We start from the raw sequence: 57,671 nt of genomic DNA, 5'->3' as shown, positions 1-57,671 counted from the left end.
TTATTCTGGATGAACCTACTAACGACTTGGATTTGCCTACACTTCAGATTTTGGAAGAGTTTCTGGCAGGCTTCAAAGGCTGTTTAATTATCGTATCTCACGATAGATATTTTATGGATCGCTTAGTCGATCACTTATTTATATTTGAAGGCGAAGGAGTGATCCGTGATTTCCCTGGCAACTATACTGAATACCGCGAGAGCTTAAATGAAAAAAGCAGCAAACCCGCTGCTGCGGAAGTAAAAAAGGTCAATACACCTTCTCCAGAGGTGAAAGAGTCAAAAGCTCAAGTAGAAAAACTTTCCTACAAAGAGAAGGTAGAGATGGAAGGACTTGAAAAGGAAATTGCAAAGCTTGAAGCAGAAAAGGTAGATCTTGAAAATAAGCTGTCGGTAGGTAAAGGAAGCGTGGAGGAATTAGTAGAATGGGGAAAGAAATTGAATGAAGTAAATGAAAGTCTTGAAACTAAGGAATTAAGATGGCTTGAATTATCCGAAAAGGAATAATTGAAGCTTTTCCTATTTTTTTACGTACTAAGCATAAGGCTCGATCGTTTGTAATTGAATTGAGAATGAGCGATTGGATTTTTTGCAACTCTAACTAACACACAAAATTTTTTACCCATGAAAATGAAAAAACTATTTGTATTTGTTGGCTTGATGATAATATCAAGCATTACGTTTGCCCAAGTAAACATCGGTCCGAAAATCGGTGTGAATTCTAGCAAAATCACATTCAAGGATAATGTGGACAATGTAGAAGAAGGTGATGCTTCATTTGGATTTCATGCAGGTGTATTTGGTCGAATTGAAATTGGCAGTTTTTATCTACAGCCAGAATTGCTGTACACTTCAGCAAATGGTGAAATCAGATTTAAAGATGACCAATTAGGAGATCAGGTGAGAGCCTATGAATTCAACCGCGTAGATGTACCAATCCAAGTTGGTTATAAGTTTGGTGAGGTGTTCCGAATAGGTGTAGCACCTGTTTACAGCGTATTGCTTAGCGACTCTGAGCAAGGTGATACTGGTTCACAGATGACCTTGAAAAACTCAAACATTGGCTATCAAGCTGGGATTGGTTTTGATATAGCAAACATCATATTGGATTTACGCTATGAAGGCAATCTAAGTGGAGTAGGAGATAAGTTCTTAGGAGCAGATACCGATCAAAGATTAAATCAATGGACACTCGGTATTGGTCTTAAGGTATTCTAAACCAAAAATTTAGACAAAAAATTAGCCTCATCTGGAATTCAGGTGAGGCTTTTTTAATGCCTAATATTCCCCAGCTCCATTGGAGCGAAATTTCCATAGCTTATGCTTTCAACCATGGGATAATGAAATAGCACAAATCAACCTCCCGCTTTTTTCTTTAATCATCTACGACCAATGCAATAGTCTAGAACTAGGATTTGATTCCTACACTGAAGTAGGGGATTAAATGATTTATATTACATCCTCCAAGCCCTAATTCATCTCCCATCACCTATAAATCCATATCTTTACCCAACCAAAAACAAGCCTGAACCAATGATCTATCTGACTTATGGGAACCAATCTCATGGAGTATACAGCAGTTATGTAATCGAAAACTGCAAATACATTTCTGATAATCTGAATTACCCGGTAAAAATCATCGCATTGGTCTCTATTCGTGGCTTTTTTGAAATGCGAAGAATCCGAAAGCAATTATATCCCAATTCCATTATTTTACCCATGGTGCCTGGTTTTCACAGATGGAAATTGAATTTGCTTACATTGACTTTATTATGGCCATTTATAGGAAAGAAAAAGGTGATGGCTTTGAGCCCACTTGCGGCGAATTTGGCTATTTCGTTGAAGGATTTGGGTTTGGTAGATAAGGTAATCTATGACGGAGAAGGTGCAACAGCTGCCGAATGGAATGAGTTTGATGTAGTTGGAAATGAAGATTTAAAAAAGGATATATGGAAAATTGAAAGCCGTGCAGTAAACGACTCGGATATGCAAAGAGCTGTAAGCCATAAGATGTTTACTTACTGGAATGAAAAATTTGCATATACAGGACAGCATAGAGTTGTAATCCCCTGCCTACTGAATGGCGTTTTTGCGGATAAGCCATCCATTGGGAAAATTGATTTTGAAGAAATCTTCAATGAACCTAAAACCGATCAAATTACATTCGTTTATGCCGGTTCATCCGCGCAGTGGCAGTCTATGGATTTGTTAGAGCAGGCGGTTATTCCTTTAATGGAAAAGGATGGTAGAATTAGGCTGCTTTTGCTTTCCGATCAAAAAGAGAGTGAATGTGGAATTAAGTTGAAATTTCCCTCCCGCGTTGTGCTAAAATGGGTGCCTTTTGAACAGGTGCCGGCAATTATGGCACTAGGAGATTATGGGATATTATTACGCCACCCTTCTGTTACTAATTTTGTTGCAGCACCTACCAAATTCGCTGAATATTTGGCTTGTGGTCTCAAAGTATTTATTTCCCCAGGTATCGGCGATTACCCTGATATGATTGCTCAGAATCCTTTAGGCTATGTAATAGAACAAGCAAACGATCTGCAAAACATAGACTTAGAACAAACATCCCTAGCAGAGAAACAAAAATTGAGAGAATTTGCCCTAAATAATTTTGTAAGAACTAGCTTTAAGGATAGTTTCGCTAAACTTATTTCACTTTGAAAAATGCCTTATGATGGCAGTAATTTCTCTTTTAAATGTCTATTAAAAAGGTACTGATCGTATTTGGCACCCGCCCGGAAGCCATCAAAATGGCTCCTGTTGTTAAGGCCTTCAGCCAAAATGCAGAATTTGACTGCAAAGTATGTGTTACTGCCCAGCATCGAGAAATGCTCGATCAAGTTTTGTCAGTATTTGAAATCACGCCTGATTATGATTTGAATATCATGAAAAAAGGGCAAGATTTATTTGATATTACCTGTTCAGTACTAGCGCAAATCAAGGAGGTTTATTTAGATTTTAAACCTGACTTAGTTTTGGTACACGGGGATACTTCTACCTCCTTTGTGGCAGCGCTTGCTGCATTTTATCTTCAAATAAAAGTAGCACACGTAGAAGCAGGCTTGCGGACATGGGATATGGAAAACCCATTCCCAGAAGAAGCAAACAGGGTACTTACGGGTAGGTTAAGTACATGGCATTTTGCACCCACACAATGGGCTGCGGATAATTTAAAGCGGGAAGGCGTAGCGGAAAACAAAATAATCGTTACCGGTAATACAGTCATTGATGCGCTTTATTTGATTAGAGATAAACTTCAAAATGATGAATCTCTCCGTAATAACGTTCAGCAAAGCATCCAAGAAAAGGGCTATAATTTTGATTCATCGAAAAGACTAGTCTTAATAACCTGTCATAGGAGAGAAAATTCAGGAGATGGTTTTGAAAACATCGCCGAAGGAATTCGAGAATGTTCCATTGCATTTCCAGATGTAGATTTTGTCTTTCCTGTTCACCCAAGTCCAAAGGTGCGGGAGGTATTTCATGCAGCATTGGCCAATTTGTCAAATGTGTATTTAATTGAACCATTGGAATATTTGCCTTTTGTGTTTTTGCTAAGTAATTGTACTCTAATTTTAACAGATAGTGGTGGAATACAGGAAGAAGCGCCAAGCCTGGGTAAGCATGTATTGGTGATGCGCAAAGTAAGTGAAAGGCCTGAAGCTATAGAAGCAGGAGTGGTAAAGCTTGTAGGTACCGATAAGCTTCTTATTTTTAGGGAAGTAAAAGAGCTGTTGACTACAGATAAAATAAATAAACCTTTCTCACTCTATGGAGATGGGAAGGCCGCTGAAAGAATTGTCACTACCTTAATGGCTTATTAATATATGGCTAAACCAAAAATATCCATTTTGATTCCGGTGTATAGGTATCCTAAACAATTGGAGTGATGAATCTAAATAGGAGCAAATTCCTGTCAAGTTCAAACTGGTTTTTTTGGGTATTATTTGTCTTTATACTCAGAGGACTAGTGTTAGTATTTTTCCTAATTCAATCTTATCAACTCAATCCAGACAGAATAATCAGCGGAATTGGAATTCAGCAAAATGACTATTATATGTTTCTCGGGGTGGTTGATAATTACTTTAAGACTGGGGTTTACGAACTTTACGAAGGCAGCAATGAAGCATTTGCTGGTCGACTGCCAGGGTATTCAATGCCTTACTTATTTTTAAGGCATATTTTCCCACAATCAATCAGCCTATTTATTATTATTTCACTACAGATATTATTATCAGTTATTAGTGTATATCTGCTAGCTTTATTGTCTATTAAATGGTTTAGAACTGAAAATTACTTCATTTCTATTATTATCATTTTTTCGATTAGCACCTATACTAGTATTTACGATTTATTTACGCTCGCTGAAAGTTTTTCGGTTTCTGCTGTAATTTTTGGGTTTTATTTGCTGACAATTGGTCTTAAGAGGCAAAGTAAAATTTTTCTATTATACTCAGGCGTCTTTGTAGCATGGGCAATTTTTTTGCGACCATTTTTAGGTTTGCTAATCCTTTTTATCCCTATAATAATTTTTGTCTATCTACTAAAAAGTCACCCTCATATAAGGCTTATCAATAATGTCAAACGAGTCTTAATATTTGCAATACCATTTATAGTTTTTGAATCTGTTTGGATAGGCAGAAATTATATTGAATTCAATAGATTTATTCCATTGGAAACTTCGCTTTCAGAATCATATGGCGATTTTGGCTTATACGGCAAAGCTGCTTTGGGTATTCGAAAGCTCATTAATAGTTATGGTGGAGATTCAGCGGAATTTCGGACGGGTAGTGATGCATGGTGGTTCCATCATGCCGAGGATTCTGAATTAGATTCCTTCAATTTCCCAGAATGGATTTTTGAAATAGAAGAAGTTAATAGAAATACTCTAATTGAAATTCGAAATCTCTATCATTTGTCAATTAAAAATCAAGACTCTGAGCTCGGACGTCGGGCTAATTTAAAGGCAGAATCATTAGCACTTCATTTGTCTGATAATATTAAATCTAACGCACCTTTCAGGTATTATTTAGTGAATAATCTATTGAGAACAGGACGGTTTATCTTTACTAATGGTACTTACTTATTGCCTTTACCAAGTTTTTCGGAAATGACAATTCTGCAAAAGCTAATTAAGCTCTTTTATTATGCAATGTATTTTACGGTGCTGATTACAGGCCTTACTGGGATACTGTTAAGAACTTTCAATGTGGATAAATGGAGTGATTTACCATTTATGCTTTCTGTAGCATTATTTCTATCTCTAGTTATTGCAATAATATTCGTGGGAGATATTATAGAAAATAGGTACTTTATAAGCATGTATCCATTTTTATTAGTCTTTGGAATTTATGCTATTGATAGATTTAGAAAACTTTTATTGGGGTAAATCAGAGGAAAGTAGTCTAGTATGGGTGAAATTTATTTAAAACCTCAAAGGATTAACCCAAAAGCCTTATTATCTTAATTTTCTTATTTATTTTTACTCAATATTTATTAATTCAATTTCTTGAAAGAACCTCTAACAAAAGTCTCTTCTATTTCCATTATTAGCCCCGTTTATGGTGCTCAAGGGATGATTGATGAATTAGTAAATAGAATTTCTAAGGCTGTTATAGATATTAGCGAGGATTTTGAAATCATCTTGGTAGAGGATAATAGTCCAGATAATTCCTGGCTAGAAATGGAGAGGATTTCTAACCAAAATTCTAAAGTTAAATCTATTAAACTAAGCAAAAATTTTGGACAGCATTATGCAATCACTGCTGGATTGGATGTTGCCCAAGGGGACTGGATAGTGGTAATGGATTGTGACTTGCAAGATAAGCCTGAAGAAATCCCAAATCTCTTAGAAAAGGCTTTGAATGGCTTTGATATAGTTTTGGCTAGAAGAATTGATCGTCAAGATAATTTTTTAGTAAGAATTACTTCATTGATTTTTTATAGAATATTGTCTTACCTAACTGGCGCTACTCAAGATCACACTATTGCCAATTTTGGGATTTACAACAAAAGAATAGTTGAGGTGATTAGGCAAATGCGTGAGCCAATCCGCTATTTTCCAACAATGGTAAAATGGGTGGGTTTTGAAAAAGCATACCAAGATGTAAGCCATGGAGAGAGGGAACAAGGTAGCTCAGGCTATAATTTCAATAAAAGACTTAAGCTTGCTGTTGATATTATGCTTGCCTTTTCTAATAAACCTTTGCTGCTAACAGTCAAGCTTGGTCTATTTATCTCTATATCATCTTTTCTTGTTTCAATTATCGTTTTAATATTTGCGCTTTTAGGTAAATATACTGTATCAGGTTATGCAAGTATGATGATGTCAATTTGGTTCCTATCAGGACTGATTATCTTTATCTTGGGTATCAATGGGCTCTACTTATCAAAGGTCTTTGATGGAGTAAAAAACAGACCGATTTATATAATTTCCAAATCTATAAATCTCTGATCTATGTTCACTCTCTTCTTAATGAACCAAAAAGGGTTAGCATTTTTACAAAGTTTCATCAAATTAAGTGACAAAGAGTTAATAGATACTGTGGTTGCAGCCCAAGATGAATCAGTTTTAAATGACTATTTTGATGAAATAAAAAACTCTGCGGAATCAAATAATATCCCATTCTTAGAAAGAAAAAATTTTCGTTTTACTGATTTTGCAAACAGTATTGCCATTACAATCGGTTGGAGATGGATTATACCTAGCAAAAGCTTTCCTCGAATTATGGTTTTTCATGATTCATTACTTCCTAAATACAGAGGATTTGCACCCACAGTAAATGCCCTAATTAATGGAGAGAATGAAATTGGAGTTACAGCCTTATGGGCATCCGAACAATATGATCAAGGACCCATCCTTGGCCAAAAGTCATTAAAAGTAAATTACCCGATCACAATTGAAAATGCAATTTCTGCTCTGTCTTCTTTATATGCGGACTTAGGAATGGAATTAGTAAATGCTATTATTCGAAAGGGGGATTTACATGGAAGCCCACAAGATGAATCTCAAGCAAGCTTTAGTATTTGGAGAGATGAAGAGGATTACCAAATCGATTGGTCTGCAAATGCAAATGACATTCGAAGATTTATTGACGCTGTAGGATATCCATATCAAGGTGCATCATCATTTATAGATGGTATAGGCAAAGTTAGAATTCTAGAAGCAGAAGAATGTTTCGACTACATTCATGAAATAGTACACCCAGGTAAATTATTCCTCAAAATTGATGAACACCCCTTAGTTATTTGTGGAAAAGGGAGTTTGTTAATCAAAAGAATGATATTAGATAATGATGGTTCTAAAATTGATTTGAAAAACTTCAGAGTTCGCTTTAGATAAATGAATAAATACTCTATACCCTTTAATAAACCTTTCCTTACAGGTAAGGAACTAACTTATATTGAGGAAGCCGTGCATTCTGGTAAAATTTCAGGTGATGGAATCTTTACCAAAAAATGTCATGCTTTTTTTGAAAATAACTATTCCATCAAGAAAGCATTAATGACTACCTCTTGCACTGATGCGTTGGAATTAGCTGCATTGCTTTGCAATATTCAACCTGGTGATGAGGTAATTATGCCTTCTTATACTTTCGTATCAACTGCCAATGCTTTCGTTTTACGTGGAGCCACCATACGATTTGTTGATAGCCTTCCACTGCATCCAAATATGGATGTAAACAAAATAGAAGAGCTAATCAACATCAAAACTAAAGCAATTGTACCTATGCATTATGCAGGTGTAGCTTGCGATATGGATAAAATTGTGGACTTGGCTAATAAGTACAATTTATATATTGTGGAGGATGCTGCCCAAGCCATAGATAGTTATTATAAAGAAAAGCCCTTAGGTACAATTGGCCATTTTGGAACCTTCTCTTTTCATGAAACTAAAAATATTATTTCAGGCGAAGGGGGCTTATTAGCAATAAACGATAATGAGTTTGCTTTGAGAGCCGAAATTCTAAGAGAAAAGGGAACCAATAGAAGTTCTTTTTTTAGAGGTGAAGTAGATAAATATGGTTGGGTAGATATAGGGAGTTCATTCCTTCCATCTGAAGTTATTTCCGCATTTCTCTATGCACAACTTGAAAATCTTCAACAAATCCAAAAACGCAGAATAGAACTTTGGAATCTTTACTATCAGGGATTAGAGAATCTAGAAAACAAGGGAGTATTAAAGCGGCCTATCCTTTTTGATTATGCTTTTAATAATGCTCACATGTTTTTCATTTTGCTTGAAAATGTAGAAACAAGAAATAAATTAATTGAGTACTTAAAAAGAAAAGGTATTTTGGCTGTATTCCATTATCAATCCCTGCATTTGTCTCCATATTTCAAAGATAAACACGACGGTAGGAATCTTCCTAATGCAGATTATTATAGTGATTGCTTATTAAGATTACCTTTATACTTTGAATTAACTGATGAACAGTTATCAGAAGTTAATAATGCGATTCAAGAGTTTTTTTACCAGGATTAATTTTTCAAAACTTGCTAAGAGAATATATATATAATCCCTCTTTCTTTGGACATTTGATCATTTGGGTCTTGGTAGGTTTAGTTTCTCCTTTTGCTCTTATCCCTGTTGTTTTTATTAGCAACTCTATTTGGTTTAGAGATGATGCATTCCTAGAAGTAGTTTTAGGGTTGTTTTTTATGACGCTATTATCTGATTCAAGAAATTCTTCTTTGGCTTTTGCCCAGACGGTTAAACCTATTCTAGCACTAATTATTTTCTTTTTATTTTATCTAAAGATTCCTCAATTTGGAATCAAGTCAAAAATTCATGTTTATTTAGGGTTCTATTTATTGATTGGAATAATTTGTCTTTCCAAATCTCCAATACTTTTTGAGAGTTTTCAAAAAACTGTTTCTTATTTTTTGATAATTTTAATGGTTCCAAACCTATTAGTCTGGGACTGGGAAATAAATAAGGAAAGGACAATTAAGCATTTAATCCTTTTTCTATCCATTATTTTGGCTATAGGCTTAGTAGCAAGGTTTATTCCTATTCCTTTAATCGACCCGTTTCTTGCAGGGAGATTTACAGGTCTTTTTGGCAACCCAAATGGTGTAGGTGTTTTTGCTTTCATGCTAATAATGATTTTGAATCTTTCAAAACATTATTACCAATTCCTATTTTCAAAGAAGGAAGTAATTTTTATTTATATTCTAGCTCTTGCTTCTATTCTTACATCAGGCTCTCGAGGAGCTCTTTTAGCGTCATTGATATTTATGTTTTTTAGGTATTTCGGATACAAATTTGGATTAATTGCTTTTCTAACTCTTGCAGGTTTTATTATAAGTTTTGAGTATGCACTAGAGCTTTTTGCTGATGCTGCCGTAAGTGTAGGGTTAGCCGATTTTTTACGAATAGACACTATTGAGTCAGGGTCTGGAAGGCTAATTGCTATTGATTTTGCTTGGCAATATATCCAAGATAATTATTGGTTGGGGCCAGGTATTGGGTATGGCGATTATTTATTTAAGCTCAATTACTATTATTTGGCGAGTTTAGGTCACCAAGGACAAGTTCATAATGCATATATCAATACTTGGCTTGATGTTGGTTTAGTAGGGCTAATCGCTTTCGTTTTGGGTTGGGGTAAAGTATTTTTTATGGCTATTAAAAATCTGAAATACTCTTGGGGTATTCTTGCTGCAGTATTTGTTTCTACAAATGCCGAAGTTTGGATTGTAGGCAGTTTGAGTCCTTGGATGATCACTTTCTTATGTCTAATAACTCTAGTGGTTTACTTAAAACCAGAAGTTAAGCCAGAAAAGACAATTTTAAGTGATGAAGAAATGCCTGAAATTGATCCACTATATCCAAAGAAAAAAGAAATTTTAGTTTTTCCTCAATAACCCATATTCCTTAATCGCATTTTCCAACGCAGTAATTCAAATTTACTCATAGAGAAAATTATATGCTCAATTGAAAAGTAGGTTTCAATATTAATTCTTTTCACTAATTTATCTAATGGAAATTTATTGGCACCAGCAAACGTAGTGAAGTGAAGTGCATAGTTTTTCGTAAGAGTTTTTGCTGATTCACTATTAAGAATGAACCTACTATCTATCGGGGAAGCAAAATAATCAATTCGAAAATTTATTTCTTTTTCTAATTCATTTTTACTTGAAATTATTTCGTGTTCAATTTTATCTTCATCCCATTTGCTAATTTCTCTTAAATCATGGCTAGCCGTATGATGCCCAATGGTATGTCCGCGATCTACTAAATGAGATAAGTCTTTAATTGAAATCGGTGACATATCCCTAGAAGTTATTTCAAGTCTATCGTGTGGTTCAAATCTAATATTTTGTCGATAAAATTTCTGAGGCTCTATAGCCTTTATAAAATTAGGAACTACAAAAAATAGAGCCTTTACATTAAACTTGTCTAACAAATCTAAGCAATCCATATTGCTCAATATACCATCATCAAATGTCAGTAATAACCTAGGTTTTTCTCCAGCAGCTAAGTTCTTTTCAGCTACCACTCTTGGTGAAATAAACTCGAAATAGGTACTCAAAAACTCTAATTGCTTTTTAAAGTTATCAATCTGCTCTTTAGGAGTGGAGTGGTAGTTTAGGACATACAATGATCCATTTTTCCAGTTTTTGATTATTTGCTTTTTAAATAATCTGCCGTAGTTTTTTTTGAATTTTTCCGCAAACATTTACCAAGTATCTAAATCACCACGAAATATTTGCCAATTACCCGCATCCATTATCTCATCAATTGAATTTGATATTGGCTTTACTATAAAATGAATTTGCTTATTAATCTTTTTGAAACCCATAGACTTTAGATCCAAATTGTTATTTAAACTGCTTCTTTCATTGTGAGCAAAGCTCAAAAAATTACAGTTCATTTCCTTTCTTACTATATTCACTAAGGATTTCATGTCCTCATTAATTTTGGATAAATCTTTAAGACGTATGTCTCCAATAATTACTTCATTAAAGTAGTAAAGTCTCCTATTTATTTTTAGTTGAAACAAGGTTCCATTGGGAGCTTCATAATAAAATTTTGTGCTAGGACTAAGTGAAGCCTTCCAGCTCAACCAATCAATTCTATTTGATAATGAAAATGATTCAGGTGATAGATTATTTTCAATCCCATGCGGTATTACTTTTGAGATATTCTTATTTCGAAAATCTTGCTTTTTGAGTAATGGTAATGGATGAATTAATTTCATGTGCCATTGTAAATCAAATAGATGTGTCCAACCATTTTTTTTAAAACTAGGCAGAGACAAGCTCACAGGGAAGCCAATTAGAAAATCTACATTCTGATTTGATGCTATTTCATAAATATGACTTAACAATTTCTGAAATATCCCTTTCCCTCTATGATCAGGACTTACAATTGAATTACCAGATTGAAATGAATTAAATTCTTTTCCTTTGTAAAAATAGGGCCATTTGAAAAAACTCTGAAAGCCTATAACTGTCTTATCAATCAATGCTACCACCCTAATAGAGTCATTCTTATAAATTTGACTTTCGTACAAATTTTCAAAGAATCTAGGAAATGTATTTATTTGCTCAGGGTATTGTTTTAGGAATAAGTCAAAGACTTGCTCCTTCATCCATGGTTCGTATTGAGTAATAAGCATAAACAATATTAGTAAATGTATTCCAATTTAATTGTTCTTTACCAAGAGCCAGCACCTTATTTTTTAGAGAATATAGAATTGTTTGGCTCAAACAAATTTTTTAAAATTCATCTATTTCATTTTCCGCTTAATACAGATGCTCCTTTCAATTACAGAAATTACAATAATGTTATTCTATACGATTTATCAAAATTTTCTATAACTGAATTAAGAAGGAAAATTATTCAATTAGAGCCTAGAGCTATATTCCTAACATCATGGAGAAATACTAAATATCTATACTCGTCTTATCTATTTAATGGGCCTGTAGTTTTAGGTGTTGATAACGCTTGGTTTGGAGGATTAAAGCAGAAAATATTCGCAATGCTTTTTAAAGTGATTTTCAAACCAATTATTGATGGTCTTTGGGTTCCAGGATTGAGGCAAAAGTTATTTGGCCTGAAAGTAGGATTTCAAGAAACCAATATTAAATTAGGAGCATATTGCTGTGAACTCACTAGATATAATTCTATTTTTGAGAAAAACAAAACCCACTCAAAACGCTTAATATTTGCTGGTCGCTATGCGCCTGAAAAGGGAATATTGGAGTTATTGCAAGCATTTAAAAATTTGGAGACAGCTGATTGGGAATTACATTGTATAGGTACAGGGCCGTTAAGAGATCAAATTCCTGAAATTAAGGGCGTAAAGCACTATGGTTTTGTTCAACCTTCGGATTTACCGAGTATTATGAAGGAGGGTGGTGTATTTATATTACCCTCTAAATTTGAACCTTGGGGTGTTGTGGTGCATGAATTTGCCGCTGCGGGTTTTCCCATGGTTTTATCCGATCAAGTAGGTTCCGCAGAAGTATTTTTGGAAGAAGGTTTAAATGGCTTTACCTTTTCTTGGGGAAAGGAGAATGATTTAAAAAACACACTCCAAAGAATAATGAACTTACCTGAAGATCAATTAATTGAGATGGGTAAAAAAAGCCATGAATTTGCACAGAGAATTACGCCTGAGCTATGGGCAAATACACTAATGGAAATTATAGAAGAAAGCTCTAATGTGCGGAATTAACGGTCTCATAAACAACAAGTCTAGAGCTGACCTTGGGCAAATTGTTGCCAAAATGAATACAGCTTTGGCTCATCGTGGGCCAAATGCGGATGGAGTTTGGGCAGAAGATGGTTATGCCTTAGGTCATCGTCGGCTTTCCATAATTGATTTGTCGGAGTCCGGAAATCAGCCAATGCTATCTGCAGATGGACGTTATGTGCTAGTATTCAATGGAGAGATTTATAATTTCCAAACGCTAAAGCAAAACTTAACTGCATACCCATTCACTTCTAATACCGATTCGGAAGTTTTACTTGCAGGCCTAATCGCTGAAGGAGAAGAATTTATCAAACGCCTTGAAGGGATGTTTGCTTTTGCTTTTTTCGATAGCCAAGAACAGCAAATGTTTATTGCTAGAGACCGTTTGGGCATCAAACCTATTTATTATTATCATAGTCTTTCACCCAACACGCTGGCATTTTCCTCGGAAATTCGCAGCCTTGTAGCAAGCGGTTTATTTGAGGCAAAGATTTCCAAGCAGGCTATTAAGGATTATCTAATCTATCAATCAGTTCATTTTCCTGCTACTATTCTGGAGGGTGTTTCCATGCTTAACCCTGGGCATATTCTTTCCTATAAAAAGGGCAAAGTAAATATCTATCCATACTGGGAATTGCCAAGAGCAAAATCTAAGCTCCCGCTTACTTCTTCGGATGTAAAAGCAAATGTCAGAAAACTTACAGAAGCAGCCGTTGAAAAAAGATTGGTTTCTGATGTTCCTTTTGGAGCCTTTTTGTCCGGTGGAATAGACTCTAGCCTTGTGGTGGGTCTAATGTCTAAAATTTCTCCTGGCAAAGTCAATACCTTCAATGTTAATTTTGATGAGTCAGAATTTTCTGAAGCAAAATATGCTCAGTTAGTTGCCAAAAAATTTAAGACTGAGCATACTGAGATCACTCTCAAGCCTGAAGATTTTTTAGACTCCTTGCCCAATGCCTTGGATGATATGGATCACCCCAGTGGTGATGGCCCAAACACTTGGGTAGTTTCGCGGGAGGTAAAAAAAGCAGGTGTCACCATGGCCTTAAGTGGATTGGGAGGGGATGAATTATTTGCAGGCTATCCAATTTTTAATCGATTGCTTAAATTGAAAAAGCCTCTCTATAAGACAGCATTTCGATTAGGGTCGAATTCCATTGGAAATAAAATCCTGCCTGACCATCTCGCAAGGAAAATGGCGAATCTTCCAAAAATGAGTTTATTAGAGTCTTCTCTTTATGCCGTTTCCCGTCAAGTATTTACCGAAACTGAGGTGACCAAAATCCTAAGTTCTGACGGCTTAAGAGAGCCTAGTAATTACACTTTACTCAAAAGTCTCAATTGGGAAAATGATCAGTATATATCAACCTGCTCAAGGCTCGAACTGACTACCTATTTGCATGACACCCTTCTGCGCGACACTGATCAAATGAGTATGGCGCATGCCTTAGAAGTGCGCGTTCCATTTTTAGATCACCATCTGCTGGAATATGTACTTTCACTTCCCGACTCGTATAAAAGATCTAAAACTCCCAAAGGCTTATTGGTAAATTCATTTGCAGATTTGCTGCCCAGTGAAATAATCAATCGCAAGAAAATGGGTTTTGCCTTCCCTTGGCTTATTTGGCTCAAAGGTTCACTAGCCCCATTCGTAAAACAACAATTTCAGCATCTGGAAAAGCATAAGGTCTTCAATGCCCTGGAATTAGAACGTATCTATCAGCAATTTATGGATGGCAAAATGGATCGAGAATGGGCCAAAATCTGGCTACTAACCGTTCTAGGTTATTGGCTCAACAAGAATATCAATGCTACAAGTCAATGGCCAACTCCATTCTAGTCAAGCGTAGTGGATACAATTTAGGTCAAATTGAATTTGTTTGGATTAGTTGGAAATAACTTTTGATTGACGTATGTTTATAAGTAAACCATGAAAAAATAATAAAAATACCACTTCAGATAAATGGAAAATTAACGAAACTGGTTCGCATATACCTCCGAATTAGAGATATATACGAAGTGTAGTTTCGTATGTAAACACGTTAGCGGGCATTGTATGAAACAAGCAAGTGAACCAAATTGACAGATAAAACAAGTACAGTATGGAAAAAAGAAAAATACCAACAGTAGAATGTCAAATGATGATAAGAAAGCCTGTATCAGAAGTTTTTCAGGCTTTCATCGACCCAGCCATTACAACCAAGTTTTGGTTTACAAAATCAAGTGGACAAATCAAGGTGGGCAAGACAATCACTTGGGAATGGGAAATGTATAATGTTTCAAGTGACGTGAAGGTTAAGGAAATCATACCGAACAAAAAAATATCGATTGAATGGGATGACCCGGCAACAACAGTTGACTTTGAATTTGCACCTTTAACAGACGAGACAACTTATGTGGTTATTAAGAATTATGGCTTTAGCCAAACAGGTGACGACTTAATCGAAGAAATTAACAACAATACAGGTGGTTTTACGACCGTGCTGGACGGACTAAAAGCATATTTAGAATTTGGGATTGAGCTCAACTTAATCAAAGACAAGTTTCCTCAGGTAAAACAAAAATGACAAGATAAAACAGCGATGACAAAAAGTAAACTACTTGAAATGAACAACGTTGGTATCGTTGTAGAAAACCTAGACAATGCCATTTCCTTTTTCACAGAAATCGGACTTCAACTTGAAGGAAGAGGGATGGTTGAAGGTGAATGGGCCGGACAAGTAACAGGGCTTGGAAATCAATCTGTAGAAGTTGCAATGATGGTTACACCTGATGGGCATAGCCGACTGGAAATTTCAAGATTTCTAACACCGGCAACCATTTCAGACCATAGAATAGCACCTGTTAATTCGCTCGGTTATCTACGCATAATGTTCAGAGTTGACAATATTGACGAATTGGTATCCAGACTTACCAAGCAAGGTGCTGAACTTGTTGGTGAGGTGGTTCAGTATGAAGACATATATCGTCTTTGTTACATTCGTGGAACAGAAGGGCTACTAATCGGACTTGCAGAACAACTAAACGAAAAATGAATAAACAACGACCCGCTAACAAAGGCTAAGAAAACATGCGGACTGACACGGAAAAAATGAACATATTAACACATAACAAAACTTGGTTCTCGGCTGACAAATACGTGTTCCAAAACCCGCACGTTTCTTAGCCAGAGCCGTTGGCAACAAGACGAAAAAAATCGAACCGAATATACTTTTTGCCAAATGACAAATCCAATCTAAACAATCACCAGTAAATTTCTCGAATGAAAGAATTTATAGATTATATTTTAAGTTTTGGCAATTTAAACCAACAGCAAATAGAGTTGGTCATAAAAAAAGGGAAAGAAATTGAGCTTAAAAAAGATGATTTCTTTTGGGAGGCGGGCAAAGCGATAAACCAAGTGGGATTTGTGACAGAAGGTGTTTTAAGAGTATATTATTACAACAGTAATGGTGATGAAATAACTCGATACTTCATTACTGAAAATCTTCTCATTCTATATGGTTTCGAATCCAATTCAAGCTACATCCCATCAGAATATTTGCAAGCCATTGAGGATACCAAACTTATTGTTTTCTCCAAAAGAGACTGGAAAGAATTATCGGATACTATTTTAGACTGGGAGCGTATCATTCAAAAGATAACCGCCAAACAACATAGGGTAAAATTGGAAAGAAGAAGTCCATTGATAGACCAAGATGCTTCTAGCAGATACCTTGAATTTATGGAGAACTTCCCGTCTTTGGTCAATCGAATTCCATTATCATTTATTGCTTCCTATTTAGGAATTACACAATCTTCATTGAGCAGAATAAGAAAAAACATCAAATAGTTTGCTATTTGCCATATGGCAAATCAATAGCTTTTTTTAATCCGCAACTTTGAGTCATTAATTATTAAAAACAATAAAAGATGAAAACTAGAAAGTTAGGAAACAACGGATTGGAAGTATCTATAATGGGATTTGGCTGTATGGGATTAAGTTTTGACAACGCGCCTTCAAAAACAGAATCTATAAAATTAATACGTTCTGCTTTTGATGAGGGAATCACCTTTTTCGATACCGCACTTCGATATGGCGATAATGAATTATTGGTCGGCGAGGCACTTGCTCCAATTCGAAACCAAGTGAAAATTGCAACTAAATTTGGTTTTAAACAGGGTGGGAATTTTGAGTTGGATAGTAGTCCAGAAAGTATTAGAGCCTCAGTAGAAACTTCTTTAAAACAATTAAAAACTGATTATATCGATTTACTTTATCAGCATAGAGTTGATCCAAGTGTTCCTATTGAAGAAGTTGCAGGAACGGTAAAAAGATTAATACAAGAAGGTAAAGTCAAATATTTTGGTCTATGTGAAGCAAGTTCAGAAACCATCAGAAAAGCACATAAAACGTATCCTGTTGCAGCTGTACAAAGTGAATATTCTATGTTCTATCGTGAGCCTGAAAATGAAATCATTCCAACATTGGAAGAATTAGGCATTGGCTTGGTTTCTTTCAGTCCATTGGGCAAAGGATTTCTTACGGGAAAGATAAATGCCGATACGGAATTTGACAAAACAGATGGAAGAAATATGTCGCCTCGTTTCAATAAAGAGAATAGGGAAGCCAATCAAAGTTTAGTTGATTTGGTGGTTTCAATTGCGACCGAAAAAAATGCTACACCTGCACAAATTGCTTTAGCTTGGTTGCTTGCTCAAAAGCCGTTCATTGTTCCTATTCCGGGTACTTCAAAAATTCATCGCTTAAAAGAAAATATCAGTGGTTCAAAAATTGAATTGTCGGAAGGAGAATTAATTACGATTAATAAGTCTTTGGGAAATATAAAAATTATTGGAGATAGATACCCCAAACAACTGCAATCCAAGATTGGCAAATAGCGGAACAAAATAAAAGTCCAGCTGCCAATAACGTATATAAAAAATAGCAGATAAGAGCTAAACTCAATGTTTGTTACTTTTCTGCTATCTTTGTTTAAACTTAAATTAGTGCAAAATTAATCTGCTACTTTTTATATAAAAGACTGTTTTGTGGCATTTTAGAAGAACGACTAGTATGAACAGAAAATTTATACTATTGATAGTACGGACAAATTTCACCTTGACAAGTTGTGCTCAAAGAAAGCGAAGATCGTATAAGAAAAGGATGCGGAACAGAAATACGGTTGAGTTTATAGGACTTTGGGAAACCCTACATAACCCTGATTTTAAACCTGTCGAATTCGACACCTTTAGAAAGCACCCAACCATAGCCTACGGTTTCAACCGTGGGATAAAATACACCACGGGTAACAAACCGTTTCAACGGTTTAAATAATGTGCTGATTAGGAAACCTTCATTTTCACCTCTTTCCAATCCTTAATTTGCCAATAGGTGGTTCCTGAGGCGTTTGGTTTCCTAATTCATCGAATAGTCGAATTCGACACCTTTAAAAAGCACCCAACCATAGCCTACGGTTTCAACCGTGGGATAAAATACACCATGGGTAACAAACCGTTTCAACGGTTCAAAAAATGCTCTGATTAGGAAATCTTCATTCTCACCTTTTCCCAATCCTTAAATTTGTCAATAGGTAATTCCTGTGATGTTTGGTTTCCCAATTCATCGAAGATCCTAATTTTAGAAAATGCCTAAAGCACATTGGCTAAAAGAAAATTATCCATTAAGACCCAAAGATGAATGCTGAGATAAACCCAAACCAGCTATACAATTTAGATCAAATTGAATTTGTTTGAATAAGTTGGAAATAACTTTTGATTGGTGTATGTTTATAAGTATGCTTTGAAAAATAATAAAAATACCACCTCAGACAAATGGGAAATAGATGCAACAGTTGCGTTAACCCCTCTAATTTGGTGGGATTAACGCAAGAATGCGTTATATAATGTTACCTGCAAGTGTGAAAAACTAAAAAGTTGAGCCCGACACAAATGAGGGATTGAATTATGAAAAAGATATTATTTATATCAAGTATAATTTTGATGATGTGTTCATCAATGTCCTTATCTGCACAAACAGATTTTTTACAATTTATCAATTCTGTAGACTGGAATTCTAGTGAAAATGATTTTGTGACAAAATATTCGTCGCAAGTAAAATCCCGCAGTCATTTTTACAGCGATTACTACAAAACAAAGACTGACTATGAAATTATTGGCATATTTTTGGGTGATAAGGAGGGTACCTCTACTGTGTATGTGGATTCTGCCTCGTTGAAATTAGAATCATTATCATTTAATTTTGGAAAATTTGAGAAAAGCAAGAACACTTTAGAGGATGCTAAAAAATTTTCTAATGAAATGGATAATCTTTTAATTCCACTATTCGGAGAACCTGATCTGCATAATGATGATTTAGACAATGAATATATAAAAAAAATGGATAGAACTTGGTATAAAGATGATTATATTGTGGAAGTAAATCATACATTCTTTTCAGACTCGCGTTTATATTCTTTAACTGTAAAAGGAGTTAAAAACAAAGGCAACGATTTTAGAGTAGCGAAATGGGGTGATTCAAAGACAGTTGTAATGCAGAAAGAAGGCAAAACTGACTTATCTACTATTGATGATGTTTATTTTTTTTCTGATTTTGTAGCCGGTATAAGTTGTGATGTTGCCTATATCTTTACAAAAGATAAATTAACTATGGCAAAATATCTGTTTACCCCTGCTCACTCTAACAAAAACGATTTTATCAAAGATTTTCGAGAATTAGTAAATCTAATGACAGAGAAATATGGAAAACCTGACTATAATGCCCCTCAATGGCATAATTTTTTATACAAAGAGGATCCAGATGATTATGGATTTGCTGTAAGTTTGGGTCATTTATCGTACAATGCAGGTTGGCTTGGCCAAACAACTGAGATTATCGTTGCATTACATGGAGAAAATTACCAGATTTCTCTGGAAATTCAATATGCTAGTAAAAAATACGAGGGATTAAGGAAAAACACGAATATTCAAAATAAAATTAAAGATTTGTAATATAGGCAATTGGAAAAACAAACACCAGCAGGTAGCATTTTGTATATGTCATAGCGGGTTTGTGACTACTTGAGGGTTTGTCATTCGCCAGTAATTCGGGCGCTATTTTGAAAGAGAAATCTCACGTACTCCGCTACGCCACATACAATTTACCATCAAACTGCCTAAAAACCCATTGTCCTTTCCTTCAATAATTAGGTTGAAGTAGAATACTTCAACCGAGCTATTGAACAGGATAATGAAGTGCGGCTAATTGATTTGTTTGTGGGCAGCTTATCATTGGCTGATTTGGGGTTCAAAACCGAGTTTATCGAGAATGGTAGGCCAGCTTACCATACTGCTGATTTACTCCGATTATTTATCTATGGTTATCTAAACCGTGTTCGCTCCTCCCGCCAACTTCAAAAAGATAATGAAGAGCCCAGCAGATGTAGACATGATCTTTACTTCCTACAACCTGCGCAGGATATTCAATATTGTAGATCTGAATGAATGTGCTCAAAGTTACCTCAACGCGTTTTGCTGTTCTTTACGCCTTATTACAGGCTGTTTTAGGCGTCATAATAATGCAATTTTGCCAGTACTAGTATTAGGAGTTCCTAATTGTTTTTACAACTAAGCTCCACAAAACCCTTTAAAATCAATTATCTTTAATGATAATGAACTCTAAAAAGAGTTTTTAGACGAACAGCCGTTAGGCAACATTTGAGAAATTTCGTTAAAATTAAACATTTCACTTATCTTTGACGTTAGTAACGTAAAGCGTAAGTATGATTATTTCCTTTGGCTCGAAAGAGACAGAACAGATTTGGAGCGGAATCCGAGTCAAGAAAATGCCGATTGAAATTCAGAACGTTGGACGTCGGAAATTGAGAATGTTGAACAACTCGCAAGATATTGCCGATTTGAGAATTCCACCTTCAAACCGACTTGAAAAACTGACTGGAAGGTTAAGCGAATTTTATAGTATTCGAATTAACAAACAATGGCGGATAATCTTCATTTGGGATAATGGGAACGCAAGTGAAGTAGAAATAATTGATTATCATTAAAGACAATAAATGAAAATGGAAAAGTTAGCAAATGTACATCCTGGAGAAATCCTTAATTACGAATTTCTTGAGCCATTGGAAATCACCGCATACCGACTTTCCAAAGACTTGAAAATTCCACAAACCCGAATTTCAGAAATCTTGAAAGGAAATCGCAGAATTACAGCGGACACAGCTTTACGATTGAGTAAATATTTTGGAAATTCTGCAAAATTCTGGCTCGGACTTCAAGACGATTTTGACATTGAGGAGGAAAAGGAAAATAAGGAAAAGGAACTGAACGATATAAAACACTACGAAAATAAAAACGTTGCCTAGCAATGACAATAAGTAATTGCTAGCCTGCCTTCCGGCAGACAAGTTCTTGTCTAATCTGAAAATCCGCGAGGACTTTCAGTTTGGTGTGTACTTTCAAAGTTATTGCTAACCCACGCAATTATTCATAGCCTAGACCGTTACCTAAACCTCCTTTAATTCACCCTCGTTTTCACCTCTTTCCAAACCTTAATTTGCCAATAGGTGGTTACTGCGGTCTTTGGTTTCCTAATTCATCGAATAGTCGAATTCGAAACTTTTAAAAAGCACCCAACCATAGCCTAGGGTTTCAACCGTGGGATAAAATACACCACGGGTAACAAACCGTTTCAACGGTTTAAAAATGTGCTGATTAGGAAACCTTCCTTTTCACCTTCTTCCAATCCTTAATTTGCCATTAGTTAGTTCCTGCGGTGTTTGGTTTTCCAATTCATCGAAGATGCTAACTATAGAAAGTGCCTAAAGCTCATTAACAAAAAGAATATTATCCAATAAGACCCAAAGATAAATGCTGAGATAAACCCAAGCCAGCTATACAATTTAGATCAAATTGAAAGGCGTTTGGATTAGTTGGAAATAACTTTTGATTGGTGTATGTTTATAAGCAAACCATGAAGAAAAATAAAAATACCACCTCAGGCGAATGGGAAATAGATGAAACGACAATGAAAATTAACTTCGATATAAAAGACAATCACGCCATAGAAATTGCAGGGCGACTTATCGACCTACATAACAATTTTGACTTTGTTGGTTTTGACTACAATGTTGCTGATAGAGAAATTAAACTGCATTGGAAAAAATCAAGTGGTGATTGGGTTGACAAAAACGAATTTTCAAGTTTGGTTTTGACACATAAAGGCGTAACCTTTTTGAGAGTAATTGAACAAGACGAAAAAAGCACTTATGAAGACGATAGTTGCATGGGAGAAATTACATTTTTCCCATCAACAACAAGAGAAGTAAACGACAGCATTGTTCCTCAACCAAAACCAAATGAAGGAGACGACATTCTTTATTTTTTTGAAAATGGACAGCTAATAAGAATTCATTGTGAACAAATAGAACTCGGAATAAAAATGCCAAACGAAATTTCCGACAATAACTTTGCTTATAGCAACTTGACAGAAGAAGAAGCATTTTGGGTTATGTGGTATTTCTTAGACGGACATTACAAGTTGGCAGGAGGAGAGTTTGACCTATCTGACATTTTAAGTGCTTCACAACCATTTGAATTTGACGACAACGGACACTTCGATGGACAAGTTAAAGGAAATAGACGAGTCGCACCAGCCGACAGCGGAATGGTTTGGCATTGGAATGAAGCAGTAAAAAAATATAGAGAACAAGGACGACCAAAACCAACACAATTAAAGAAATGAGAAAAGTGGCAAATAACAGGCGTTTGGCTTAAGGGCGTGTGAAGTGGTTAATTGAACCTTCTCCCTCGCATCAACCTTTGTTGGGCATTAACAGTTTTGTGCTCCGAAATCCGCCACTGCGCCAAGTGCCAAAACGTTATCGACAACCCTTTGGCGACACTACAAACTTTAAACTGACTGCAAGAAATGACTCATACAATTATAGAAATACTCATTGACAACTCTGGAAGTATGGGTTACATGGCTGGTAGTCCCGAACATGAGAACAAGTATTTAATTGACGGACTAACACGCATGAAGTTGATTAAAAAAGTCATGTCAGAGCAAATTATTCCGACCATTGATTATGCTAATCAAATCATCATTCGAACTTTTAGATACAACAGGAAAAAAGTAGCAGACAAAATTGTGGAAGAACTTTCAACACCTGTTATTTATGAAGGAGTATTTGACAGGCAAAAAATTTTGACAGTCATTGCATCATTGCAAGACCCACCGATTGGAGGAACACCGATAACTGCTGCTATCAATGCGGCAGTTTCTGATTTAGAAAAGCATCCGAATAGTGACAGGAAGATTATATTAATTACTGATGGAGAAGAGAACGGCGGAGGCGATTTCAGAGAGGCAGCTAAAAAAGCAGAACAGCTAAAAGGGATACCTTGCAAGACATTTATTATTGGAATTGCACAGGACGAACAATCAGAAAAAAAATCCCGTGAAATAGCATCTGGTGGTTATTACAATATCAAATCAAAATCTTTTACCGCAGGTGAAGTTCAAAAAGTATTAGCGCCACTTAAAACAGCAGTTCTGCAAAATACAATTCAAAACATTCAAACGGTAGTAAGCAATTCTCAACCGCAACCGCAAATTCAAGAACAAATACAACCACAGATACAACCGCAAAAAGTTGTTCAAAAAGTTGTTCAAACAGTTGAGAAAAAAATTGATGTAATAAAGCAAGAGAGTAAGCAAGCAACAGCTACTCAACTTGACGAGTTAGAAACTAAAATCAAAGAGCAGATTTCAAATACTCAAAAACTTCTTTCCGAACTTTCATCATTAAAAGAACTTTTAAGAGTTGAAGCTTTATTTGAAACTGGAATTGACTCTACTACACTAACAATAGACAATGAATATAGTGAAAGTGTAAGGCAACGTAGCGAAATATTTCTTTACAAATTACTTTGCGACAAATACGGAATAGCTAAAGTGAAATGGTTAAACCAAACGGGAGAGAGTTTCAGTCATCACGACTTTGAACTTTTGGACGAGAATGGTAAAGTAGTTCAATTGATAGAATGTAAAGGGACATCTAAAGACAAACCGACATTCTATTTGACCGCTAACGAATGGACACACTTCTTGACAAATAAAGATGTTTATCAAGTTTACAGAGTGTTTAATGTGGACGGAGAAATGAACGCTCGTTGTATTGACAACTTGCTTGCTTCAATAATGAATGGACACGTTGTTCCATATTTATTGAAAGTTGAAATTCTGAAAGAAGGCAGAGTATTTTTAACCTTGACAACATGACAATGAATTTACATCCCTCTTATAACTTTTCGTGCGAACCTCAAACAATTGTGCTTCGGACGGACAGAAGGGCAGCCGATGATAGCCGCTACCCAAAAGTGGCGATTCAGTGGTTAAATCAAGCTTTGTGCTTCTATCAAAGTTTGTGCTGGGCTGACAGTGAAGTGCTTCGAAATCGCCACCTTCAGGTAGCTGCAAAAAGTTACCAGCAATTTTTATGAGACACAATCCAACAGATAATATTCAGTTCGACCTAATCGAAAATGGCCTTGACTTTGTCTCTTCAGGAGTTGAACATATTTTGAAGGACAAATCACCGCATTTATTAAAGTATGCAATTCTTCATCTTTCAGCGGGAACAGAACTTTTGCTTAAAGAAATCCTTAAAAATGAACATTGGTCATTAATTTTTGAAAATCCTAATATTGCTAAATATGAATTACTAAGTACTGGTGAATTTAAAAGCGTAGATTTCGAAACTTTAATTACTCGATTGATGAACATAAGCGAAATCGAAATGTCAGAAAAAGATATTTCAATTTTGAGACAGCTAAGAAAGCTAAGAAATAAAATTGAACACTTTGAGTTTAATCAGAACACAGAAGCAATTAAGTCTTTGTCTTCAAAGGTGCTTTGTTTACTCCTCAACTTCATCAACGAAAATTTTAAAATTAATAAGCTATCAGACACATCAAAAGAATATGTTGAAAAACTTCGAAGAGATGCTATTAAATTTAAAGAGTTCGCAACGCTAAGAACAGCACAAATCAAGACTGAATTAACCACAGCTCAGAAAAAATATAAAATGGAGAGCTGCCCATTATGCAGACAAGCTGCATTAGTACTCAATGACGATTTGCAATGCTTGTTTTGCGGCTACACTGACGAAGCGGAAAAAGTGTCTGAACTTTATGCGGAAAATATTTTGGGAGAAAGTCGCTATATCTGCATGACTGATGGAGGAGAATTTCCTGTTATTGAATGTATCCATTGTGGTGAAGAAACTTTTGTTGACAAGGGTACAGACGGATATGTATGTTTCAGTTGCTTTGAAACAAATCAAGACTCAGACTTAAATAGCTGTTCCTATTGTGGTCAACTTTTTGAAAGTAGAGACGATGAAAGTGAAATGTGTGAGTATTGCGTTGACTACTTCATAAATAAAGACAATTAAAACTGCTGGTAACATGAGTTTTGCTTCAGGCGCAGTGAGGTGCAAACTTGGAGCATTGTGCCTCTATTAAAATTCAGTGAAGGTTGAAAGTTTTGTGCCCCGAAACCCGCCCGAACGCAATTCGCTAAACCGTCACCTAACCCTCCCCTAATCCACCTTCGTCCTCACCTTCTTCCAATCCTTAATTTGCCAATAGGTGGTGCCGGTGGTGAGTTGGTTGCCTAGTTCATCGAAGATTTTTACGGTGCAGGGTACCAATACCGATTCTTCTGTTTCGAGGCGTTTCACTACTTCATTTTGCAGCCATTCTTCCTCAAATTCGAAGGAGCCATACGCATTGGTTTTGCCCTGATACATATATTCCACTTCCAGCTTTTTCAGGATAATTCGGTACTTCTTTGGGCTAAGTCTGGAGATAAGCAATATGCCCGCAGATATTTCGGTCAATGTGGCTAATGCGCAGGCATGCAATCCTTTCAAGTGATTAAGATTTCGCTTTTTGTAGGGCATCATGGTACGTACCTGATTGCTGCCAATTTCCTTGATTCGGAAGCCGTGAGGGAGATTAAATGGAATCATCCGATCCAATGCCTGATTCATCAACCAAAGATAGAATTTAGAAGTCTTGGCCTTCTCGAAAACGCTTTCTGGACTAAACATGCTCAGTATTTCTTAATTATTTGCTTAAGTTCAATAAATCCCACTATTTTTAAAATCTTTCACACATAATATTTCAAAATGAACAGTATTTGGGAAAAGGAAAGTTGGTTGAAATACGATATTGCCATTATTGGAGCGGGCATCGTGGGCTTGAGTACTGCGATTTCTATCAAGGAAATTGATCCCAATGCCTCCGTAGTGGTATTGGAAAGAGGTATTTTACCCACTGGAGCAAGTACTCGAAATGCGGGTTTTGCTTGCTTTGGGAGTTTGAGCGAGTTGCTGATTGATATTGAAAAGTTGGGAGAAGATGGAGCTTTTGCTTTGGTGGAAAAAAGATGGAAGGGTCTGCAAAAGCTACGCGCAAGACTTGGAGATGAAGCCATAGGCTATCAGGCCGCTGGGGGCTACGAACTATTGCGGGAGGATGAAGGTACTGCCATCAATCATATTGCAAGCGTAAATAATTTACTCAAGCCACTTTTCAATGAAGATGTATTTCATGAAAAAAGTGAAGCAATCCATCAGTTTGGTTTCGATGAGCAACAAGTAAAGGGTTTGATTTGGAATCCATTCGAAGGGCATATCCATACTGGGAAAATGATGAAATCCCTACTAATGCTCACTCAACAAAAGGGAGTGATTGTGCATTTTGGTGCTGAGGTAAACAGCTGGGAACGAAGTAGTGAAAATGAATTTGCCCTTGAAATAAGAGATGAAAATACTCATGCTAAGCCAGTGATATTAGCGGAGAAATTGATTTGCTGTACCAATGCTTTTACCTCCCGCTTTTTTCCAAACTTGGCCATTGAGCCAGGAAGAGGTGTGGTGATGCTAAGTAAGCCTTTGGAGAGTTTACCATTCAAAGGTGCATTTCATTTTGACGAAGGTTATTTCTATTTCCGCGATTTGGGCAACCGTATTCTATTTGGAGGAGGTCGCAACATTTTTTACGAACAAGAAAAAACCACCCAAATGGAAGTAAGCCAAAATGTACTTGATTTATTATTACAGCATTTAAACCAACTGATTTCACCTAAACAGAAAGTAGAGCTTGACTTTGCATGGTCTGGAATCATGGCTTTTGGACCTGATAAATCGCCTTTGGTTGGGCAGTTGGAGGAGAGATTATATGCAGGAGTGAGGCTTGGAGGGATGGGCGTAGCGATCGGCAGCAGCATAGGAGAGGAGCTCGCACAAATGGCATTGGGCAAAATCAATGCGTCCAAAATCCCTACAAAATCAAAAGAATTTATAAATTGAAACCTTATTTGTAATTCGCAATCTATTTTATGACTAAACCGATAAAAGCTGCAAGTTTAGGACTGGCTATTATTCCTGTTGTTTTTCTAATCATTCTCCTTACTATAAATGTGCTCATTTTTGGTGATGGCGCATTGGATGGCTCTAATCAGATCGTTTTACTTCTTTCTGCAGCCGTAGCAACTATCATTGCTATGCGGCTTGGTTATGATTGGGAAACCCTGCAAGATGGAATTGTCAAAAGTATCTCATCTACCCTTTCAGCCATTCTAATTTTATTATTAATAGGCTCATTAGCAGGAACTTGGTTTTTGAGTGGTGTAGTGCCGGCCATGATTTACTATGGCTTGCAAGTGCTCAACCCTACCATATTTTTGATCGCTGCCTGTATTGTTTGTGCGATTGTCTCAATAGCAACGGGCAGTTCATGGACAACCGTGGCTACTGTTGGTGTGGCATTGCTTGGTATTGGTACAGCGCTAGGCTTATCTGAAGGAATGATCGGTGGTGCCATAATCTCTGGCGCATATTTCGGCGATAAGCTTTCGCCCTTGTCTGATACGACCAATTTGGCTCCTGCCATGGCGGGGACAGATTTGTTTACCCACATCAAATACATGGTGTATACCACAGCGCCAAGTTTTATCATTTCACTGATTCTATTTGGCATCTTAGGATTTACCTCCTCTGATGGCGGTGCTTTGGCTGATATCGATGGGGTGTTGCTGGGTATTCAAGAAAAATTTTACATCACTCCGTGGCTATTTATTGTGCCTGTGGTGGTGCTAGTATTAATTGTGAAAAAGACTCCAGCGGTTCCTGCTTTGTTGATTGGTAGTTTGCTAGGAGCATTGTTTGCACTTATTTTTCAACCGACTGCGGTGCGGGAGGTTGCAGATGTAGCTGGCGAATCCAACTTTGTGCAGTTGTTTGTTGGTGTAATGAAATCCATGTACGGAAGTATTTCTGTCACTACCTCTAATGAAATAGTGAATGAGCTTTTTAGTACGGGCGGTATGGCCGGCATGCTCAATACCATTTGGCTGATTGTATGTGCGATGGTGTTTGGTGGCGTGATGGAAACAGCTGGATTCTTAAAGCGGATTGCAGCGGCAATCATCAGTTTAGCGCATACTACGGGATCTCTGATTGCCTCTACCGTGGGAACGTGTATCTTTTTTAATGTAACGGCTTCGGATCAATACTTAGCGATTGTAGTGCCAGGCCGCATGTTTGCCGATGTGTATCGCGAAAGAGGTTTGCACCCGAAAGTGCTTAGCCGAACTTTGGAGGATTCCGGTACTGTTACTTCTGTGCTTGTGCCTTGGAATACTTGTGGTATGACGCAAGCAACAGTATTGGGTGTGGCAACTTTCACCTATTTGCCGTTTGCATTTTTTAATCTGATTAGTCCGGTAATGACGATTATATTTGGATATGCGAACATAAAAATTGCAAGAATTAAGAAGGAAACAGAATGATATTGCCGAATAAGATTACTAAGGACGAGATAAATGAATTGCCACTTGGAGAGTTTGATGGAGAAGTGGTTATCATCAATAAAATGGCTGATTTGCGGGAGGCAATTGAAGAACTCAAAGATCATCCAATTGTAGGCTTCGATACTGAAACCAAACCGACTTTTAAGAAAGGCCAATTCCATCATGTAGCCTTAGTGCAATTAGCGATCGACCATAAGGCATTTCTCTTTCGCTTGAATCACGTTGGCTTTGATGATGCACTTAGAAGGTATTTCGAAATTCCTGATATTTATAAAATTGGCGTTGGTTTACGTGATGATTTGCGCGCATTGAAAATGCTTTCTGAATTTGAACCGGCGAATTTTATTGATCTGAATACTGAAGCTAAGAATTTGGGAATCCTTAATGAAGGCGCAAGAAACCTTACGGCAATGTTCCTAGGATTTAGAATCTCCAAAGCTGCCCAAACCTCGAATTGGGAGAATCCGGAGCTTACCGAAAAGCAAATCCGCTATGCAGCAACCGACGCTTGGGTTTGCTATCGAATTTATCATGAATGGTTGCAGCGTGGAGTCATTGGCCATTAATTATACTCAAGCTGATATTTTGCCGCTTCCTTTTTCGCCCAAGCGATTCCTTCAAACCACACCATTATCGATAAGCTGATAAGAAAATAGGCTGCTGAAATCATTAGGTAGCCATATATCAGATTTTCTTCAGCAGCATATTTTGCAGCTAAAGCAAGGCTTTGAGCAATAATGTGTATTACTATCAAAAACGCATTCACATTATTGATTGTCATGGATTTAGAAGGTTGAAAGGGTTTCTCTCCTGTTATTTTATGATATTTGGTATAAATCACAGCCAAGGCTAGAACTGCCGGTAGATAAATTAATAGCTGAACGCTTTCTAAGAAATTGAATTGACTCAACAATAAGCAAATAGCAATAGAAGCCAATAATGCAGCACCCATTTTGAGGAAATTATGACCAAATAGAAAGCTCTGCAAGATTGCCAAAAATTGAAGTCTGACTTTTCGGGAGCTTTGCTTCTCGAGTTTTTCAGCCCAATCGGAGAAACCAAATATGCCAAAGGAAGCATGGAAATCTGCCACAGCTTTTTCGATAGATAAATTAGGATTTTCCTCCCGCTTTTCTTCCACGATGCAAGCGATATGATCGATCATTTCTGATTGAACTTCAATTTGTGAATAGCCTTTTCGAACAACAAATTCTCGTACATAATTTATTTCTTCACCACTTAGCATGCTTCTATTTTATCTAAGATTTTCGAAAACTCTACAGCTTCTTTTCTGATCTTAATTGCGAGCTTAAGGCCAGCCAACATGAAAATTCCAACAGAGCTAAACACTAGTAAGAAAGTAAGAGGATTCGTAATCAAGGGTTCTGCTATTTTTAAGAATATATTCCAGAACAAGATCTGCGATAAATAGGCCAATGAAATTACATTCATATAGGAAGCATTTTTCATGAGTCGCTTTTTGGGTTTGGCCCAGCCTTCCAATACAAAAATCAATAAAATGAGAATGGCAAATGGAATTATATCGTATTGAAAAAGAGCTGTATAATGAATAATGGATCCAGAACTTATGGTAGCGAAAATACCAAAGATTAATAGAAAAGCTAATGTCCAAAATGGATCGGTAAAAATGGATTTAACCTCGTCTTTCAGTCTGTAGACGTTTTTTCTGATGAGACCCAATGTATATCGTGGCTGAATCCATTTGCCTTTAAATTCCTTTGTGCTCAATGAGAAAGCCTCCGTAAATGAAAGCTCATTTTGCAGCATCAAATGCTCGCATTGGCTAGCAATATGATCCGTGATTTCCTCTCGAATGTCCAAATAATATACTCCTCTATCAGCAAGCCATTGCCTTATTTGCTGAATTTGAGGGTTTTTTAGTTTTATTTCTAGGTCTAAGTTTTCCATTCTTTATTGTGTTTTTAAATACAATTTCAGCGTATAGTATGCGTCCAATCTTTTAGAAATTAGCAACTTGACCCAAGCGATTGACAAAGTATAAATTACTGACAAATAGATTAATAGCTCAAATGGTTTTGATAAGCTGTCGCCTAATATATTCCACAATACAAACAGAAAGATGTAATGAAATAGATAGGAGCTACCAAGCAAAGTAATATAACCGGCGTTCTTGGTTTTGGCTTTTGTGAAAAAGGATTCTGCCAGCAAAATTATAAAAAGTGAATAAAAGATTATAGAGCTAGGAAAATTTGATTCCACACCAGCAAATGAAATGATATTGAATGAAAATAAAGCAATGAATACAAAGCCAATAAGTAAGATGCTAAGCCATTTTGGAGCAGTAAATATTTTCTTAATCTCCCAAAACCAAAGTCCAAAGTTTTTGAAGAAACTACCAGCCAAATAATTGATTTTGAATCGGTTTGGATAGAATCCTTGACGTGCTTCCAAAAAGGCTCTAGTAAAGGAATGACCTTCTTGAGCCTGAATTTGTTCGATTTTACTGGCAAAATGATCCGTTAATTCCTCTTGTATATCGAGGTAATTGATCCTTCGACTTTTTAGCCAATTTCGAATTTCATTTATTTCGTTATAGCTTAATTTGTGTTCCATATTAGGCCATTTTAAGATTCAGCATTGCTTGGATTGAGCTGATGAATTTCTCTAATTCATTAACTTTTTCTTTGGCTACACCTTTTCCCTTTTGGCTTAGTTTGTAATACTTCCTTAGTCTATTGTCCACCACTTCGGTGTAAGTATCCAATAATCCTTCAGCTTCCAATTTGTGCAATGCTGGATAAAGTGCGCCCTCAGTCACTTTGATTTCTCCCATGCTAAGTTCTTTCACCTTTTGGGTGATTTCGTAGCCATACATTTGACTATGCTGAGAAAGGAGCTGCAGAATGATGGTGGTCAAGCTCCCCTTGATTAATTGATTCGTTGCCATATCCCAAATATAAAAGAAAAATTAATACCTATGAAAATTGGGTATTAATTTTTCTTAGAGGATGTTTCGATAGTTAAGCTACCAAAGCTTTTGGATTTGTTTATTGGTCAGTAAAAGAGGGAAATAGATTATCTTATTTCTTAGAAGTCAATCTGTATTTGTAACTTCTAACTCCCAGCTATTGAGACCTGGCACATAGCTTAAGCGGCTTTCTAATTGTGGAATTAATGCATTCCTGATAAGGCAATATATTTTACAGCTTTGTCTGAAATCTTGTTCTAAAACCTCCAAATCAAGATCTTTTACGATTCGCATTACCTCATTCATTGCTTCATACTCGAAATGAAAGCTGAGCTTGGTTTTGAGGATAACCTCCTGCTTTTCAGCAATTTGTAATGCTTCTCTTGTAGCCTCTTTGTAGGCTTGGATAAGTCCGCTTACACCAAGCTTCGTTCCTCCGAAATAGCGCACTACTACCACTAGCACATCACTCAATTCGAATGATCGTATCTGATTGAGAATAGGATCACCAGCCGAATGATTCGGTTCTCCATCATCATTTGCTCGAAAGTTTTCAGCATCCATTCCCAATATCCAGGCATAGCAATGATGACGCGCATCGTAATGCTTTTTTCTAAGTTCCTCTAATCGTTCCTTTATATCATCCTCATTTGCAACAGGAAAGGCATAAGCAAGGAATTTACTGCCTTTGTCTTTGTATAAACCTTCGGTAGGGTCTGAAATGGTGAAATATGTGTCCTTTGGAATTTCTTCTTGCATGGAAGATTTTAGATCGGTGGAATATAAATTCAAAATTAATTTAATCGATTGAAGCAAAAAGAAATTGAAGGAAAATCTATATTTGAATTCAGACAAATGGAATTAAATATGAAGGATTTTTTGGAAGATTTATTGAATTACAGTCATCATTTCAACCAAAAGATGGCCGATAAACTGATTGAAAATCAAAGTGAAATTTCAGAGAAATCTATTTTACTTTTCAATCATATACTTAATGCCCATGAGATTTGGTGCGGGAGGATTGTCGGTAATCCGTCTAGCACGGGTGTTTGGGATTTGAGGCCTTCAGAGGGTTGGAAGGCTGTCGATTTGGAGAACCATCAAAAGGCATTGAGAATCATCAGAGATATTGACTTGAATAAGGAAGTAACCTACAGAAACTCCAGTGGCAAGGAATTTACAAATGCAACGAAGGACATTCTATTTCATATGATTAACCATAGCACCCATCATCGAGGACAAATTGTAAGTGAAATCAATAGAATTGCAAAGGAGCCTTTGTTGATGGATTATATTTTTTACAAGAGAATGGTTAGTTGAGGAATTGGATTTGGCTTCCAGAAAATGTTCGTTAGGGATTATTTTCTTCTCCGCGCTTTCCGCGTCTTCCCTTGGGGTTCTTTGCGTTTAAATTCTTTCTTTTTTAAAACCGCAAAGAACGCGGAGATTTACGCAAAAGGCGCAAAGGACATGGTTTTCTTCTCCGCGCCCTCCGCGTCTTCCCTCAGTGCTCTCTGCGTTTACCTTCTTTTTTTTAAACCGCAAATGCGCAAAGATTCACGCAAAGTGTAGTGAGGTTTTGTATTATCTGCGTTTATCAGCGTAATCTGCGGGAGAAAAATTGCCCGCAAATAGCGCAGATTGGCGCAAATGGTCTTTGAAATAATATTTGGATTTGAAGAAATACAATCATCACAGAAATTCATAGTTCAAACATTCTCCGCGCCCTCCGCGTCTTCCCTCAGTGCTCTCTGCGTTTACCTTCTTTTTTTTAAACCGCAAATGCGCAAAGATTCACGCAAAGTGTAGTGAGGTTTTGTATTATCTGCGTTTATCAGCGTAATCTGCGGGAGAAAAATTGCCCGCTGATAACGCAGATTGGCGCAGATAGTCTTTGAAATAATACCTGGATTTGAAGAATTGCATTCTCAGAAAATCATAGTTCAAACATTCTCTGCTCTCTCGCGTCTTCCCTTAACACATCTCTGAATTTAATTTTTTCTCACAGTGTTCACAAAGCAATTTGTAGCTTATTAGGTCTGCAAAAATTCAATAAAGAAATTTCAAACTCAATACTCTACAGCCCTCAATGCCAATAAAATCAAAGCTAAAACGGCTATAGCTAATCCTACTAAATTAATTTTCAGTAGTTTATCTCTGAAAATCAGATAAGCAAAAAGCGTAGCTCCGAGGATCACGCCAATATTGAAAATTGGATAGAAGAGTGCGCCATTATTATTCATAGCTGTAAGTCCTTTGAGCACAAAATGAAGTGAAAAGTAATTACATGCGCCAAGAAATACGCCACCTAGAATCGCCTTTTTGTCAAATTTCGGCTTCTTTATCAGCACAATAATGGCCGAGGTAAGAAATGAAAGTGTAAAAAGTGATATAGAGAATAAGTTGGAATCCTGCTCTGTAAGGAAGTAAAAGTTTGTGTAATTGACCAATGAATCAATTGTACCGCCCATAAGGAAAACCAAAATTGGAAAAATAATTTCCCATGACTTTTTGATTTTAATGCCCGAATCCTTTTTGCGGATTGAAGTAAGGACAATCGCCGTAATCGCCAAAACTAAACCAATCCATTGCAATGCGCCAAAACTGTTTTGCTCAGTTTGAAGAATCAGAATGCTGGAAATTACTGGAATGATTAGGGCAATTTTATTCGCTACAGAAGTAACCGTGACATTAAATCGCTGTGTGGTTTCGTCGATTACAATCAAGGCCATTACAAATAGAAAAGCCAAAATTCCAGCCAATGGAAACCAAGGTTTTGTCATCAATTCCATATTTGGGATCACCAAAATTCCTTGAAATGACATCCCCAAAATGGCTCCTACCAAATAATTCCAAGTGATGGCTTGAAGGGTATTGATTTTGAATTTTCCGTAAGCTCTAAATGAGAGGAAAATACCAATATTGAAAAGGATGGCTATTAATAGGTAAATCATGATTATAATTGAATGCAATTTTACTGAATTACCAGCGAATGTTCTTAATTCCTTTTCTTTTTTAATTTGGACGCTAGTATGCATGAGTTACAACAGCCAAAGCTGATCAAGACTGGCCATTTTTCCGGGCCAAAGGGAAATCTATCATTTTTGGAATCTCAACAAGAGTTACCCTTTGAGCCGAAAAGGGTCTATTGGGTAGACAGGAGTGAGGCAAGTAGTCTGCGCGGAAGTCATGCACACCTAAATTCCTCCCGCGTTTTTTCTGCAATTAGTGGAGAAGTGCTTATCCGAATTTTTTTGAAAGATGGTCGTGAAAAGGAATTTATCCTTAAGCCCTGGTCCGATTCGCTTTGGATTCCCCCAGGTTTCTGGTATGAATGTCATCTAAATAAGGACTCAATCTTATTGGTAGTTTCCTCGCACTTACACGAAGATGATGTATACCTCCGTGATAAGGAAGCCTATTTTGCTGGTTATTTCAAGAATGAAGATTGGGTTTATTCGCATAATTATTTGCCTAATGTCTACAAGAGATCATATCCTATAAGTCATTATGCGATAAGGCGCTATCAATATATTGTAAACGAATCGCTTACCGAGATCTTTTACTTAGCTAAGGGGCGTGAAATCTTGGGAAGATGGCCGTTTCAGATTAAAAATGGGATGGCTACCAGCTTGACCGGCGCACCCTATGGTGGCATGCAAGTGAATGAAGATGTACCATTGGTTGAGGTGAAAAAGTGGGTGAAATGGGTAATTCAATTATTACCTTCAATGGGCGTATCTCAAATAAAATATAGAAGTAAACCTACATTTTTGCAAAATGGATATGAGAAGAAACTGCAAAAGCAATTAAGTGCTTTAGGTTTTAAGTCATGCTTTTCGGATGCCTCGCAGTATATTAAAACGCGGGAGGATTTGGCCCCGAAGCTACATTCGATGGAGCAGCGTAAGCTCAAACAAAGCGAAAAGCAAGGATTACGAATGCTAGAAGAAAGTACCGAAATTTTACCTGAAGTATTCTTTTTCATTGCCCAAGCCCGCTACAGTCGAGATATCCCATTGAACACGACACTGGAAAAGCTACAGCAATTGTTCAAAGCCTATCCGCAGAAATACTTCATATTTTCAGTATTTGATAAGAAAAATATTCGCTTAGCGACATGCATAGCAGTGTTACAATCAGATGATTCTCTCTATTATTTTCTACCAGCCACAGGGATTGATTTTATGTCTGAAAGTCCGATGGTTTTTTTGATTGTATCTATGGCCAATTGGTGTAAGGAACGGAATATTCGCTTTCTAGATTTGGGAATATCTTCAATCGAAGGTCATTTGCAACAAGGCCTGTATGATTTTAAAAGGAGAATGGGAGCGGAGGATTCTGAAAAATGGACCTTTGAGTTGGCACTTACCTAGTAATGAGATAGATATCAGTTGCTTAGCACAGAGTGATATAAAACCATGATTTTTTCTCCTACAACTTCAATATCATATTTTTCCATAGACTGAATTCGGATCTTCTTTGAATCGTATTCCTTGTGCATGTTTCTTATTTGGATAATCGCATTAGCGAGTTTGTCAGGCATTTCAACACCTATCAAAAGACCATTTTCCTTTGTGATGATTTCCTGTGGCCCACCGCAGTTGGTGCTGATTACAGGTTTTCCGCAAGCCATTGCTTCTATCAATGCGATTCCAAAGGTTTCATATTGGCTAGGAAGTATTAGAACATCACTTTTTGCGAGCATTTCAACCTTCTTTTCAGTTAGCGTAATGTTTCCTCTGAGTTTGACTTTATTGCTGAGCTGCCTTTTGTTGATGAAGTTTTCAAGCCAAGGCCTTAACGATCCTTCACCAATTATTTCACAATGCCAATTATCAAAGTCAAGCTTTTCTAAAGCCTCCATCAAATCTTTGAGACCTTTTGCTTCTACCAATCTACCCAAATAGGTGATTGTAAATTTATCATCCCTTTTTTCTACACCTTGGTATAATTCGAAATCAATAAAGTTGGGAATTACTTGAATTTCTTGAGTAGTATAATCAGCAATTTGCTTTGCTAGAAAATTACTTGGCACCATAATCCCATTTGCATTTCGCAGAGCTATTTGTATTGCTTCAATTGGTTTTCCATTCTGATTTTTAAGGGAGTCAAATGGAAATGGACCCATGTGTTCAGAGATGATATATGGAATTCCCATTTCATGAGATATACGGTAAGCAATATATCCTGCCGGATAAGAAATATGCGCATGAATTATATCGACAGAACCGAAATCAGATTGAAATGACTGTAAATTCTGAATATTTGATTTTATGATTTGCTCAATATTTCCCTTGGCTATTTTGCGTGTCCAAGTAAATGTTGGTTGGAAATATTCAATGCAATTCAGGTTGAGAAACTTCTTCGTAGCTTCATGATTTTTAGGTTTTATAAGCTTTCGAACACTGTTAATTGGTTGATTAATGGGCAAGAGATAGTCTTGATCATTTTGCCCCCAAGTGCTGATTCCATGATTGTAGTTTGGGAATTTATTAGCCAATAAGCCTATTTGCTCTTTGATGAAATAACCCGGAATAGGATCATTATCAGAAGGGTACCAAGATGGAATATGAAATATGTTTAGACCTTTTTCCATCTCAATAAGAAATCTCCTTGATAAGGTTTTTGTAAATTATTTGAATTGATTGGACGGATTGATATTTGGTATTGATCAAGCCATTTATCAAATGAATTTTGCTTTTCAGGTTGAGTAGAAATATTGAGTTCTACAATTATACTTATCGTTTTGCAATGATTAAATAAACCTTCCATACCTTTTAAAACCTCCCATTCAGCATTTTCCACATCAATTTTTAGAAGGATACTTTCTAATTGAGATTTAATGAAATGCTTTTCCAGCAAGTTATCTAAGCGTACTACTTGTATGTTACTTTTACTATTTGCTGATTGTGAGTTAGAAAAGCTTACAGCTCCAGGGTTCAATTTACCATATTCATCCTTTGGATAAATTGGTTCAGCTAGTTCAATTACCTTTTCTGTCGATCCCAATGCTAATTCAAATAGCCTCACATCAAGTTTATTCAATTTCGCATTCTGTTTGATTCTTTCTGCCAAAACAGCCTGAGGTTCTACTAAGCACACCTCCATTTTCGGATAGTGCTTTTTCGCGTACAATCCCATTTGCCCATTGTAGGCACCAATATCCATAAACAACTGAGCTTGGATTTCAGTGATCTCTAAGTCAATCGCATGGATAATTTCCGGCTGAAAAATGCCCTTCCTATCAATGATAAAATCAACCAACCAATCACGATTTAAGTGTAAGGATAATTGCAATTTTGGCAGGAATTTCACTTTCTCTCCCTTGGTGATTTTAGCCAAGATCTGCCATCGCCAACTATCTAGTTTCACTTTGATTCGACTAAGCATCACGCAGGATTTTAACACTTTGAATCATAAACATCGCATACCAAAGGAGTTCAGTTATCATGTAAAGAGCCAAGGCATTTGATAAGCTGCCATATTGGTATCCAACATAAAAAGAACCTAACCTAGTGATGATTTGACCTGCACTTATTATTAATAGAACCTGCTGTTTGCGCGCCACTAAAAATAGCTGTGAAGTAGGCATTACCAATCCCATAATCATAAAAATAGGAGTAAGATAAGTCAGAAAATTACCCACACCCGCCCATTGATTGCCAAATAGAAATACGAAAATTGGCTCGCCATAAACCATCAAAATAATTGCTGGCAGAATAGCTATAGCAGCTAAGCTGAGCCATGTTTTGTAAATCCATTTTGCGGCGATTTGCTTTTGATTTGGCCACCAATCGGCCAATTGGCGGTAAAGTACTTGGCCATAACTTGCTGCAATTAAGGTAACTGGCAAGGCTAATATTCGAGTAGCGAGTGAAAAAAAACCGGTTTCCTCCGATGACCAAAACCAAAGCAGAACCCAAATGGGAATACTACGTCCAATATTTTCAATAACGCCTGCACTTGCATTGTATAATGGGAAATCCTGGAATTTCATGATTTGCTTTTTGAATTCGCTTTGGAAGGTAAATGCAGGTAAATTCCAAGAGTTACGAATAGCGAACCATGCTGTAATTTGACTTAATGACAAGGCCATTATTAGACCTTTTGCACCAAAATCGAAATAGCCAAAAACGACACTTAGTAGAAGTAAACTCATCGACTGCCAAACTCTGATTTGGGTAATGGCCTTGTAATTTTGCCATCGGAGTAGCCATTGGCTGATGAGTAATAATCCTCCCGCCCCAATTCCATAAAGGCCAAAGTATAGGAGTGTTTCAAGTACACTTAAACTCAGTTTTTCTTGCCAAGTTGGGTTGGTTATCCATAATATAATTATAAACACGCTAAAAGTTGCGAAGACAATTTTCAAGCAATTAGACCATAGCTTTCGGGCTTCAATGTCATCCATTTTTAGCACTAAGGCTTCTTCCAATCGGAGGAAAATCAGAATCAGAAATATCCCTACGATAGTTTGAAAAAATGCGTATTCGCCAAAATTTTCTGGAGTATAAAGACGAGTTAGGAGTGGGTAAAATGGAATTAAAATTAGCTGTGAAATTGCTTGTCCGCCCAGTAGCCATCCACTCCCACGGACTATCCGCTGTGTGCTTGGAGAAAAGGCAAAAAAACGCTGAAACCATCTCATGCCTAAAGATAAGTTTTAAATTATGGAGCATTTTTTAATATTCGGAAAATTTATTCTACCTAATATCTGATTTTATCTCAAATCAATTTCTAGTTTAGAGAATGCAAAATTCACCTCCATTGGTTACGGTAATTGTGCTTTGCTTTAACCAAGCAAAGTATCTGCGGGAGGCGGTGCAGTCTATAATGGAGCAGGATTATAAACTGGTGGAAATAATTATTGTGGATGACGCAAGCACCGATAGAAGTAGGGAAGTAGCTAAGGAAATCCTTTCAGATCACCCAGAAATAAAGAGTGTTTTACTTGAAGAGAACTTGGGTAATTGCTGTGCATTCAATCGTGGGTTGCAATTAGCAGGAGGGAAATATGTGATTGATTTGGCTGCGGATGATTTACTAATGCCTAATCGCATAAAGTTAGGAGTGAGAGAATTGGAGGCTAAAGGAGAGAAGTTTGGCGTACACTTTAGTGATGCATATATCTGTGATGAAAATGCAGAGATCGTAAACACACATTATAGTCGTGATAGAAATGGTAAATTACTGGAGACTGTTCCGCAAGGAGAAGTATATGTCGATTTGCTTTCTAAGTATTTCATTTGTGCACCTACGATGATGATGCGAAAATCTATGCTTGATGAAATGGGTGGCTATAATGAAGAATTGAGCTATGAAGATTTTGACTTTTGGATTCGTTCCTCCCGCAATTATCAATATGCCTTTTCGGATGATATTTTGGTGAAGAAGCGAAATCTTCCAAACTCATTGTCCAAGCAACAATACCGTTGGAGAAGCAAGCATTTTGAAAGTACATATAAAGTATGCAAAATGGCATTTTCATTAAACCGAAATGCAACAGAACATAAAGCGTTAAGAAGGAGGATACTATATGAGGCTAAAATGAGTTTAAAGAATATTAAGTTAATTATCTTGATTATGTACTTGAATTTGATGCTCCGAACCTATCTTTGAATAAAAGTATAATTTAATTTTGGAATCTAAGTTAAACTTAAAAAATATTCATAATCAGGCGTTTACATTTGCCTTAATGCTTTTGGTTTTGTGTTGTCCTCATTTAGGACAAGCTCAAGATCAGTTGAATGAATTTGAGACCCAAGTGTCAGAATTAATCAATAAAAGCACTGGACTAATGTATAATCAGCCGGATTCGGCAGAGATGCTACTTGAGCAAGCATTGACTCTGACTACCAACAATAATTTACGCTTTTTGGAAGCAGAGGTTTATAGAGCTCAAGCTGGTTTGTCATACATAACAGCTGAATATCCATCAAGCTTGCAGGCTTCTCAAAAAGCCCTAGAGATTTACAGAGAAATAGATCATGAATTGGGTATTGCCCAAGTTTCTAATATTTTAGGATTGATCTATCAGATGCAAGGCAAAACTGATCAAGCAATCGAGTTTCATAATGAGTCGATTGTTTTTGCAGAGGATCTTAATGATTTAGTTCTTTTGGCTAAAAATTACTTCAATCTAGGAATTATTTATGATCATTTGCAAGGATACGAAACCGCCCTCGCAATGCTTGATACTGCGGAGTTTTATGCCTTGCAAACCTTACCCAATCCTATTTTATTGAGAATTTCAGGCCGCAGAGCGGAAGTGCTATTCCACTTAGGTGAATATGAGAAATCGCTTGATGTGAATCAAGAAGTATTGGCGATGGAACCAAGCAAATGGGACGAAACTTTTGCTTACAGTGGTATTGCTAAAACACTGCTTGCGATGGGTAAAAATGAAGAAGCACTTGAGGCAGCCCAAAAAAGTTATGACATAGCCTTGGAACTAAATGCAAATTGGGAAAAGCAGAGAGCCGCTGAAATAATAGCCAATATCTATGCATCGATGGGTCAATATGACTTGGCTTATGAATTTCATCAGAAGTTCAAATCGCATAGTGATACGCTGTTTAATGAGCAAAAAGAACAAGAGTTGAACTACTTGCAATTGCAGCAGGAGCTTTTTAAGAATGAAGCTTTGGCCAATGAAGTTGACCTTCAGAAACAGATTATCAGCAGAAAAAATCTATTCATCGCATTAGTGATTGCAGGAGGATTAATCTTTTTAGTATTAGCAGTAAGCCTATATCAAGCTCGGAAAGAACAAGAGCTTCTGATTGGGAGTTTGAAAAAGAAAAATGATAAAATAGAGCAACAGGCAAATACCATTAGCCAGAATAATCAGCAGCTTCAGAATATCAATAAAACGAAAGACCAGCTCTTAAGTGTAATTAGTCATGATATCCGCAGCCCATTGGCATCGGTGCAAAGTATTTTACTGCTTTTTGATAAGGGAGAAATTGATAGAGCTACACAGGATCAATTGCTTAAAGATCTAAGTAAACAAGTGGATGTGGTTTCGGAAATGCTTACAACCTTGCTGTATTGGGCCAAAAGTCAAATGGCGGGTATTCACCCAAAGCCGGAGCCTGTAAGTATAACTGGTGCCATACGAGAGCAAATAATCTTTTGGAGCGATCTTGCTAGTAAAAAGGGGGTAACTATTGGAGAAGCTCCACTGACCATAGCCAAGGCAATGGTAGATCGGGAGCATATTAGAATTGTAATGAGAAATTTGGTGGGAAATGCATTGAAATTCACGCCTAGTGGTGGCACTATTAGCTTTGATGTGAAAATGGAATCTGATGCGGTAAGCGTGCTAGTGAAAGATAATGGTATTGGAATGTCTCAAGAAAAGTTAGATAATCTGTTCAAGGAATTTGGGCACAATGTGCAAGAATACGGAACTGACAATGAGCCGGGTACAGGAATCGGACTTATACTCTGTAAGCAATTTATAGAAAAGGCGGGAGGTAAAATCGAGGCGCTAAGCCAAAAAGGCAAAGGCAGCATTTTTATGGTTACTTTGCCTTTGGCTTAATTGTTTTTCTTTTATTAAAAGCATACTAAAATTTCTACTACTATTACTCCGTCATTAATTACAGCCATTCTCTTCCGCGGTAATAATGAAATTTCATAAAAACCTCTGTATTCTCGAAATGAGCTCATACTTATTAATTGGTTTTGCGAGATAGTCGTTACACCCTGCTGAAATTGCTTTTTCCCTGTCTCCTGATAGTCCAAATGCCGTTTGAGCTATTATGACAACTTCATTGTTGAACAGACGGATTTGGCGAGTTGCTTCATATCCATTCAAACCTGGCATTTGAATATCCATCAAAATCAAATCTATATCATGGTTTTTTCGGCAAATTTCAACTGCTTCAATACCATCTCGAGCTTTTATGATTTTATTGCTATACTCTTTAAGGGCTATTGAAATTAGCATTTCCGATATTTCATCATCCTCTGCAATTAGTATTTTGAGGTTTTTAATCTGATTATTTTCACTTTCAGCAGAAGCGATTTTTCTAGCAACAATTTCTCCTTCTGGACCAGTATTATAAGGCAACGTGAAATAAAAAGTTGAGCCTTTTCCTTCTTCGCTTTCTACCCAAATTTCACCACCAAGCATTTCTACATAGGCTTTGGTAATTGATAAGCCTAAACCTGCTCCCTGCCGAGCCATTCTGTCTGTAATATCTGCTTGAATAAAACGCTCAAAAATCGCCTCCAGCCTGCCTTTTGGAATCCCAATCCCGGTGTCTTTCACAAAAAACACCAAATGGGCTGGGGGCTTGTCTGTTTCTAAAAAATACCCAAATTCTATTGTCCCTTCATTACTGTATTTAATTGCATTTTTTACAAGATTGGTAAGAATGGAATAGATTTTCTCGCTGTCTGATTTAATAATTGCTACTTCATTAGGTAAGGTGTTTTTATAGAAAAGCTTCATCCTTTTTTCCTCAACCTGAGGTTTAAAGAAAGTATAAATGAACTCGAGTTTCTCGTTTATATTAGTTTCCTTAATATCAACTTTCATAAGTCCAGCTTCTATTTTTGAAATATCAACTATATCGTTGATGATATTAAGCATTCTAGCACCGCTTTTCTCAATGATTTTGATATACTCTTGTTGTTCCTCACCTGAAAGATTAGGTTCTTTCAACAACTCCGAAAAGCCCAAAATACCATTCATGGGTGTTCGGATTTCATGCGACATATTAGCAAGAAAGGCAGATTTTAATCGATCGCTTTGTTCTGCATGTTCTTTGGCAATGACTAACTCTGCAGCACGTTTTACTTTCTCATCGTTCTGAAAGGCAAGCTCCTTGTTAGCAACGACTAGCTCGGCTGCTCGCTTTTCTTTTTCATCATTTTGAAAAGCAAGTTCCCTATTTGCTATGATCAGTTCTTTTGCTCGCTTTTCTTTTTCCTTATTTTGAAAAGCAAGTTCTCTATTAGCAATGATCAATTCAATAGCCCGATTTTCTTTTTCCTCGTTTTGAAAAGCAAGTTCTTTGTTAGCAATGATTAATTCATTCGCCCGTTTTCCTTTCTCTTCATTTTCAAAAGCAAGTTCCATGTTGGCAATGACAGCCTCTGCTTCTTCTTTTTCTTTTAAAGCCTTTAAAGAATTATTCTCTTTAATTAATTCCTGTAACTCGCTTATAAGTTCATCCTTAGTCTTATCTTTAATACCCATTGCAAAGTTTGTTTTTAATGGTGAGCATTCTGTCACCTAGAATTATCTAGCATTGATTATAACTAGTTTATACATGCTACCCATCTTTGCATTACCCTCTAAATGAGAATTAGTAAAAAAATACTTTCATCTATACCCCACTTGTATGGGGCTATATTATTAATAATTTTCACTGTTTGATTATAAACATAAGCCATTCTAAGTATATATCCAATTTGTCTTATAGAGATTCTTTGTGGTTTAATTCTTAAGCTATTGGGGGAGCTGTAAAGCTACTCTTTCATGTAGGTTTTTGGGCTGAAAAATTAGTGGGTACTTTGGGATTATTGCTTTTAGTGACCTTTGTTAGTCTTTGTTTTTACCTTTCATTTTCAGGAAAGTCAGTGGAGTCAGTACTGCAATTTTTGAATATCTGCAATCTTTTATATTTCGTGTGATAATAGCATCTAATCCTTTAATAGTCAATACTGAAGAGTATTGAATAGAATCTCCAAAGTCTTTAAAGTTGTTTTTTAAAGCTTGTGTTATTCTTTCTTTGTTGTTCCTATAATTTCAGTCATTTCAGTTAGACCCTCTACGACTTCAATAGATTTCTTATGGCTCAAAAATTTTCTAACTATATAATAAATATTGTTGATGCTTACAGCAGATAGATATAGAATAACATTGCCCTTTTCATTGAGCTCAAAAAGTTCGCTTGCCGGATTTGCATGAGGCTCTCTATCTGTAATGAAGTCAATAACTACTCTAAATCTATAAAGAGCTTAAACACCATAATTTTGTTTTTATATTAAAATTTGCGAATGCAATTGAGATTAGGTTATTGACAAATTTATTGTTGCCTTTTTTGAGTCGAATAGGGGTTTATTCGTTGCGTGATGTTTTGTAAATAGAGGAAGAAGCAATGAGTAGCCTCATCATCATTCGGCTAAAGCCGGGTTTTGGTATTTACCATGAGAATGGGCTAAAGCCACATTCCTATTCAAATTTATTTCTGGAATGGGTTAAAGCCACATTCCAATTTAGTAATTTCCTAAAAATTGAATTGCCTCCAGATTCATCTGGGGGAATTCAATTGTTTATTACTTGGCTTTAGCCAAATTCAACTATTTATGGAGATTTTAAGGCAATGAATTGACCTATCATCATTCGGCTAAATCAGGTGTTTTGGTATTTGATGTATGAATGGGCTGAAACCGTATTCCTATTGGTTATTAGCAATTGGCTAAAGCAAAATGCCACATTCCTATTCAAATTTATTTCTGGAATGGGCTAAAGCCACATTCCAATTTAGTAATTTCCTAAAAATTGAATTGCCTCCAGATTCATCTGGGGGAATTCAATTGTGTATTACTTGGCTTTAGCCAAATTCAGCCTTTATACTGTTTGAAACCATACTTGCTAATAAATTCATCATATTCCATTTGGAAGGATTTCTTCTGATGATGAATCTCTTGATTTTTAATATAATCCCTGACTCTATCCAACAATGATTCTGATACAGAAACGGCAAAATACTCATCCTGCCATTCAAATTTTTCACTTATTAAGCCACTTTTGTTTATCCAAAAAGATGACTCACCTTTAATAAGCTGTACTACTTTCTGAATAGTTTGGTCAATGCTTAGGGAAACTAAACAATGACAATGGTCAGAATACCCATTTACAAAATCGATAAATACACCTTTCTTTTTTCCGTTTTCAGCAATATGATTCCACACTTGTGTTCGAATTTCTCTTGTTTGAAAGAAAGGATATCGGTTTTTAGTGCTCCAAACAATGTGTATATAAATTTTTACAAAAGGCATGGTTGGATGGGTTAATTAAAATTAATGAGCCTGACCTGAGAGGTGTTTTTTTATTTCACTTTGTCAATTATTAAGAATTTTCTGGTTGTATTAGTTTGTTAATATCATAAATTTAATTGGAATATCATAATTTTAATAGCGTTATTCGGCTAAAGCCGGTGTTTTGGTGTTTTATGAATGAATGGGCTAAAGCCGCATTCCTATTCAATTGAAGAATGGTTTAAGGTCGCATTCCATGAAATTAGTTCTTAGAATGGGTTAATGCGGATTTCCTATTCAAATCGATTTATGGAGTTGGCTAAAGCCGTATTTCTATTCAAATTGGTTTCAGGAAGAAAATTAAATTACCTCCAGATTTATCTGGAGGAATTAAATTGTAGTTTTCTTGGCTTTAGCCTAAGTCCGCCATTTTGCGGATATCAAGGCAATAAAGAGAATCATTATCATTCGGCTAAAGCCGGATTATTGATATTTATCTTGAGAATGGGCTAAAGCCGTATTTCTATTCAAATTGGTTTCAGGAAGAAACTTGAATTGCCTCCAGATTTATCTGGAGGAATTAAATTTTAGTTTTCTCGGCTTTAGCCAAAGTCCGCCATTTTGCGGATATCAAGGCAATAAAGAGAATCATTATTATTCGGCTAAAGCCGGATATTGATATTTATCTTGAGAATGGGCTAAAGCCGCATCCTATTCAAAATAATTTCAGGAATGGACTAAAGCCGCATATCTATTCAAATAATGAAAGGGTTGATGCCTCATTCTTATTCAAATTGGTTTGTAGCAAATGGCGACAACTAAATGCTATATCCTGTTCAATTTTTTTTTCTAGGAATAGGCGGAATCTTTATTCCCTATTCAAATTGATTTCTAAACTAAGCGACAGCCGCATCCTCTTCAAATTATTTCCTGAAAATTGAATTGCCTCCAGATTTATCTGGAGGCAATTCAATTTGTGTATTTCTTGGCTTTAGCCAAATCTCATTGTGAAATTTTAGATAAATACTTTAATCACCTTAAGCAATTTATAATTCAATTCCAGAAGCCTGCTTTTCCTTTATGATTTCCAGCGTCTTGTAAATCAATATAATTTCTAAAAGGACAGCTGGAAGCAATACTACCAAACCTAACAAAGCCAATATCACGGTGATCAAAAAGAAACCTGCGATAAGCTCGAAAATACCCCCTACCAGAGCAATGGAGCCATGTGTTTTATTTAATCGAATGATCCCAATTCCCAATACTATGCCTAATGCACCAAATATTAATGCTTCAGAAAGCAGGATGATTTCCATTGCATAATCATTGTTGAACAGGGAAATGATATCATAGCCTAAGCTAATACTATAAGCAAGAATCAGGATATAGGAAATTATCCGTAATAGGTAGTTCTTGAATAGTACTCCGATAAGTACGAAGCCGCGAATAAAGAAGAAGTAACTTATAAGGACAGCTACTTTAATTATAATGTAAACGATATTGCCAAAAATCATCCTGTTTTCTTCGAAGCGGTAGTATTCTGCGCCGACTTCCAGTAGCCCAAGGATGAAATATATCACTCCAAATATCCAGGCAATATTTAATTGGCTCGTTAAGTGGCTAGCCGGTCTTTCTTCATCTAGCTCGATGTAGAAAAATTCTTTGAGTTTGGTGCCAAAAGATTTCTCTTCCAGTGCTGCCTCATTGATTTGCTCTAAATCATATTCTAATGCACTCAGAATAGTTTTGATGGTGTACACTCGTGGTGTTACTTCACCAGTTTCTATTCGCTGTATTGTGCGAACACTAATGTTACATTTTTCTACTAATTCTTCTTGAGTTAGGCCTTTGGCTTTTCTAAGCTCTAGAATTTTCTTGCCGAGTTCAGGTTGTTTCATCTGTTTGGTATGTATTTGTTTCTTCGGCAATGTTATTCTATTGAATTGGCTACTCAAATTATTTAGGTTGTATTAGACACGTCATTCACCCGACACTTGCATAAATATCTGATTTACAATATCATTGAATGATAGCTGTTGCCTCAATTTCTATTAACATTTCAGGGTCAATCAGATTAGAAACCTCCACTAAAGTAGTCGCAGGTCTTATTTCAGCGAAGAATTCTCCATGTGCTTTGCCGGCTTCTTCCCATCTGGATATGTCCGTGATGTACATTCTTGTGCGTACGATATCGCTTAATTTACCTCCCGCTTTTTCTATAGCTTCGGCAATTATTTGCAAGCATGTAATGGCTTGTAAATACATATTATCTACACCTACTACTTCGCCATTTTTGGTGCTGGTTGTGCCGCTTACTTCTATGGTATTACCTATTCTGATGGCTCGACTGTATCCGACTTTTTTCTCCCATGGAGCCCCCGAGCTTATGTGTTGTTTGTTTTGCATTTTTCTTTAAAAGTAAAAAAGCCTTATGGTAATTGATACCATAAGGCTTTTTTCTGATCGAAATTTTTTATTTAAAGCGTATAAGAAGAGCCTGCTTTCAATTCCAAAGCATCCAATGTTTGGCGCTCGGTTTCGGAAAGTTCACCCTTTATTTCCTTGATCATTTGCCAAGCATCAAAGTGGTATGGGTTCAAGGTTACAGCTTTTTCCAATTCAGATTGAGCAGCAGCATTATCCGCATTTTGCATGGCAATTACCGCTTTGGTATAAGCAAGGTCCGCTTGTGCATAAGGTGTATTTTGCGTTCGGCTATATTGTAAAGTTGATTCAGCTCTTTCGGTTTCTCCTGCAAGAGCCAAAACTCTAGCCAACCTCACCATATCTCCACGCATGGAAGGCTTCTCTTCCAGTTTTTCATCTAGGATTTGCATTGCCTCAGTTTGCTTGTTTTGTGCTAAATAGTATTCGGCCATTCGCAAGCTAAAATCCGCACGAGGTGTGCCTACGGCAGCAAGAATTCTCTGCGCTTCTTCTAATACACTTAGCGCTTTATCATATTGCTTATTCGCAGCAAGGGCATCTGCATACATGGTGCGGAAGCTGTAATTTTGAGGTTTTTTACGTACCATTTCATCCATGCCATCGAGTACGTCCGCATATCCAAGTAATGCTTTGTTGTACCAAGCAAACATTTGTGCATCATCTCTGCGATCGCGGAGATAGGTAGAAATAGTTTCAGCAGAGCTTACATAGCTTTCCGCGGTTTGGATTGCCGCTGGGATCCTGGAGTTTTCAAGCAACAAACTACGCAATTGGCTATTGAGTCCAGCATTTATCAAGAAGTCATTTTCGAGCGAAATTGATTTTTCCAATTGGGCAATTTGCTCACTTACAGCTTCGTCTTTGGTCATTTGCCCTGCTTGTTCTAAGCTATTGTAATACCTTGCCCAGGTTGCATAGATAGGTGCATAATTGGCATCAATTGCTTCTGCTTTTTCTAACCAAGTTTTGGCCGCATCGAAATTTTCAGTACCTGCCATCAGGTTGGAATAGGATAAATAAGCTGGCAGATATTCCTTATCCCAAATCAACGCAGTGTCCAAATAGGCTTGAGAAAGTTTGGTATTTGCGCGATTGTTCCCGCTTAGTTTCACATATACTTCAGCCCAATTGCTGGCCATTGCTTGTTTATCACCGGCGAGATAGGCCTTTTCCTTATTGATCATTTTGTCAAGGAAAGCGTACATTTCCGGATCTTTGGTTTTCAGATCATTTGTGGTGTTCATCGATTTGAAATCCAACGGGTGGACTTTTACAGGCTCAAAGTAAGCAGGGTATGTTTGTGCCAAATACTCACTTTCGTTGTTGGCCGAGTAGTAGTCCAATGTGCGATCTTCCTTCATTGCGGTGAAGTAGCGCTGACGAACCTCCCGCGCTTCTGCATCGGTCAATATTTGGCCATGAAATAAGTGTACATACTCATGCAGTACCACATTTCTTTCCATAAATGCGCCTCTTTCTACATATTCAATAGCAGCTGCACCACTGCCCACTCCACGAATATCCATCCACTGACGATTGTCAAATGTGGTCTGGAAACGGAATGAAGGGCGATTCATCGTAGTAGCCAAATCTAAATGAAGTGGTGGGATAATAAATTGTCTGTCTAGTTTCGATAGGAATGGAAAGTAAACAATACTCGTGTAGAGTTGCCCCCAAACCATTGATTTCACCATGTCGCCAGGATAATATGTTACATCTGGAAATACTCTTGCGAAATTTTCCGGATCGCTTATTTCCATTGTGCGCAATGCATTATCTATGGAGTCATAAGCAGCCAAATAAGGAATTCGCTTAGATTTGATCACCGCCGAAAGGCCATTATGTGCCGGTCCGAAATTGGTTTTGCGATCAAGAATTTTTTCAAATAGCATTTGCGCTGAATCGAGTCTGGTTTGTCGATCCATGTCGTAAGATACATAGTATATAGAGGCTCTATGCAATAAAGGAATGACTGAATTTGGATAGTCGCTTTCCACTTCAAAAGTGTAGGCAATCGCTTCCTGAGGTTTATTTTCACGCACTAGATCATCTGCTGCTTTGAGTTTTTCGCGAATTTCCTCATCATCGTCTTCGGCATAGTCGGCATAGGTGAGTTGCGTATGGCCATTGCCCCAATGCCAGTGTGTATAATAATGTAGCGGGTTGATTTCCAATGCTAAGGCCCATTGTGCAGCCATATCTTTTAGTTGCTCTGCATCTACTCTTCGCCAAATAGCATATCCATAGCTAAAGCGTGCGTCAGGCACAAGCGGATTGATTTCCAGGGATTTTACTAAAGGAGCTTCAGCTTCGGCTGGTTTTTGATCCCAGAAATAGACATCCGCCTCAAGCAAATAAGCTTTTGAATTGGAGGGATCTTCCTCTTGGTATTTTTTGGCAATTTCCAAGGCTTCGTCGTAGCGTTTTTGCCAAATTAGTACGCGACCATATTGCAACATGGCCGCAATTTTCTCATCGCCTCTGGAGTTATCTGCAAGGTTTTTAGCCGTTTCTGCAGCTTTTTCTAGTTCCCAAGCTTCCACTTCAAGCACCGATTTCATCAAATTGGCTTTGAAGTTATCCGGCTCAGTTGCGAGCACATCATTTGTCAGTCGCTCAGTCTCAAAGAAGTCATTTTTCAGCCAAGCATATTTGGCTCTCACCATTTGCATTTCTGGAGAGTCGTCAGCATTCGCCAATCGTACTTCAGCATCTTGCCAAAGACCAAGATCGAGCAGTTTTTCTATTGCTTCTGCGGAGGCCGAACTTTCAGCATTTGCTTGTTGCAGCGCCTCTTGTCTTTGAGTAGCAAGTATTTCATAGGCTTTATCCAGATCATCAGGACTAGCCAAAAATGGCGGTTCAGATTTACAGCCTATTAATGTAAAGGCTATTAATAGTGAAAGGGAGATTAATTTGTTCATGGACGTTCAATGGTTTTATCCAATTTCCGAAGTCCAATCGTAGTAAGAAAATGCTATTTGATAAGTGGAAGGAAATTAGCCTTTTTGCAGGCCAAATGATGAAGAAACAATAACAGCGGGAGAGTTAAATAAAAAAAGAGGTGCCAATGACACCTCTTTTCCTAAAATCTATCTATCCTAAAAAATTAAATAGCGAAACTTTCACCACAGCCACAAGTGCGTGTAGCATTTGGATTTACAAATTGAAATCCTTTACCATTCAAACCATCAGAAAAATCTAAAGTAGTCCCAAGTAAATAGAGTAAACTCTTTTTGTTTACCAAAATCTTCACTCCATTATCTTCGAATACTTCGTCTCCATCGTTGGTTTTATCGTCGAAACCAAGGTTGTACATCAAGCCGGAACAGCCGCCACCTTCTACTGATACGCGGATATTATGGTTTTCTGTATAGCCTTCTTGGCCTTTCAGTTCTTTTATCTTTTCTACTGCTTTTTCTGTTACCTGTATCATCTTGCACTAAGTTAATGGATTCAATACAACACTAAAAACGGTGATTGCATTCATATCTCGACCATAAAATAATTTGTCGAGCGCCTCGTGAATATTACGAGCTCTAAAATAAGAAGTTTGTAGCTCTTTTGCAGATTTTGCCGACCATTGTATAGTGTAAGAGCTTTCGCTATCTCTATACGTCTTTACGTAGTTAAGCATTTTTTCTAATGCATCTACTTTGTCGATTCCCTCTACTGAATGAAATAGAAATGACTGTTCATGGCGTGGGTTTACAGTGACTAAATTCAACTTTGTCCTCCCGCCATGATCCTTAAAGTCAAAAATCAGATTGTCCTCCTTCAGACCAAAATGCGTCTGAATTTCTTTTTGCAATCGTGCTATTTCTACATGTATATCTGCTTGCATCAAACTCATTTCTTCAGTAATTGAAATTTAAAAACCTGCTTATATTCCAAAAAGTTTCTAAGCCTTGGCAAAACTACATAAATTGCTGCTTATTATCGAAAATGCTTGAGAAATGCAGAAAATTGAACATTTAGGAATTGCCGTAAAGAACCTTGCGGAAGCGAACGAAACCTATACAAAATTGCTTGGTGTAGAACCTTATAAGCAAGAAGGAGTGGAGAGCGAAGGGGTACTTACCTCATTTTTTAAAATAGGAGAATCGAAAATCGAGCTTTTGGAAGCCAGCAAACCTGATAGTCCTATAGCAAAGTTTATTGAAAAAAAAGGAGAAGGAATTCACCATATAGCCTTCGCTGTGGAGGATATTCGCTCCGAAATGAAGCGCTTGGAGCGGGAGGGTTTTGTGTTATTGAATAATGAACCTAAAATGGGTGCCGATAATAAGTGGGTGTGCTTTTTACATCCCAAAGGCAGTCATGGTGTATTAGTAGAATTGTGTCAGGAAAGAGATTAAGAATATGGAAGGGAAAAGAACAGAAATAGGCGAATTGGGTGAGTTTGGCTTGATTGATAAACTCACAAGTTCATTTGCTTTGCAACAGCCAAGTAGTATCAAAGGTGTTGGCGATGATGCCGCTGTAATTGATTGTGGAGATAGGTTTATGCTGCTATCTACCGATTCTTTGGTAGAAGGTATTCATTTCGATTTGAGCTATATGCCTTTGAAGCATTTGGGTTTCAAAGCGGTGTCGGTAAATGTGTCAGATATTGCAGCAATGAATGGTATTCCAACTCAAATCACGGTTTCATTGGCCGTTAGCAATCGCTTTTCGGTGGAGGCTTTGGAGGAATTGTACGAAGGGATAAAACTTGCCTGTGATCAATACAAAGTAGATTTGGTAGGTGGGGATACCTGCGCAGCTCATAGTGGATTGATGATTTCGGTTGCTGTGGTTGGCTTTGTCGATAAGGATAAAATTGCCTTTAGAAATGGAGCCAAAAAAGGCGACATCGTTTGTGCAACGGGAGATTTGGGGGCAGCTTTTATGGGCTTAAATGTACTTGCTCGCGAGAAGGAAGCTTTCAAAGGCAATCCTAACCTGAAGCCTGATTTGGAAGATTATTCCTATTTAGTAAAACGCCAATTGAGACCGGAAGCAAGGATGGATATGATCCACGAATTGCGCGATTTTAATGTAGTGCCTACTTCTATGATTGATGTGTCGGATGGATTGGCTTCTGAACTTTTTCACCTTTGCAAGCAAAGTGGATTAGGTGTAGCAGTGTATGAAGACAAGCTGCCAATGGATGGCAAAATGTATGAAACTGCCGTAGAATTTCACATGGATCCGATTTCCGCTGTAATGAATGGCGGGGAGGATTATGAACTACTTTTTACCATTAGCCAAGATGACTTCGAAAAGATTAAAAATCATCCTGATATCCACTTTATTGGCTATATGCACGAAGCTGAAAAAGGAAAGGTACTGTCAACCAAAGGTGGAAATGTGGTGCCACTGACGGCACAAGGGTGGAAGCATTTTTAAGTGGCTAAAGAGAAATAAATGAAAAATCCCAATGCTTTTTTCAAGGCAATGGGATTTTTCATTTTAACTTATTGGGTATTTAATCTTCCAGTAATGCTGGTGCATGACTGCTGATTTTTTCCTAAGATATATTCCATAAATAGGCAATTCAAAGAAAACATAATATAATGGATAAAGCCTGATTGCCAACACAGTGTGTAATTAATTGTTTGGCTTTAGTCTATTTACGAAAATCCTCGAGGGTTTTCTATCTGGGATTTATTTGCTAACACTCGTTTAACCGCGCAACTCATCATATACAAACCCGTAAGTAGCAATTTAAGACAATACGCAAATCACTGCTTTAAACCCATTGTCTCGGGTTTACCTTTTAAACCCAAGCCCTTTACGTTGCCATTTTCATCTAGAAAAAATTCCCATTCCAGAGCTTGCTCGGCAAAATAAAAAGTAGTGTTAGAAGACGGCACTAATTCTTCTTTCCCATCAATGGGGTCTGGTCGAAGATATAGTTTATTGTCCTCTTCAGTAATATGTAATAGCCCAAAAGCTTTTGAAAGGTAGCTGCCAACATAGTTTTTATAAAGAGATGTATCAATATCGTAGACTGTCCGTTTTTCAGGAATTTCGAATAGCTTACCTTCCCAAATGTTTCTTACGGCACCGTAAACACCTTTCCAATTAGAACCTGAAATGTCATGTAAATAGATAAATGTTTTTTTATTATTCATGTATCGTTGTAAACTAGACCTCTTATTTTCACCATCTCCAACAATGTAAGCTTCGTTGACATCGTCAGTTTTGTTCAAACGCCAAGCAAAGCCATAGTTACTTAAAGAGCCGTCATTTAAAGGTGTCATTTCAAAAGACTTTTTCAGGGTTTTTTGAGACAGTAATTGATTGGTATATAGAGCTTGGTCAAATAAATATAAATCATAAGCAGTAGAATGAATATGGCTATCACCTAAAGGTGGACCGAAACTGGCAGATAATGGCTTGCCGTTAATTGCTTGTTCCCTATTATAAACAAAACTATTAGCCATACCAATTGGCTCAAAAATATTTTGTTTTACAAACGTTGCAAAAGGCTCACCCGAAACCTTTTCGACTATTGCTGCAAGTAGTATATAATTGTCTCCATTATAACCAAATTTTTCGCCTCTTATGATGTTATCAGGTTTATATTTGGCGACTAATTTTATGATTTCATTTGAAGTGTAAACTTTTGTGCTATCTAGGTAAGTTGCAATGGTAGGCTGAAACCTAGGCAAACCACTGGTCATATTTAATAAACTTTCAATAGTTACATCTTTATAGGGAAGTTCAGGGAAATAATCAGTCAATTTGTTAGTAAGATTTAAATGCCCTCTATCCACTAGCATCAATATAGATACTGCCGTAAAGGCTTTACTTACTGAACTAATGCCCAAAGAAGTATTCTTTTTTATTTGTTTGCCATCTTCATTAGTTCCATAAGCTTTATGAAATCTAATCGTCCCATTTTCAGCAATCAATACCTGCCCGTCAAATAATTGATTATCAGAAACTATTGTAAGCACTGAATCAATTTGTGTTGTCCACTCTTGACAATAGGAATTTGTGGAAACAATTAAAAAAATAAAAAAAAGGAATGTGTTTTTCATGATAAACAGCATTAATAACTCAAAGATGAAAAACCCAAACAGAAATAAAAAATGTAACGTACAGATTCTGAATAGACTAACTCAAACTCGTCTCAAAACATCTAGCAGATTTGCCTTGGTCGTCAAAAGCATTTTCTTTCTTAATCGATAACGAGCAGTATTAACACTAGTTGGTGCTATATTTAATTCTAAAGAAATATCTTTGCTACGTTCCTCATCAATGAGCATTTCAGCAATTAAAACGTCATTTTCAGTTAATTGCGAATATTTCAAACACAAACGTTCTTGAAGATTGAGGCCTTCTTTAAGTCTTGTTGAAAGATTATCCCTTAAATTGTATCTATAATTTAAACTTGTATTGATGATACGCCTATGATTTGACAAACTCATCTATGACATAATCGATATTATTAAAGAAGCAAATAAGATAAAGAACTAGCCTCTTTCTTGCATAAACAATGCTTGCATTCTGTTTCTATTTAAAATATGAGCATCAGTAGGAATATCACTCTTTATGTTTGCTAACACTTCAGGTTCAATAGGCGAATAGGGGATTTGAGAATTTTGAATATCCAAAAGAAAATAATAAAATTATACCTGTTACAAAAAGTATGTAATGAAAAGATGTTCTCACTAACAATTTTCTTAAACTAAAATCGAATCTCAAAATCTTAAAAGGTTTTATAATATGATAATTTAAAATATTATTTTAATCTTTACAATAGACAGTATAAGCTTACTTATGAAAATCCGCGAAGATTTTCTATTTGGTTTGGATTTCTAAATTAGTTGCTTAAAACACGCAACTAGTCTTATACAAAACTGTTGGAGCAAGCTAAAAAAGAGAATAAAAGCAATGTATTTTCCTCCCTAGCTAGCTCTATTTCAGTGGACAGGAAAGTGCTCCGAAACCGCCACAAACCATAAGTAAAACGCTGCCAAACACATAAAGTGAATTATGAAAAATTTGACATTTGTTCTTTTATATATCCTTCTTTTAGGAGTACAGACTACATTCGGACAGAATAATACAGATATTAAAATAGGAAGTAACTTTAGTATATACTCTAATATTTTAGACGAAGAAAGAACTTGTTTAATCAGTCTTCCAGATTCATACAGTGATTCATCTGCAGCGGGAAAAAAATATCCAATTATAATATTGCTTGATGGATATACTCATTTTAAAACAGCAGCTGGAATAGTCCATTTTATGAGTTCCAATAGGAACCGAAACGATTTAATGCCAGAAAGTATTCTCATAGCCATAGAGAATGTTGACCGTGAACGAGATTTTACGGTTACAAAAATTAAGACCCAACGACCAAATACTATGGGAGGCGGAAGGAATTTTTTGAGTTTTATAGAGAAGGAACTAATACCTTATATTGATGAAAATTATAGAACAGAACCCTCTAGAACTCTCGTTGGGCATTCATTAGGAGGGCTACTTACATTAAATTCTTATATGGATGAAAATAGCCTATTCAATGCTTATCTTTCCATTGATCCAAGTATTTGGTGGAGCGAGGAGATGATGAAAGATAAAGTTGATTCTATTTCATCAATATCATTGAATAAAAAACTTTACATAGCTACGGCCAATCAAGGAGAGGCTAATTACGAGAGGAATAAACAAAGACATGACTATCTCTATACATTAATCACAAAGAAGTCAGAAGAAGCAGTAAATGTGGAAATTGAATATTTTGAGAATGAAAACCATCGCTCAGTACCATTAATAGCTTTGTACGAGGGGCTGAAGTATCTTTATCAAGAGAATTAATAATAAAATTTCCGCTTTCGACAAGGCTAAGGATCTTTTCCCTAAAATAGGCTCCATAAAGGCGATTCAAAGAAAACGTTGCGCTCAAACAGTCTTTGGCTCTAGAAGGCCTATCTATTACACATATTTCTTAACGGGAAAATCTCCTAGGCCGAAGTAAGAAGAAATAGAAAAAAGAAAGACCAATGAGGAATGGCTGTTTGTGGGCGGGAGGACAAAAAGGCGGGCTGGCCTGCCGACCGAAGGTGGGCGCTGGCCTTGTGTGTGGAAGCTTCTTTTTGTCTAGACTTTTTTGGTTACGTTTTATGGCAATGACAAAAAGTAACAAGAAAAATTCCAAATAGTGTTGAAATATAATGGCTTATCTAAATTCATAAGATGCTTTTTGTATTAAAAAGAATTGTAATGCGTATTACCAGAGTTTATATCTAAGCTGTTATTTATGTTCTTCCCACTGTACTGGTATTTAATCCTCCCGCTTTCCACCCATTAAATGACCTTTGATAAAATTCAAATTCTGAGCCTGATGGATTTTAGATGATGCAAAGATGTTTGAATACAGTAGATTTCATATTGCCATTTACAATACCTTCAAATCAAAAAAGCACTCCATAATTCTCGTATCACTCCCAAAGTCATTTTTTCCACAACCCACCCTCCTTCAAGAAATTTTCATACTTTTTCGATTTCACAAACATTGCATATTCAAACTTTATGCATTATGTTTATAATCAAACGTTGAAAAATAATAAAGAACGAGGCCTGATAATAGAGAAATAAACGCAATAGTTGCGTTAACTCCTCTAAATTGGAGGGATTATCGTAGGAATACGTTAATGAAGATGCTGGAGATCATTATG

Annotated in this window: 54 protein-coding genes (1 of these 54 only partly in view); 33 read left to right on the top strand and 21 right to left on the bottom strand. The window is 36.6% G+C overall.

Annotation, left to right across the window (positions count from 1 at the left end; translation table 11 throughout):
* The 9 genes from ACOXY8_RS11390 to ACOXY8_RS11350 form a co-directional block, all read left to right on the top strand.
* Positions 1-506, top strand: partial view of an ABC-F family ATP-binding cassette domain-containing protein gene (locus tag ACOXY8_RS11390; RefSeq protein WP_458331719.1) — the final stretch only. It extends 1,384 nt beyond the left edge of the window; 506 of the gene's 1,890 nt are visible here — the last part of the coding sequence; the start codon falls outside the window, past its left edge; it ends in the stop codon at positions 504-506.
* 117 nt (positions 507-623) lie between these two features.
* Positions 624-1,217, top strand: a complete 594-nt coding sequence (locus ACOXY8_RS11385) for a porin family protein (RefSeq protein ID WP_458331718.1) — start codon at positions 624-626, stop codon at positions 1,215-1,217.
* 315 nt (positions 1,218-1,532) lie between these two features.
* Positions 1,533-2,669, top strand: coding sequence for a hypothetical protein (locus ACOXY8_RS11380; RefSeq protein ID WP_458331717.1), 1,137 nt, complete (start codon positions 1,533-1,535; stop codon positions 2,667-2,669).
* A gap of 35 nt (positions 2,670-2,704) precedes the next feature.
* A complete protein-coding gene (gene wecB / locus ACOXY8_RS11375) occupies positions 2,705-3,832 on the top strand; it encodes a non-hydrolyzing UDP-N-acetylglucosamine 2-epimerase (RefSeq protein ID WP_458331716.1) in 1,128 nt (375 codons plus the stop codon).
* A gap of 65 nt (positions 3,833-3,897) precedes the next feature.
* Positions 3,898-5,397, top strand: coding sequence for a hypothetical protein (locus ACOXY8_RS11370; RefSeq protein ID WP_458331715.1), 1,500 nt, complete (start codon positions 3,898-3,900; stop codon positions 5,395-5,397).
* A gap of 120 nt (positions 5,398-5,517) precedes the next feature.
* The gene (locus ACOXY8_RS11365) at positions 5,518-6,462 is read left to right on the top strand and encodes a glycosyltransferase family 2 protein (protein WP_458331714.1); all 945 of its coding nucleotides are present in this window, start codon (positions 5,518-5,520) and stop codon (positions 6,460-6,462) included.
* A 3-nt stretch (positions 6,463-6,465) separates the two neighbouring features.
* Entirely contained in the window at positions 6,466-7,350 is an 885-nt protein-coding gene (locus ACOXY8_RS11360) for a methionyl-tRNA formyltransferase (protein WP_458331713.1), read from the top strand.
* Complete coding sequence (gene rffA / locus ACOXY8_RS11355; RefSeq protein WP_458331712.1) at positions 7,351-8,493, top strand: dTDP-4-amino-4,6-dideoxygalactose transaminase; 1,143 nt, start codon at positions 7,351-7,353, stop codon at positions 8,491-8,493.
* A gap of 413 nt (positions 8,494-8,906) precedes the next feature.
* Positions 8,907-9,878: an O-antigen ligase family protein gene (locus ACOXY8_RS11350; RefSeq protein ID WP_458331711.1), complete on the top strand. Its 972-nt coding sequence runs from the start codon at positions 8,907-8,909 to the stop codon at positions 9,876-9,878.
* Here the strand turns inward: ACOXY8_RS11350 and ACOXY8_RS11345 are convergent.
* The gene (locus tag ACOXY8_RS11345) at positions 9,872-10,693 is read right to left on the bottom strand and encodes a polysaccharide deacetylase family protein (RefSeq protein WP_458331710.1); all 822 of its coding nucleotides are present in this window, start codon (positions 10,691-10,693) and stop codon (positions 9,872-9,874) included. The genes ACOXY8_RS11350 and ACOXY8_RS11345 overlap by 7 nt on opposite strands.
* Entirely contained in the window at positions 10,694-11,635 is a 942-nt protein-coding gene (locus ACOXY8_RS11340; protein ID WP_458331709.1) for a GNAT family N-acetyltransferase, read from the bottom strand. It abuts the gene before it with no gap.
* A 15-nt stretch (positions 11,636-11,650) separates the two neighbouring features.
* Between ACOXY8_RS11340 and ACOXY8_RS11335 the strand changes: the two genes are divergently transcribed.
* The 13 genes from ACOXY8_RS11335 (at position 11,651) to ACOXY8_RS11275 (ending at position 25,170) form a co-directional block, all read left to right on the top strand.
* Complete coding sequence (locus tag ACOXY8_RS11335) at positions 11,651-12,697, top strand: glycosyltransferase (protein WP_458331708.1); 1,047 nt, start codon at positions 11,651-11,653, stop codon at positions 12,695-12,697.
* A complete protein-coding gene (asnB, locus tag ACOXY8_RS11330) occupies positions 12,684-14,555 on the top strand; it encodes an asparagine synthase (glutamine-hydrolyzing) (RefSeq protein WP_458331707.1) in 1,872 nt (623 codons plus the stop codon). The genes ACOXY8_RS11335 and asnB overlap by 14 nt, the downstream gene beginning before the upstream one ends.
* A gap of 262 nt (positions 14,556-14,817) precedes the next feature.
* Positions 14,818-15,282 (top strand): SRPBCC family protein, encoded by a 465-nt coding sequence (locus ACOXY8_RS11325; RefSeq protein ID WP_458331706.1) that lies wholly within the window; start codon positions 14,818-14,820, stop codon positions 15,280-15,282.
* Between the two features lie 15 nt (positions 15,283-15,297).
* Complete coding sequence (locus ACOXY8_RS11320; RefSeq protein WP_458331705.1) at positions 15,298-15,750, top strand: VOC family protein; 453 nt, start codon at positions 15,298-15,300, stop codon at positions 15,748-15,750.
* A 227-nt stretch (positions 15,751-15,977) separates the two neighbouring features.
* The gene (locus tag ACOXY8_RS11315) at positions 15,978-16,547 is read left to right on the top strand and encodes a Crp/Fnr family transcriptional regulator (protein ID WP_458331704.1); all 570 of its coding nucleotides are present in this window, start codon (positions 15,978-15,980) and stop codon (positions 16,545-16,547) included.
* Between the two features lie 80 nt (positions 16,548-16,627).
* Positions 16,628-17,596, top strand: a complete 969-nt coding sequence (locus ACOXY8_RS11310; protein ID WP_458331703.1) for an aldo/keto reductase — start codon at positions 16,628-16,630, stop codon at positions 17,594-17,596.
* A gap of 1,065 nt (positions 17,597-18,661) precedes the next feature.
* The gene (locus ACOXY8_RS11305; RefSeq protein WP_458331702.1) at positions 18,662-19,705 is read left to right on the top strand and encodes a hypothetical protein; all 1,044 of its coding nucleotides are present in this window, start codon (positions 18,662-18,664) and stop codon (positions 19,703-19,705) included.
* Between the two features lie 264 nt (positions 19,706-19,969).
* On the top strand, positions 19,970-20,197 hold the full coding sequence (locus tag ACOXY8_RS11300) for a transposase (RefSeq protein ID WP_458331701.1): 228 nt from the start codon (positions 19,970-19,972) through the stop codon (positions 20,195-20,197).
* A 278-nt stretch (positions 20,198-20,475) separates the two neighbouring features.
* Positions 20,476-20,757 (top strand): type II toxin-antitoxin system RelE/ParE family toxin, encoded by a 282-nt coding sequence (locus tag ACOXY8_RS11295; RefSeq protein ID WP_458331700.1) that lies wholly within the window; start codon positions 20,476-20,478, stop codon positions 20,755-20,757.
* 15 nt (positions 20,758-20,772) lie between these two features.
* Complete coding sequence (locus ACOXY8_RS11290; protein ID WP_458331699.1) at positions 20,773-21,075, top strand: HigA family addiction module antitoxin; 303 nt, start codon at positions 20,773-20,775, stop codon at positions 21,073-21,075.
* Between the two features lie 608 nt (positions 21,076-21,683).
* The gene (locus tag ACOXY8_RS11285; RefSeq protein ID WP_458331698.1) at positions 21,684-22,454 is read left to right on the top strand and encodes a hypothetical protein; all 771 of its coding nucleotides are present in this window, start codon (positions 21,684-21,686) and stop codon (positions 22,452-22,454) included.
* A gap of 186 nt (positions 22,455-22,640) precedes the next feature.
* Positions 22,641-23,996, top strand: coding sequence for a protein NO VEIN domain-containing protein (locus ACOXY8_RS11280; RefSeq protein WP_458331697.1), 1,356 nt, complete (start codon positions 22,641-22,643; stop codon positions 23,994-23,996).
* 217 nt (positions 23,997-24,213) lie between these two features.
* Entirely contained in the window at positions 24,214-25,170 is a 957-nt protein-coding gene (locus ACOXY8_RS11275) for a hypothetical protein (protein WP_458331696.1), read from the top strand.
* Between the two features lie 147 nt (positions 25,171-25,317).
* Here ACOXY8_RS11275 and ACOXY8_RS11270 read toward each other — a convergent pair whose 3' ends face one another.
* On the bottom strand, positions 25,318-25,830 hold the full coding sequence (locus ACOXY8_RS11270) for a DUF4442 domain-containing protein (protein ID WP_458331695.1): 513 nt from the start codon (positions 25,828-25,830) through the stop codon (positions 25,318-25,320).
* 78 nt (positions 25,831-25,908) lie between these two features.
* Here ACOXY8_RS11270 and ACOXY8_RS11265 point away from each other — a divergent pair, with 78 nt between their 5' ends.
* Genes ACOXY8_RS11265 through ACOXY8_RS11255 form a run of 3 tightly spaced genes read left to right on the top strand, consistent with a single transcriptional unit; the run spans position 25,909 to position 29,161 of the window.
* A complete protein-coding gene (locus tag ACOXY8_RS11265; RefSeq protein ID WP_458331694.1) occupies positions 25,909-27,093 on the top strand; it encodes an NAD(P)/FAD-dependent oxidoreductase in 1,185 nt (394 codons plus the stop codon).
* A gap of 29 nt (positions 27,094-27,122) precedes the next feature.
* Entirely contained in the window at positions 27,123-28,574 is a 1,452-nt protein-coding gene (nhaC, locus tag ACOXY8_RS11260) for a Na+/H+ antiporter NhaC (protein ID WP_458331693.1), read from the top strand.
* Positions 28,571-29,161, top strand: a complete 591-nt coding sequence (locus tag ACOXY8_RS11255) for a 3'-5' exonuclease (RefSeq protein ID WP_458331692.1) — start codon at positions 28,571-28,573, stop codon at positions 29,159-29,161. The genes nhaC and ACOXY8_RS11255 overlap by 4 nt, the downstream gene beginning before the upstream one ends.
* Here ACOXY8_RS11255 and ACOXY8_RS11250 read toward each other — a convergent pair.
* The 5 genes from ACOXY8_RS11250 to ACOXY8_RS11230 form a co-directional block, all read right to left on the bottom strand.
* Positions 29,158-29,841 carry a hypothetical protein gene (locus ACOXY8_RS11250; RefSeq protein ID WP_458331691.1) on the bottom strand — a complete coding sequence of 228 codons (684 nt, stop codon included), beginning with the start codon at positions 29,839-29,841 and terminating at the stop codon, positions 29,158-29,160. The two genes, ACOXY8_RS11255 and ACOXY8_RS11250, sit on opposite strands and share 4 nt — an antisense overlap.
* Positions 29,835-30,524 (bottom strand): hypothetical protein, encoded by a 690-nt coding sequence (locus ACOXY8_RS11245; protein ID WP_458331690.1) that lies wholly within the window; start codon positions 30,522-30,524, stop codon positions 29,835-29,837. Before ACOXY8_RS11245 ends, ACOXY8_RS11250 begins: the two co-directional genes overlap by 7 nt.
* 3 nt (positions 30,525-30,527) lie before the next feature.
* Positions 30,528-31,190, bottom strand: coding sequence for a hypothetical protein (locus ACOXY8_RS11240; protein ID WP_458331689.1), 663 nt, complete (start codon positions 31,188-31,190; stop codon positions 30,528-30,530).
* Position 31,191: 1 nt separating this feature from the next.
* A complete protein-coding gene (locus tag ACOXY8_RS11235; RefSeq protein ID WP_458331688.1) occupies positions 31,192-31,524 on the bottom strand; it encodes a PadR family transcriptional regulator in 333 nt (110 codons plus the stop codon).
* A 147-nt stretch (positions 31,525-31,671) separates the two neighbouring features.
* Positions 31,672-32,304: an IMPACT family protein gene (locus ACOXY8_RS11230; RefSeq protein ID WP_458331687.1), complete on the bottom strand. Its 633-nt coding sequence runs from the start codon at positions 32,302-32,304 to the stop codon at positions 31,672-31,674.
* Between the two features lie 48 nt (positions 32,305-32,352).
* Here ACOXY8_RS11230 and ACOXY8_RS11225 point away from each other — a divergent pair, with 48 nt between their 5' ends.
* Positions 32,353-32,865 carry a DinB family protein gene (locus ACOXY8_RS11225; protein ID WP_458331686.1) on the top strand — a complete coding sequence of 171 codons (513 nt, stop codon included), beginning with the start codon at positions 32,353-32,355 and terminating at the stop codon, positions 32,863-32,865.
* Between the two features lie 749 nt (positions 32,866-33,614).
* Here ACOXY8_RS11225 and ACOXY8_RS11220 read toward each other — a convergent pair.
* Positions 33,615-34,499, bottom strand: coding sequence for a hypothetical protein (locus ACOXY8_RS11220; protein WP_458331685.1), 885 nt, complete (start codon positions 34,497-34,499; stop codon positions 33,615-33,617).
* Between the two features lie 78 nt (positions 34,500-34,577).
* On the opposite strand from ACOXY8_RS11220, the gene ACOXY8_RS11215 reads away from it, so the two are divergent.
* Positions 34,578-35,921, top strand: coding sequence for a WxcM-like domain-containing protein (locus tag ACOXY8_RS11215; RefSeq protein WP_458331684.1), 1,344 nt, complete (start codon positions 34,578-34,580; stop codon positions 35,919-35,921).
* A 14-nt stretch (positions 35,922-35,935) separates the two neighbouring features.
* On the opposite strand, the gene ACOXY8_RS11210 is transcribed toward ACOXY8_RS11215, so the two are convergent.
* The 3 genes from ACOXY8_RS11210 to ACOXY8_RS11200 are packed head-to-tail and all read right to left on the bottom strand — an operon-like array spanning position 35,936 to position 39,196.
* Complete coding sequence (locus tag ACOXY8_RS11210; RefSeq protein ID WP_458331683.1) at positions 35,936-37,144, bottom strand: glycosyltransferase; 1,209 nt, start codon at positions 37,142-37,144, stop codon at positions 35,936-35,938.
* The gene (locus ACOXY8_RS11205; protein WP_458331682.1) at positions 37,129-37,938 is read right to left on the bottom strand and encodes an FkbM family methyltransferase; all 810 of its coding nucleotides are present in this window, start codon (positions 37,936-37,938) and stop codon (positions 37,129-37,131) included. The genes ACOXY8_RS11210 and ACOXY8_RS11205 overlap by 16 nt, the downstream gene beginning before the upstream one ends.
* Positions 37,931-39,196, bottom strand: a complete 1,266-nt coding sequence (locus ACOXY8_RS11200; protein WP_458331681.1) for a lipopolysaccharide biosynthesis protein — start codon at positions 39,194-39,196, stop codon at positions 37,931-37,933. Before ACOXY8_RS11200 ends, ACOXY8_RS11205 begins: the two co-directional genes overlap by 8 nt.
* 101 nt (positions 39,197-39,297) lie before the next feature.
* Here ACOXY8_RS11200 and ACOXY8_RS11195 point away from each other — a divergent pair, with 101 nt between their 5' ends.
* Positions 39,298-40,167: a glycosyltransferase family 2 protein gene (locus ACOXY8_RS11195; protein ID WP_458331680.1), complete on the top strand. Its 870-nt coding sequence runs from the start codon at positions 39,298-39,300 to the stop codon at positions 40,165-40,167.
* Positions 40,168-40,312: 145 nt separating this feature from the next.
* A complete protein-coding gene (locus tag ACOXY8_RS11190; protein WP_458331679.1) occupies positions 40,313-42,094 on the top strand; it encodes a tetratricopeptide repeat-containing sensor histidine kinase in 1,782 nt (593 codons plus the stop codon).
* Positions 42,095-42,187: 93 nt separating this feature from the next.
* Here the strand turns inward: ACOXY8_RS11190 and ACOXY8_RS11185 are convergent, their stop codons facing one another.
* Positions 42,188-43,759 carry an ATP-binding protein gene (locus ACOXY8_RS11185; protein WP_458331678.1) on the bottom strand — a complete coding sequence of 524 codons (1,572 nt, stop codon included), beginning with the start codon at positions 43,757-43,759 and terminating at the stop codon, positions 42,188-42,190.
* A gap of 904 nt (positions 43,760-44,663) precedes the next feature.
* On the opposite strand from ACOXY8_RS11185, the gene ACOXY8_RS11180 reads away from it, so the two are divergent.
* The gene (locus ACOXY8_RS11180; RefSeq protein ID WP_458331677.1) at positions 44,664-44,855 is read left to right on the top strand and encodes a hypothetical protein; all 192 of its coding nucleotides are present in this window, start codon (positions 44,664-44,666) and stop codon (positions 44,853-44,855) included.
* Positions 44,856-45,129: 274 nt separating this feature from the next.
* Here ACOXY8_RS11180 and tnpA read toward each other — a convergent pair whose 3' ends face one another.
* The 6 genes from tnpA to ACOXY8_RS11150 all read right to left on the bottom strand — a co-directional run bounded on the left by tnpA (position 45,130) and on the right by ACOXY8_RS11150 (position 51,847).
* Positions 45,130-45,567: an IS200/IS605 family transposase gene (gene tnpA / locus ACOXY8_RS11175; protein WP_458331676.1), complete on the bottom strand. Its 438-nt coding sequence runs from the start codon at positions 45,565-45,567 to the stop codon at positions 45,130-45,132.
* Positions 45,568-46,592: 1,025 nt separating this feature from the next.
* Positions 46,593-47,444 (bottom strand): helix-turn-helix domain-containing protein, encoded by an 852-nt coding sequence (locus ACOXY8_RS11170; protein WP_458331675.1) that lies wholly within the window; start codon positions 47,442-47,444, stop codon positions 46,593-46,595.
* A gap of 121 nt (positions 47,445-47,565) precedes the next feature.
* Positions 47,566-47,952 carry a RidA family protein gene (locus ACOXY8_RS11165; protein ID WP_458331674.1) on the bottom strand — a complete coding sequence of 129 codons (387 nt, stop codon included), beginning with the start codon at positions 47,950-47,952 and terminating at the stop codon, positions 47,566-47,568.
* A gap of 71 nt (positions 47,953-48,023) precedes the next feature.
* Positions 48,024-50,918 (bottom strand): tetratricopeptide repeat protein, encoded by a 2,895-nt coding sequence (locus ACOXY8_RS11160; protein ID WP_458331673.1) that lies wholly within the window; start codon positions 50,916-50,918, stop codon positions 48,024-48,026.
* A gap of 185 nt (positions 50,919-51,103) precedes the next feature.
* Complete coding sequence (locus ACOXY8_RS11155) at positions 51,104-51,430, bottom strand: HesB/IscA family protein (protein ID WP_458331672.1); 327 nt, start codon at positions 51,428-51,430, stop codon at positions 51,104-51,106.
* A 6-nt stretch (positions 51,431-51,436) separates the two neighbouring features.
* On the bottom strand, positions 51,437-51,847 hold the full coding sequence (locus ACOXY8_RS11150) for a hypothetical protein (protein WP_458331671.1): 411 nt from the start codon (positions 51,845-51,847) through the stop codon (positions 51,437-51,439).
* A 103-nt stretch (positions 51,848-51,950) separates the two neighbouring features.
* Here ACOXY8_RS11150 and mce point away from each other — a divergent pair, with 103 nt between their 5' ends.
* Positions 51,951-52,352, top strand: a complete 402-nt coding sequence (mce, locus tag ACOXY8_RS11145) for a methylmalonyl-CoA epimerase (protein WP_458331670.1) — start codon at positions 51,951-51,953, stop codon at positions 52,350-52,352.
* Positions 52,353-52,356: 4 nt separating this feature from the next.
* Positions 52,357-53,385 (top strand): thiamine-phosphate kinase, encoded by a 1,029-nt coding sequence (thiL, locus tag ACOXY8_RS11140; protein ID WP_458331669.1) that lies wholly within the window; start codon positions 52,357-52,359, stop codon positions 53,383-53,385.
* A gap of 335 nt (positions 53,386-53,720) precedes the next feature.
* On the opposite strand, the gene ACOXY8_RS11135 is transcribed toward thiL, so the two are convergent.
* Positions 53,721-55,025, bottom strand: coding sequence for a serine hydrolase (locus tag ACOXY8_RS11135; RefSeq protein ID WP_458331668.1), 1,305 nt, complete (start codon positions 55,023-55,025; stop codon positions 53,721-53,723).
* Positions 55,026-55,106: 81 nt separating this feature from the next.
* The gene (locus ACOXY8_RS11130) at positions 55,107-55,415 is read right to left on the bottom strand and encodes a LuxR C-terminal-related transcriptional regulator (RefSeq protein WP_458331667.1); all 309 of its coding nucleotides are present in this window, start codon (positions 55,413-55,415) and stop codon (positions 55,107-55,109) included.
* 568 nt (positions 55,416-55,983) lie between these two features.
* On the opposite strand from ACOXY8_RS11130, the gene ACOXY8_RS11125 reads away from it, so the two are divergent.
* On the top strand, positions 55,984-56,811 hold the full coding sequence (locus tag ACOXY8_RS11125) for an alpha/beta hydrolase (RefSeq protein ID WP_458331666.1): 828 nt from the start codon (positions 55,984-55,986) through the stop codon (positions 56,809-56,811).
* Positions 56,812-57,671: the final 860 nt, after the last annotated feature.

Origin of the sequence: Peijinzhouia sedimentorum (genome assembly GCF_049340005.1) — a bacterium.
Classification (GTDB): domain Bacteria; phylum Bacteroidota; class Bacteroidia; order Cytophagales; family Cyclobacteriaceae; genus CAXBDP01.
Note: the sequence above shows the minus strand (reverse complement) of the source record. Positions and strands in the feature narration are given on the sequence as shown.

Coding starts and splice junctions, on each gene's coding strand:
- ACOXY8_RS11385 (WP_458331718.1), top strand. CDS start 624: ATGAAAATGAAAAAACTATTTGTATTTGTTGGCTTGATGATAATATCA.
- ACOXY8_RS11380 (WP_458331717.1), top strand. CDS start 1,533: ATGATCTATCTGACTTATGGGAACCAATCTCATGGAGTATACAGCAGT.
- wecB (WP_458331716.1), top strand. CDS start 2,705: ATGTCTATTAAAAAGGTACTGATCGTATTTGGCACCCGCCCGGAAGCC.
- ACOXY8_RS11370 (WP_458331715.1), top strand. CDS start 3,898: ATGAATCTAAATAGGAGCAAATTCCTGTCAAGTTCAAACTGGTTTTTT.
- ACOXY8_RS11360 (WP_458331713.1), top strand. CDS start 6,466: ATGTTCACTCTCTTCTTAATGAACCAAAAAGGGTTAGCATTTTTACAA.
- rffA (WP_458331712.1), top strand. CDS start 7,351: ATGAATAAATACTCTATACCCTTTAATAAACCTTTCCTTACAGGTAAG.
- ACOXY8_RS11350 (WP_458331711.1), top strand. CDS start 8,907: ATGGTTCCAAACCTATTAGTCTGGGACTGGGAAATAAATAAGGAAAGG.
- ACOXY8_RS11345 (WP_458331710.1), bottom strand. CDS start 10,693: ATGTTTGCGGAAAAATTCAAAAAAAACTACGGCAGATTATTTAAAAAG.
- ACOXY8_RS11340 (WP_458331709.1), bottom strand. CDS start 11,635: ATGCTTATTACTCAATACGAACCATGGATGAAGGAGCAAGTCTTTGAC.
- ACOXY8_RS11335 (WP_458331708.1), top strand. CDS start 11,651: ATGTATTCCAATTTAATTGTTCTTTACCAAGAGCCAGCACCTTATTTT.
- asnB (WP_458331707.1), top strand. CDS start 12,684: ATGTGCGGAATTAACGGTCTCATAAACAACAAGTCTAGAGCTGACCTT.
- ACOXY8_RS11325 (WP_458331706.1), top strand. CDS start 14,818: ATGGAAAAAAGAAAAATACCAACAGTAGAATGTCAAATGATGATAAGA.
- ACOXY8_RS11320 (WP_458331705.1), top strand. CDS start 15,298: ATGACAAAAAGTAAACTACTTGAAATGAACAACGTTGGTATCGTTGTA.
- ACOXY8_RS11315 (WP_458331704.1), top strand. CDS start 15,978: ATGAAAGAATTTATAGATTATATTTTAAGTTTTGGCAATTTAAACCAA.
- ACOXY8_RS11310 (WP_458331703.1), top strand. CDS start 16,628: ATGAAAACTAGAAAGTTAGGAAACAACGGATTGGAAGTATCTATAATG.
- ACOXY8_RS11305 (WP_458331702.1), top strand. CDS start 18,662: ATGAAAAAGATATTATTTATATCAAGTATAATTTTGATGATGTGTTCA.
- ACOXY8_RS11295 (WP_458331700.1), top strand. CDS start 20,476: ATGATTATTTCCTTTGGCTCGAAAGAGACAGAACAGATTTGGAGCGGA.
- ACOXY8_RS11290 (WP_458331699.1), top strand. CDS start 20,773: ATGGAAAAGTTAGCAAATGTACATCCTGGAGAAATCCTTAATTACGAA.
- ACOXY8_RS11285 (WP_458331698.1), top strand. CDS start 21,684: ATGAAGAAAAATAAAAATACCACCTCAGGCGAATGGGAAATAGATGAA.
- ACOXY8_RS11280 (WP_458331697.1), top strand. CDS start 22,641: ATGACTCATACAATTATAGAAATACTCATTGACAACTCTGGAAGTATG.
- ACOXY8_RS11275 (WP_458331696.1), top strand. CDS start 24,214: ATGAGACACAATCCAACAGATAATATTCAGTTCGACCTAATCGAAAAT.
- ACOXY8_RS11270 (WP_458331695.1), bottom strand. CDS start 25,830: ATGTTTAGTCCAGAAAGCGTTTTCGAGAAGGCCAAGACTTCTAAATTC.
- ACOXY8_RS11265 (WP_458331694.1), top strand. CDS start 25,909: ATGAACAGTATTTGGGAAAAGGAAAGTTGGTTGAAATACGATATTGCC.
- nhaC (WP_458331693.1), top strand. CDS start 27,123: ATGACTAAACCGATAAAAGCTGCAAGTTTAGGACTGGCTATTATTCCT.
- ACOXY8_RS11255 (WP_458331692.1), top strand. CDS start 28,571: ATGATATTGCCGAATAAGATTACTAAGGACGAGATAAATGAATTGCCA.
- ACOXY8_RS11250 (WP_458331691.1), bottom strand. CDS start 29,841: ATGCTAAGTGGTGAAGAAATAAATTATGTACGAGAATTTGTTGTTCGA.
- ACOXY8_RS11245 (WP_458331690.1), bottom strand. CDS start 30,524: ATGGAAAACTTAGACCTAGAAATAAAACTAAAAAACCCTCAAATTCAG.
- ACOXY8_RS11240 (WP_458331689.1), bottom strand. CDS start 31,190: ATGGAACACAAATTAAGCTATAACGAAATAAATGAAATTCGAAATTGG.
- ACOXY8_RS11235 (WP_458331688.1), bottom strand. CDS start 31,524: ATGGCAACGAATCAATTAATCAAGGGGAGCTTGACCACCATCATTCTG.
- ACOXY8_RS11230 (WP_458331687.1), bottom strand. CDS start 32,304: ATGCAAGAAGAAATTCCAAAGGACACATATTTCACCATTTCAGACCCT.
- ACOXY8_RS11220 (WP_458331685.1), bottom strand. CDS start 34,499: ATGATTTACCTATTAATAGCCATCCTTTTCAATATTGGTATTTTCCTC.
- ACOXY8_RS11215 (WP_458331684.1), top strand. CDS start 34,578: ATGCATGAGTTACAACAGCCAAAGCTGATCAAGACTGGCCATTTTTCC.
- ACOXY8_RS11210 (WP_458331683.1), bottom strand. CDS start 37,144: ATGGAAAAAGGTCTAAACATATTTCATATTCCATCTTGGTACCCTTCT.
- ACOXY8_RS11205 (WP_458331682.1), bottom strand. CDS start 37,938: ATGCTTAGTCGAATCAAAGTGAAACTAGATAGTTGGCGATGGCAGATC.
- ACOXY8_RS11200 (WP_458331681.1), bottom strand. CDS start 39,196: ATGAGATGGTTTCAGCGTTTTTTTGCCTTTTCTCCAAGCACACAGCGG.
- ACOXY8_RS11195 (WP_458331680.1), top strand. CDS start 39,298: ATGCAAAATTCACCTCCATTGGTTACGGTAATTGTGCTTTGCTTTAAC.
- ACOXY8_RS11185 (WP_458331678.1), bottom strand. CDS start 43,759: ATGGGTATTAAAGATAAGACTAAGGATGAACTTATAAGCGAGTTACAG.
- ACOXY8_RS11180 (WP_458331677.1), top strand. CDS start 44,664: ATGAGTAGCCTCATCATCATTCGGCTAAAGCCGGGTTTTGGTATTTAC.
- tnpA (WP_458331676.1), bottom strand. CDS start 45,567: ATGCCTTTTGTAAAAATTTATATACACATTGTTTGGAGCACTAAAAAC.
- ACOXY8_RS11170 (WP_458331675.1), bottom strand. CDS start 47,444: ATGAAACAACCTGAACTCGGCAAGAAAATTCTAGAGCTTAGAAAAGCC.
- ACOXY8_RS11165 (WP_458331674.1), bottom strand. CDS start 47,952: ATGCAAAACAAACAACACATAAGCTCGGGGGCTCCATGGGAGAAAAAA.
- ACOXY8_RS11160 (WP_458331673.1), bottom strand. CDS start 50,918: ATGAACAAATTAATCTCCCTTTCACTATTAATAGCCTTTACATTAATA.
- ACOXY8_RS11155 (WP_458331672.1), bottom strand. CDS start 51,430: ATGATACAGGTAACAGAAAAAGCAGTAGAAAAGATAAAAGAACTGAAA.
- ACOXY8_RS11150 (WP_458331671.1), bottom strand. CDS start 51,847: ATGAGTTTGATGCAAGCAGATATACATGTAGAAATAGCACGATTGCAA.
- mce (WP_458331670.1), top strand. CDS start 51,951: ATGCAGAAAATTGAACATTTAGGAATTGCCGTAAAGAACCTTGCGGAA.
- thiL (WP_458331669.1), top strand. CDS start 52,357: ATGGAAGGGAAAAGAACAGAAATAGGCGAATTGGGTGAGTTTGGCTTG.
- ACOXY8_RS11135 (WP_458331668.1), bottom strand. CDS start 55,025: ATGAAAAACACATTCCTTTTTTTTATTTTTTTAATTGTTTCCACAAAT.
- ACOXY8_RS11130 (WP_458331667.1), bottom strand. CDS start 55,415: ATGAGTTTGTCAAATCATAGGCGTATCATCAATACAAGTTTAAATTAT.
- ACOXY8_RS11125 (WP_458331666.1), top strand. CDS start 55,984: ATGAAAAATTTGACATTTGTTCTTTTATATATCCTTCTTTTAGGAGTA.